This is a genomic window from Mycobacterium sp. ZZG (assembly GCF_054786995.1).
Map to the genome: position 1 here is coordinate 1 of NZ_JBTBFV010000017.1, position 56,299 is coordinate 56,299.

Sequence of the window (56,299 nt, forward strand, 5' to 3'; positions counted from 1 at the left end):
GTGTCCAACGCCCACGGCACGGTGACCGGTGCTGCCGGTGGTGTGCTGCTGCGTCCGTTCGCCCGCCTGATCTCGTCGACCGGTGACAGCGTCACCACCTACGGCGAGCCCTGGAACATGAACTGACACAAGGTTCTACAGAGACGGCCCCCGGCGATGTGCCGGGGGCCGTTTCGTGTCTTGGAGACTTCCTCATTCCTCGGAATGGTCCTGCACACCCTTGCCGGCGTGCTTGCCGACCGCGGCGCCGGCGTCGCCATTGGTGCGCAGCAGGTCGCGGATCTCGGTCAATAGCGTCAGTTCGGTCTCGGCCGACTCCACCTTCTTGTCGCGCTCCCGGATCTTTTTGAACGGCACCACGATCACGAAGTAGATGACGGCGGCGACGATGAGGAAGTTGATCGCTGCCGACAGCACCGCATTGAGGTCGACGAACTGGTCGCCGCCCAACGGGATTCGCAGGATGCCGTACTCGGTCTCGGGGCCCGCGCCGATCCGGTCGATGAGCGGCTGGATGACGTTCTCGGTGAAGGCAGTCACCAGGCCGGTGAACGCGGCGCCGATGACGACGGCGACGGCGAGGTCGATGACATTTCCCCGCGCGATGAACTCCTTGAACCCCTTCAACATGAAGGTCACCCCTTTCGGTCTGTTGTCGAGCGGCTTCCCGGAATTTAGCCTGTCCACCCTGTTTGCGGGCCACCTCGGAGATGCCCAGGACCGGCACTGTTGCGCCCTGCCGCCCGAGCTGATGCGGAAAGCGTTGGTGGGCAACGAGTTCAGGCTGACTTCGTGCTCCCCGGCGGCGATCCGACGCCGGTGCGCGGCGGCCCGACATGAACGTCCAACAAACTCACAGGAAACGGTGGTGGACCTGCGAAGATCCGCCGAAATCGAATCTTCCGCTCGGCGCGCACACGGCGTTTCTGACTGCTACTCTATGGAAGCCTGAAATCGTAACGAGGACACTTGTGTCCGCTTATCAAAGGGGAATGCTGATGGCCAAGCATGCCAAAGCGTCTACCCGCAGTTCCAAGAAGCTGGGTGTTCTGGGCCTGGGCTCGTTCGCCGTGGCCACAGCTTTCGCCGGACTCGGTAGCGGTACGGCCAGCGCGGATGTCGAGGAAGTCGGCCCCGGCCCGACCGTGACGAGCCGGCAGGCCACGGAGTTCTCGGTGATCCGCATCAACGACTTCGGCGTCGCGCGCGGCATCTCCGAGTCGCGGGTCGCGGACGCCGGCATCATCAACGCGTTCGGCGAGGTCCGTGACAGCGTCAAGGCTGTCGTCGGGACCACCGCGTCCGCGTTCGAGGGTGAGTACCCGACCGGTCCCGGTATCGGCGACTGGTGATCTGACCTACGCGAACCGCCCCTGGGGAACCCCGGGGGCGGTTTGCGTTCTGCGGTTCATCAGCTAATGCAAGGTCAGCGTCACCGCCTCGACGAGGGCCGCGCCCGCGACCGATTTCGCCGCGGCGGCCGGTAGGGCCACCAGGACCACCCGGCCCGAACCGCGCGCACCGACCCCGCTTTCTTTCGCCGAGACCAGGACCACCACCGCGTCGGTCGCGATCAGGCGAGCATCGGCGGCCTCGTCGGCGGGGGCGGCCACGATATCGACGACATCTCCGGGTCGGACGAGATCCGTCAGCGCCGCATCGGCCAGCGGAATCGGCACGATCCGCGCGTCAGGCCCGGCAGCGGACTCGGCGAGCCGGGGTCCGAGTAGCCGGATGTCGGTCAGCACTTCGCCGCGGCGGGCGGGCCCGGCGAGCATTGTGCCCACCACCGCGTCGACGGAACTGTGCGCGCCGTCCGGAATGGTGGCGGCCGGCCGTGCCTCGACGTGCAGGTCGGCGGCGGTGAGCTCGGTCCCGGGAGACAGGTCGTGGGTCGTCACGACGACATCGGACATGTCGGCGCCCGGATCACCCCGCCACGCGGCGACCGCCGCCAGGATGACCAGCGCCGCTGCGAGCGTCCGCCGGGCGGCCGCGGTGTGCGTCCAGTCGGGGCGCAGTGCTCGGGACACGCGATCGAGAGTCGACCGGTCCAGCGGATGCCCCATGGGTCCACGCTAGGCAGAGCGGACAGCGCGATTCAGCGGAGATTGCGAAAGCTGTGGATAACTCGCCGCGTCAGCTGGACGCGGCGGCCGCGGGTGCCGAAGAAGTGGTCGACGACGCGGACTTGTCCGATGAACCGGACTTGTCCGAGGACGAGGACGAGGAAGAGGTGGTGGACGACGACTCCGAGCCGTTCGACGAGCTGCCCGAACTCGAGCTCTTCCTGGATTCCCGGCTGTCGGTGCGGTAGAAGCCGCTGCCTTTGAAGACCACGCCGACCTTGCCGAACACCTTGCGCAGCCGTCCGGCGCACTTCGGGCACTCGGTCAGCGAATCGTCGGTGAACGCCTGCACCACGTCGAACTTGTTGCTGCATTCGGTGCACGCATAGGAATAAGTGGGCACTCAAACCTCCGAGGTGGTCAAACTTCTTAGCACTCTACCGGCTCAAGTGCTAGAACCGCCAGCGGAACCGTGCCATTCCCGGCCGCCGGCCAGCGCCACCAGCCCCTGCCGTGGTGTGAGGGCATGCGTCATCCGCACATCGTGCGGCTCGGAAGGCAGGCGGTCGACGAGCTCGTCGTCGCGTACGACCGCCACCAACAGCACGCCGGGTTCCGCGAGGGTCAGGGTGCGGTCGTAGTAGCCGGCGCCGCGCCCCAGCCGTGCCCCGCTGCGGTCGACGGCCAGCGCCGGGACCAGAACCACGGTGGCGCTGCGCATCTCCCCGGCGGGCAGCCACGGCGGCGGCGGTTCCTGAAGACCGAACGGCGCCGCGACGAGAGCCCCCGGCGTGTGCCGTCCCCACCGCAGCGGCAGGGGAGTGCCGTCACCGTCCTCACGGGCCACCGGCAGCAGCACCGTGCAGTCGCGCCGGACCAGATCGTCGACCATGGCCGCCGACCCCGGCTCCGAGCCGACCGGGAGGTACGCGCACACCGTGGTTCCAGCGGGAATCAGGGCGCCCAGATGACGGGCCAGCTGTGCGGCCTCGCGGACTCGCATTTGCTGAGTCAATGACCGACGCGCGCTGAGGATTTCGGTCCGCAATTCTGATTTGGTCGACGACACCGACTAGTCCTCTTAACGACGGGTAAGGAAGGAACAACCGACTCAGAGAGGTTAGTGTGTGAACGATGAACCGGCCTGAAGTTGCTATCCCGCGCACCGCGGTCGTCCCCGCAGCGGGGCTGGGGACGCGTTTTCTTCCCGCGACCAAGACGGTGCCGAAAGAGCTGCTGCCGGTTGTCGACACGCCGGGCATCGAACTGGTCGCCGCCGAGGCGGCCGAAGCCGGCGCCGAACGTCTGATCATCATCACCTCCGAGGGCAAGGACGGCGTCGTCGCGCACTTCGTCGAGGACCTCGTGCTCGAGGGCACGCTGGAGGCGCGGGGCAAGAAGACGATGTTGGAAAAGGTCCGGCGCGCCCCGGCCCTGATCAAGGTTGAATCGGTCGTGCAGGCCGAACCGCTCGGTCTCGGCCACGCCGTCGGCTGTGTGGAGGCCAGCCTGTCGGATGACGAGGACGCGCTCGCGGTGCTGCTGCCCGACGACCTCGTGCTGCCGACCGGTGTGCTGGAGACCATGTCGAAGGTGCGCGCCAAGCGCGGCGGCACCGTGCTGTGCGCGATCGAGGTGGATCGCGAGGACATCAGCGCCTACGGCGTCTTCGACGTCGAGGAGGTGCCGGACGCCACCAACCCGAACGTGCTGCGGGTCAAGGGGATGGTCGAGAAGCCGAAGTCCGAAGACGCACCTTCGCTTTTCGCCGCGGCCGGGCGCTATGTGCTCGACCGCGCCGTCTTCGACGCGCTACGGCGCATTCCGCGTGGCGCCGGTGGCGAGTTGCAGCTCACCGACGCCATCGCGTTGCTGATCGAGGAGGGTCATCCGGTCCACGTGGTCGTCCACCGCGGATCTCGACACGACCTGGGAAATCCCGGGGGCTACCTGAAGGCTGCGGTTGACTTTGCGTTGGAGCGGGACGACTACGGGCCTGAATTGCGCCGGTGGTTGGTCGAGCGGCTGGGCCTCGCTCCGGCGACGTCCGAGCAGTAGCGGCTGTGATCGAGCGCATCCGCCGACCGATCGGTCGGCGCCAGCCCATGCGAGGTGAGAAAGGCGTGCCGTGCGTTCGGTGGAGGAGCAACAAGCCCGGGTAGCAGCTGCCGCGGTGGCGCCGCGGCCGGTGCGGGTGGCGATCGCCGAAGCCCAGGGTCTCATGTGCGCCGAGGAGGTCGTCACCGAGCGTCCGCTGCCCGGGTTCGATCAGGCCGCCATCGACGGCTACGCGGTGCGCAGTGTCGACGTGCTCGGTGTCGGAGGCGCGCCTGCCGAGGAGAGCGCCGACGGTGACGCCGACCGCGATGAGAGCCGCCCGCGGGAGATCAGCCTGCCGGTGATGGGGCTGATCGAGGCGGGCGCCCGCACACCCAGCCGGCTGCAGCCCAGGCAGGCGGCACGCGTGCAGACCGGGGCGCCGATGCCCACGCTCGCCGACGCCGTGCTGCCGCTGCGCTGGACCGACGGCGGTGCGTCCCGGGTGCGGGTGCTGCGCGGCGTGCGCTCGGGGGCCTACGTGCGCCGCACGGGCGACGACGTGCAACCCGGAGATGTGGCGGTGCGCGCGGGCACGATCATCGGCGCCGCGCAGGTGGGTCTGCTCGCCGCAGTCGGTCGCGAGCGGGTGCTGGTGCATCCGCGGCCGCGGCTGTCGGTGCTCTCGGTCGGTGGTGAACTCGTCGACATCTCGCGCGCCCCCGGTAACGGCCAGGTCTACGACGTGAACTCCTATGCGTTGGCAGCCGCCGGTCGCGATGCCGGCGCCGAGGTGAACCGTGTCGGCATCGTCTCCGCCGACCCCAAGAAACTCCGCGAAGTGGTCGAGGGTCAGCTCAGCCGGTCTGAAGTCGTCGTCATCGCCGGCGCGGTCGGCGGCGCCGCCGCCGAGGGGGTGCGGGCGGTGCTCGCAGAACTCGGCGACATGGAGGTCACCCGCATCGCGATGCACCCCGGTTCGGTCCAGGGGTTCGGCCAGCTCGGCGCAGACGGAGTTCCGGTGTTCCTGCTGCCCGCCAACCCCGTCAGTGCGCTCGTCGTGTTCGAGGTCATGGTGCGCCCGCTGATCCGGCTCTCGCTCGGCAAGCGGCAGGCCATGCGACGCATCGTGCAGGCGCGGGCCTTGTCGCCGATCGAGTCGGTCGCCGGTCGCAAGGGCTTCCTGCGTGGACAGCTGATGCGCGACCAGGACACCGGTGAGTACCTGGTGCAGGCGCTGGGCGGGGGGCCCGGGGCGTCGTCGCACCTCCTTGCGACGCTGGCGGAGGCAAACTGTCTGGTCGTCGTTCCCAGCGAGGCCGAGCAGATCCGTACCGGGGAGATCGTCGACGTCGCGTTCCTGGCCCAACGCGGGTGAACGCGAGATGGCGGCGGTGATGAACCTCTTGAGTTCACGGTCGCAGCATCCCGGCTGGCCGCTGGCGGTCGGCCCGCTGCGGGTCCCTGCGGGGGTGGTCCGGTTGCGCCCGGTCCGACTGCGCGACGCCGCGCAGTGGAGCAGGATCCGACTGGCCGACCGCGCACACCTCGAGCCGTGGGAACCTACTGCGGAGCTGAATTGGGAACTGCGCCATGCTGTTTCGTCGTGGCCTTCGGTGTGTTCGGGGCTGCGCTCGGAGGCCCGCAAAGGCCGCATGCTGCCGTACGCGATCGAACTCGACGGCCAGTTCGCCGGGCAGCTGACGATCGGAAACGTCACCCACGGCGCGCTGCGGTCGGCGTGGATCGGCTACTGGGTGGCCAGTGAGTTCACCGGCGGAGGGGTCGCCACCGCGGCGCTGGCGCTGGGGTTGGACCACTGTTTCGGGCCGGTGACGCTGCATCGCGTCGAGGCCACCGTGCGGCCGGAGAACGGCGCGAGCCGGGCCGTTCTGGCAAAGGTCGGTTTCCGCGAGGAAGGCCTCTTGAAGCGATATCTTGACGTCGACGGGGCGTGGCGCGATCACCTGCTGGTGGCGCTCACGATCGAGGAGTTGAACGGCAGCGTGGCCGCGGCGCTGGTGCGGGCCGGTCGCGCCTCGTGGGCCTGACCCCCGTTCCGTGAGTCGGCGCAATTTGGCCGTTTCCATTTGCGTCGTCACGCGAAATTGAGTCCTGCGCACGAACCGGTGCGTGTTACTGATGTGACACATGTGACTATTGGTGCTTGTCTCCAGCGAATTACAGGTGTGTAATTGTGTCGGCGCGCCGCCCACGGATGCGCTGGTCACAGACCTAGCCTGATGGGGAAAGGAGCAGGCGCCATGCCAAGCATCCCCCAATCTCTTCTTTGGATCTCGCTCGTTGTGCTCTGGCTCTTCGTGCTTGTTCCGATGCTGATCAGCAAGCGCGATGCGGTGCGCCGCACCAGCGACGTCGCGCTGGCCACCCGCGTGCTCAACAGCGGTGCCAGTGCGCGGCTGCGTCGGCGCGGGCCCGCGGCCGGCCACCGCAGCGACCCGCATTGGCGGCCGTCCGAGGACGACGCCGACGACGCCGAGGACCGCGCACCCGGCGCCGCGGTGGTGATGGTCGCCGCCGAGGCGGAGGCGGCCGACGCCGAACCCGATTACCTCGATGTGGACGTCGTCGAGGACTCCGGCGCGCTGCTCGCGGCCCCGTCGGCCGAAGACCAGCAGTCCGACCCCGTCGCGGCCGACGAGTACACCGCCGATGCGGACCACACGGCGGAGCCGGAAGGGCAGCCGGTTCATGCGGCGTCGCAGGACCCCGGACGCGACACGTCCGAGGACACCGGGGTGTACTCGGTGATCGACGACGAGTACGAGTACGAGGACGACGAGCCGGTGCAGGCCGAGGCGGCGGCAAAGAGCCGGCCGGCCGGGGAGTCCGAGGCGCCGGAGGACACCGAGCCGCGCATGGCGGACTCGATGAGCGAGGCGCGGCGCCGGCGCCGGGAGTCGACCATGGCCGCGGCGGTGTCGGCTCGCAAGTACCGGTTCCGTGCCCGCACCATCGCGGTGATGGGCGTGCTGCTGTTGACCAGCGCCGTCGCGGCGTTCACGTGGTCGTCGTCGATGTGGTGGGTCTGTGGCGCCGTCGGCGTGGTCACCGCGCTCTATCTGGCCTACCTGCGCCGTCAGACCCGCATCGAGGAGCAGTTGCGCCGGCGCCGCGCCCAGCGGCTGGCCAGGTCGCGGCTCGGCGTCGAGAACACCAGCGACCCGGAGTTCGACGTGACCCCCGCCCGGCTGCGCAGGCCCGGTGCCGCGGTGCTGGAGATCGATGACGAGGACCCGGCGTTCGAACACCTCGATTACGCGCCGTTCTCGCGACACTACGACCTGCCGCGTGCAGCGGGGCAGTAGAGGACCTACCGATTTCTGCCGGTGACCGGTGGCTGATAACCTGTACCGGCACCAGGGGCTATGGCGCAGTTGGTAGCGCGACTCGTTCGCATCGAGTAGGTCAGGGGTTCGATTCCCCTTAGCTCCACACATCGATACGGAAAATCCCCGGCCATCGGCCGGGGATTTCTGGTTTACGCCCCGATTGTCGCACCGCAGACTGATTTTCGCGGCGGCCACCCAGCCCTCATGCTGGGCTCTCAACACCGGTGGTTACCCAGGCGACCGCCTCACAGAGAGCCGGGCGCAACCACACCGCTTGATGACCCCACTGCCGACGCTCCGCGTACCCGGGGTCGCCGACGGAAAACCCCTCAGAACGGACTGCTGTTGGAGTGCGCCTGGGCGTCGTCAGGCCGCGGGCCGAACCGGCGGACGTAGTCCTCGTGCATCTGCGCGTCCTTCTTGCGCTTGATCACGTCGACCAGGTTCGGGTCGAGCCCGTGGGTGGCCAGGCGGTGCCGGCGCCACACCTTGTTCAACGCCAGCCCCATCAGCAGCGCCCAGATGTAGATCGGCACCGTCATCTCGATGCGCATGTAGACCGACGCGGGCAGCAGCCACAGTGGGGCCAGGACAAACAGCGGGGGGATGGCGTAGCGGATCATATGCCTGCGGATCGCGCCCTGGCCGGCCAGATCCTCGGCGACCCAGCGGTCCATCGATTTCGGCAGCCGGCGCCCATAGCAATAGGTGAGGTACTGCCAGATATTGGGTTTATCGGTGCCTTGCGGCTCATCATGGGCCATTGTCGGTCTCCTTCGGGGGACGGGATTCAGGACGACGCCACCGCGTCCGCGGCCTGGGCGGCTGAGTTGATGCGGGTCAGGACGTCGTGCAGATGCTCCAGCTCGGCCAGGTCGACCCCGAGCCGCGCCACGACCGCCGCCGGGATCTCCACCGCACGCTCGCGCAGTGCGGCACCGGCCGGGGTGAGCGCGATGTCGGTGGTCCGTTCATCGGCGGCGTTGCGGGCACGGGTGACCAACCCCATCGCCTCCAACCGCTTGAGCATCGGCGACAGGGTGGCCGAATCCAGCTGCAGCGTCTTGGCGATCTGCTTGACCGACAGTGCGCTCTGCTGTGCCGCGGACTGCTTCTGGTGATCCCACAACGACAGCATCACCAGGTACTGCGGGTGGGTCAGCCCGAGCGGTTCCAGCAGTGGCCGGTACACGGCCAGGACGGCGCGGTTGGTCACCGCCAGCGCGAAACAGACCTGCCGCTCGAGAGCGAGCGGGTCGAGATCCTCGGTGACGGGCGCGGCCATAAGTTACATAGTCCACTAACTGTTAGCGTACTAGCAATATCGCCTGCGTCACGTCGGTCCGATCGTCACACCGGCGATCCGCTCCATCGGTTTGACCACCGATGTGAAATCCGATGCTGCGCCCTCTTCGGCCTGGGTCTGCTCCCACAGCCGCGCCACCGACTCCGCGAGGACCGCCGGTGATTCCAGAGCCCGCGCCTCGTCCAGATAGAGCAGCACGTCCTTGGTCATCAGACCGGTGGCGAAGCCGTAGTCGAACGTGCGGGGGAGCACCGCGCGGGGGAACTTGTCACGGCTGGCGTGGGTGCCGCCCGAGCCGGCGTTGAGCACGTCGATCATCACCTGAGGGTCCAGCCCCGCCTTGACGCCCATCACCACCACCTCGGCGGTCGCGGCCAGCGTGGTCGCCGCCATCAGGTTGTTGATCAGCTTCATGGTCTGTGCCGCGCCGGGCTCTTCGGACACGAAGATGGCCCGGCCGATCACTGCGAAAACCGGTTCCAGCGCCTCGAATTCGGCCCGCGGGCCCGACACCATCACCGCCAGCGTGCCGGCCTGCGCGCCATTTACCCCACCGCTGACCGGGCCGTCCAGCGCCGCGACGCCATGAACGGCGAGCAGTTCCCGGTTACGTTGAGCCGCTTGCTGTCCCACGGTCGACAGATCGACGAACCGGCGCACCGCCGATCCGCGGGCCACCTCGGCGACGACGTCGTTGGACGCCCGTGGGGTGGGCAGACTCGCCAGCACCGTGGCGGCCCGGTCGGCCACCTCACGCACCGACGCGCCGGGCGCACCGCCGAGCTGAACCGCCCGCGCCACCAATTCCGGGCGGGTGTCGAAAACCACCACCTCGTGCCCGGCGGCGACCAGCCGGCTCATGATCGGGAACCCCATGTTCCCCAACCCGATGAATCCCACGTCCACGGCCGGCTACTCGTCTTCGAGTTCGGCGAACGTGGCCTTGGCCACGCGGAAGCTGTCGACGGCGGCGGGGATCCCGGCGTACACACCGACCTGCAGGAAGATCTCGCGGATCTCATCGCGGGTGACCCCGTTGCTCAGCGCGCCCCTGATGTGGGTGGCGAGTTCCTGCGGCCGGTTGAGCACCGCGATCATCGCCAGGTTGAGCATGCTTCGGGTCTTGAGCGCCAAGCCGTCACGCCCCCACACCGCGCCCCAGCAGTATTCGGTGACCAGATCCTGCAGCGGCTGCGAGAACTCGTCTGCGTTGGCTGCGGCGCGGTTCACGTAGTCCGCGCCGAGAACCTCGGTACGGATATGCCGGCCCTTCTCGTAGGTGTCCCGGTCCATGTCGTCTCCGTTCGGTTGTCAAGCGGGCGGCGGGGTTCCGATGAGTACCGCGCTGAGCCGGCAGCCCTGCGGCCCGGCCCGCCATGCATGGTCCACGCCGGCCAGCACCACCAGATCGCCCTGTTCAAGCCGGTGCGCGCCGTCGTCGAGCACCAGCTCGACGGTGCCGGAGAGCACCGTCTCCAAATCGATCGTGTCGGTGTGGTGCATCGGCGTCTCGGAGTCGGGGCCCAGGTCCACGACCATCCAGCGGATCAGGCCGGGCGCGATGCCCTGGTCGATCAGCGGGGCGGTGCCCTCGGGGCGCGCCGGCGGTGGAGTCGCCGTCGTCTCGTAGGGGACACCCATCGCGAAGCCCGGTGCCAGGCGATCCAGCGTCAGCTCGCCGTCGCTGACGACACACGACCTGCCCTCGGCGTCGACTCCGGTGATCAAAGTACGCACATTTCCCTCACTTTCTTGTTCGCTCAGGCCGAACCCGGTGACACCCAGACGCCGTGGTGATGACATTGATTGCCGCCGTTACGTTTTGCGCGTACATCGCCATGTCCGCGGCGGCGATGAGATGGTCGACGACGCCGTCGCGGTCGCGGGGCCGCACACCGTCGAGCGCGGCGACGGCCGTGCCGAGGCTGGCGGTGACGGTGACGGGGATGTGCAGTCCGGCGATGGCGTCACAGATCCGCTGGCATTCCTGGGCGGCCTCGGCCGATGACACCACGTCGGCGATCAGGAACTCCTCCCCACCGCTGCGTGCGATCACCGCCGTCGGTGTCGCGGTCGCCCGCAGCGTGTCAGCTACGGCGACCAGGGCTCGGTCTCCGACGAGATGCCCGTGCGCGTCGTTCAGCCCCTTGAAGTCGTCGAGGTCGAGCAGTGCGACCAACAGATATGCGTCGGCGGACCGGCCGTCGAACATGCCGAGGACGAGCCGGTGGAACGCGCGGCGGTTCAACAGCCCTGTCAGTGGGTCGAGGTCGGCGTTGACCAGGTCCCCGCGCAACGCCCGCAGCAGCGCGTGGATGGCCACGGGCATCGTGATATTGGCCTGCAGCACCAGGACGAAATCAACCGCGGCCAGCGCCAACCGCCCGCCTTCGGCCAACTCGACGGCTCGACTGAACGCCACCGCGATGGCGATGAAGACCATGCCCAGCACCAACCGCGTCGAATGGAAGAACGCGGCGAACGCGCCGATCGTGCTGAACGCGATGCATCCGAGTAGGCCCGCCAGCGGATCCGGATAAGCGAGACACGCCAGCGCGATCGCCAGCGACGTGACCACGACGAACGCGGCCGACTGCGGCCGGGTCGGCCAGCGCCACAGCCACAGTGCCGTACCCGCCACACCGCCGCCGACGGCGAGCAGCATCATCGTGCGTTCGACCGTTCCGTCCGGTCCTCCCGCGCCGCGCAGCAGAACGAGCAACGCTCCCGACATCGACAGTGCGGTGCCGGCCACCAACAAGCGCACCGTGCGCGCCCCCCGCGCGCCTCGAGGTAGCCACTGAACCACTCGTAGTGACCAGCGCGCCGCTGATCCCTTTGCATCAACACCGTTTCGTTGCCGTTGACTTCACAGCCATCCAACAGCGTGTTCGCCGGCGGCGGGACGGAACCGCTCGAACGCGATGCAACTCACAAACGGGCGTTTGCTGACGGTCTTGCCGCTTCCTTGCCGGACATCCCCGCACGCCCGTAGCCTCGAGTCTGTGTCCGGCCTGACCACCGTGCGAGCCGATGACCTGGCCGCGCTGACCGTCTTCGACGGTGTCCCGGTGGAGGCGTTGGTGCCGCTGGCCGCGCAGCTGCGCCCGCTTACCGCGGCGGCGGGTCAGGTGCTGATGCAGCAGGGTGAGCTGGCAGTGTCGTTCCTGCTGATCGGTAGCGGTCGGGCCGAGGTCACCCACGCCGGCGACGACGGCCATGACACCTTCGTCGAGGTCGACCCCGGCCTGATCGTCGGCGAGATCGCATTGCTGCGGGACGCGCCGCGCACGGCGACGGTGGTGGCCACCGAACCGCTGACCGGCTGGGTCGGCGGCCGCGAGGCATTCGCCACCATGCTCGAGATCCCGGGCATGGTCGACCGCTTGGTGCGCACCGCGCGTCAGCGGATCGCCGCGTTCATCACCCCGATCCCGGTCACGATGCGTGACGGCACCGTCCTGCATCTGCGACCCGTGCTGCCGGGTGACGTCGAGCGCACCGCCAACGGGCCGGTCGAGTTCTCGACCGAGACCCTGTACCGGCGCTTCCAGTCGATGCGATCGCCGACGAAGTCGCTGCTGACCTATCTGTTCGCGGTGGACTACCGGGACCACTTCGTGTTCGTGCTGACCGAGGGCTTCGACGGCCCGGTCGTCGCCGACGTCCGGTTCGTCCGCGACGTGCACCGCCCCGACGAGGCGGAGGTCGCCTTCATCGTCGGCGACGCGTATCAGGGCAGAGGGATCGGGACGTTCATGATGAGTGCGATCTCGGTGGCGGCGCGGTATGACGGGGTGCAGCGGTTCACCGCCCGCGTGCTCAGCGACAACTACGCGATGCGCTCGATTCTGGACCGCTACGGCGCGGCGTGGCGCCGCGACGATCTCAACGTCGTGGTCACCGAGATCGCGGTGCCGCCGGTCGAGGAGTTGCCCCTCGGACGGGAACTGGTGACTCAGATCCGCCAGATGGCGCGCCAGGTGATCCGAGCCGCCGGATGACCCGGCCGCCGCTGAGCAAGGACACGACGGTGTGCATCTCGCTGGCGGGACGTCCCAGCAACATCGGCACCCGGTTCCACAACCACCTCTACGACGTGCTCGGCCTCGACTTCCTCTACAAGGCCTTCACCACCACCGACATCGCAGCGGCGATCGGCGGGGTGCGCGCGCTCGGCATCCGCGGCTGCTCGGTGTCCATGCCGTTCAAGGAGGACGTGCTCGCGCTGGTCGACGAGGTCGAGCCGTCGGCACAGGCCATCGAGTCGGTGAACACCATCGTCAACGACACCGCGGTGCCGGGTGGCCGGCTCACCGCGTCCAACACCGATTACCTTGCGGTGCAACAACTCATCGCCGAGCACGGCCTCGACCCCGACGATCCGGTGGTGATCCGCGGCAGCGGCGGCATGGCCAAGGCAGTCGGCGCGGCCTTCGTCGGGGCCGGGTTCGGCACGGGCTTCGTGGTCGCGCGCAACCCCGACAGCGGGCGCGTACTGGCCGACCGGCTCGGCTACACACACGTCACCGACGTCACCGACGTCACCGCGCCGATCCTGGTCAATGTCACCCCGATCGGGATGGCCGGGGCGCCCGAGGAACACGAAATCGCGTTCGGTGAGGCCGCGATCGCCGAAGCCACCACGGTGTTCGACGTGGTGGCCCTGCCGTCGGAGACGCCCTTGATCAGGGCCGCACGGGCGGCCGGCGTGCCGGTGATCACCGGCGCACAGGTGATCGCACTGCAGGCCGCCGAACAGTTCGAGCGCTACACCGGTGTGCGGCCCAGCCCAGAACAGATCGCCGAGGCCTCGGAGCTGTCGCGCGCCTGAGCCGGGTCAGGGGGTGATCGTGGTCTGCTCGTCGATGGCCGCGGTGGCTTCCATCAACGGATACGCCAGATCCTCGGTGCCGTCCGCGGTCAGCTTCAGCACGAACAGCCCGTCCTGGCCGGGAATCACGACGGTCTTCTGCGCCACCATGTGGTTGATGCCGTCCTTGGTGTAGAAGCCGCCGATCTGGGTGGCGTCGAACCCGCCGAGATTGCTCGGCTCACCCTTGTCCGCGCCCTGGAAACCGGGAAGGTTGCGGGTCTCGTTGGGGGCGTACTCGATCACCTTGGCCGGGTCCGCATCGCCGGTGAGCTTGGAGACGAACGCGACGATCGTCGGAGGGGTGGTCGCCGTCGGGTCCGCGGTGTAGATGATCGCGTCGTAGGCGCCCTGGGGCGCCCGGGGTCCTGCCGCCTCCCAGCCGGCGGGCAGCGGGAGGGTGATCGTCGGTGCGCCCGGATCGCCGCGCAGCACCGGCGTTTCAGTCAGGCCGCTCTCCTCGATGTACTGCGCCAGTGTCTTGCCCGGGCCCGCGGCCGGCGTCGGCGATGGAGACGCCTGGTCGGGAGCGGCGCTCTCGGACGTCGTCGCGGACGCTTCGGTGCCGGACTCCTCGCCGGAGTTGTCCGAGCTGCAGGCGGCCAGCCCGATCCCGAGTGCGACGGCCGCGATCGCGGTGACGCCGGCCCGCATTGCGTTGGTCATGTCGTCTCCTGTTCGCCGGCCCCGTGGGTCGACACGGTCGGTGCGCGACGAAGGCCGGATCGCAGCGCAGCATATCGAGCTGGAGAGATGGATTTCGAGGTCAAGCCTGATGAATTTGCTGGCAGCTCCCCGACGGTGTTTGCCGAAATCGTCCGCGGCCGTTCGGGTGGTGGTACATGTTGCCTGTACCGGCGCGATGGTTGAGGGGTCGGGACATGGGGCTTGTCATTCGCCCGATTGCGGCGCTCTTTTTAGTGCTCGCTAGCGTGGCGGCGCTGCCGGTGTCGTGGGCGCTGCCCGGGGTCGCGCTGACCCTGACCGCGAACACCACCGCGCTGATCATGGGTGGCACCTTCCATCCGCTGGCCGCACCCCGGGACGGCCCGCGGTTCGTCACCGACTACCTCGACAACGCGGTGACCCGGCACCTTGATCCGGCGTTCGCGGGGTCGTCGGGCCCGGTGACCAACGCCGTGGCCGTCGTCACCCCGGAGGACTTCTTCCCGATTGGGCGGTTGACGTTCGAGACGTCGGTCGCCGAGGGCCTGGCGAACCTGCACCGCTGCGTACGGGCGGGTGCGGAGTGCGTGTTCAACGCCGACCCGGCGGTGACGCCCGGAGTCGGTACCGGTGCGCCGCAGGCCGGCGACACGCTGAGTGTGTTCGGCTACTCGCAGAGCGCCGTGATCGCCTCGCTGGCCAAACGCGACCTCATCCGGGACTACGAACCGGGCGATCCCGGTATGTCGTTCATGTTGGTGGCGAATCCGATGCGGCCCAACGGCGGCGTGCTGATGCGACTGCATCGCTGGCCGACCATCCCCGTCCTGCGGATCCCGTTCCCCGGCGCGTCACCGACCGACGGGCCCAGGCTGGCCGGCGGCGGCCCGGTGTTCCCGACCGTCGACCTGGTGCGCCAGTACGACGGGCTCGGTGGGGACTTCCCGGTGCGTCCGCTCAACCTGCTCGCGACGGTGAACGCGTTGCTCGGATACGGCCTGCTGCACGGCGAGACCGTGGACGTGCCGCTCAGACAGGCCCGGTTCCAAGGTCATGAGGGCGACACCGACTATTACCTCGTCGAGACCGACCTCGTGCCGTTGCTCCAGCCGTTCGCGCCGTTCGTGCCCCGGCCGATCCTCAAGGCGATCGATGCGCCGCTGCGCGTGCTCATCGAGGATGCCTACGACCGTCACATCGGCCCGGGCGTGCCGAGACTCATGAGCTGGCGGCCGGTCACGAGCGTGATCGGGTTGGCGGGCAGGCTCGTCGCGTCGATCCCGGTGGCCGTCGACAACTTCACCCAAGGACTGGGACTCGGGCGCGTGCTGCGCACCACCGAACCGGGCACCTTCGGTGTCGGCCGTCCGGACCTGCCGGCCGGCGCCTCGCCGGAAATCAGAAGCGATGCGGCGCAACGGGAGTCCGGTCTTGCGTCGGGGAAAAGCGAACGTGGCGGCGGGGAGGAGGAACCCGCAGGCGACGGCACGGAGCCCCCGGCCCGAACCGAGATCGAGCTCGCAGAACCCGACGAAGAGGCCGAGCTCGCTGAACCCGACGAAGAGGTCGAACTCGCGGAACCCGACGAAGAATCGGCGCAGCACGTCGACCCGACGTCGCCAGAAGCCGAAGAGCGGCATCCGGTGACACCCGCCGAGCGCGAGGACACCTCAGACGTACCGTCGGACCGGGACACCTCCGATGTGCCGTCGGACCGGGACACCGCCGACGCGGCCTGAGCGTCGCACCCGTGCCCGCCCGGTCCGGCGTGGTATCAACAGCCCGTGAGGCTGTTCGCCCTCTTCGCGCTGGCGCTGGCCGGTGCCGCCTGCGCGGCGCCGCCGGAACCGGTACCGGCGCCCGCCCCGTCGCCGGCGGTCGATCACACAGTCAACCCGGCGCGCATCGACCGCGCCCGCGACCGCCTGCCCGAGGACTACGAGGTGACCGCCTACACCGGGCCGCCGTCGCCGTTCGCCGTGTGGGGCCTGCGCGACACACCCACCGTCGATCCCGGACACTGCGCGGTGCTGGGTGCGCCTGCGGTCGATCCGGTCACCGCGCGGGGATGGTCGGCCTCCGGCCCTGGCGGGATCGTCTACGCGCTGGTCGCCGGCACCGCCGACGCGGCGCCTGCTACGCCGCCCGACGAGGGCTGCTCGCAGTGGACGGTGGCGTCGGGGCACACGACGGGTGTGGTGACCGGCGTGCCGGGTCCGGACATCCCCGCCGCCAGGACCGTCGGGATGAGCAGTGCCGCCACCACCGTCGTCGAGGGCGGCACCGAGACCCGCACGCATGCCGAGACCTTCGTCGCCTACCTGGGTGACCACATCTGTTTCGTCGCGGTGCTCACAGACCCCGGGTCGCCGCACCCCGTGCTCAGTCGTGATTTCGCATCCGGACTGCTCGCCGAAACGGTGTCGGCGCTGCGCGGTTGAGCCGGGCTGCCCGGGTACATTGGCGGCGATGTCAAACCCTCCGAGCCTCCGGGCGGCCGCCGCGGTGATGTGCGCGGCGCTGGCAACCGCGTGCGGGGCCGCGCAGTCCGAGGATCACTCCAACGCCGACATCGCCCGGGTCTCGGACCTGAAAGCCGACTTCCCGGCGTCGTTCACGGTCCACTCGGTGGGTCCGGCGGCCATCGACCCGCAGTACCTGACCGCGCAGAAGCTGCCGCCCGGGCTGACCTTCGATCCGGCCGACTGCGGGCAGGCCGCCGACGAGCAGGCCATCCCTGACGGCGTCAAAGGCAACATGGCGGCCACCACCGCCGAGGGTGACGGTGTGCGCTACATCGTGATCGCCGTCGAGACCTCCGAGCCCGTTTCCGCCAACACCCCCGCCGACCAGTGCCGCAAGGTGAGCTTCAACGGGCCGGGGATGCGCGGCCTCGTCGAGGTCGTGGAGGCCCCGCAGATCGACGGTGTGCACACCGTCGGCACCCACCGGGTGCTGCAGACGACGACGGCGCAGGGGCCGCGCACCGGCGAGCTGTACAACTACGTCGCCCATTTCGGGACGTTCATCGTGATCGTGACCGCCAACCCGCTGGTGGTCGCCGACAAGCCGGTGGCCCGGGTGGACACCCAGCGCGCCCGCGACCTCGTCGCGCAGACGGTCGGGCTGGTCAGGGGCTGAGCCGTCGTCACCGGACGTCGTGGGGGCGGAACTGGATGCTGATGCGCGGACCGGTGGGCCGCGCGGTCTTCGGCACGGCGTGTTCCCAGGTGCGCTGGCACGAGCCGCCCATCACCAACAGGTCGCCGTGGCAGTGACGGAGCCGCAGCGACGGTCCGCCGCCGCGCGGGCGCAACGCGAAAACCCTTGTCGCGCCCAGACCTACGATGGCGACCATGGTGTCGTCGGTACTGCTGCGGCCGATGTTGTCGCCATGCCAGGCGACGCTGTCGTTGCCGTCGCGGTAAAGGCAGAGGCCGGCGGTGACGAACGGCTCGCCGAGCTCCCCGGCGTACGCGTCGTTGAGGCGGCGGCGCAGCTGCTTCAGGCGCGGATGCGGTACGGGGTCGTCGAGCAGGTTATGGAAGCTCACCAGGCGCGGCACGTCGAGCACCCGGTCGTACATCTGGCGCCGCTCGGCACGCCACGGGATCTGATCACGCAGCTCCCTGAACAGCGTGTCGTCGGCTGAACCATCCTGGAACAGCCACCCGGACCGCACCTCCAGCCACGCGCCGCCGCCGAGGTCGCGGCGGTCGGAGGGGTCGAACAGAGAGCTTTGCACAGCCGGCTCCATACCCTGCACTCTATCGCACACCCGTTCGAAGACGGTGTGAACATCGGGAACCGGAACCCTCAGAGCCGGGCTGCGCCCGGGCCCTCCTCGGCGAGCATGTCGCCGGGATTGGCCAGCGCGCACACCTTGAGGCTCAAGCACCCGCAGCCGATGCAGCCCGCGAGATTGTCGCGCAGCCGTTGCAGATGCAGGATGCGCTGATCGAGATCCTGCCGCCACCCCGCCGAGAGCCTGGCCCAGTCCTTGCTGGTGGGCACCCGGTCCGACGGCAGGGTGGCCAGCGCTTCCCGGATCCGGGCCAGCGGGATGCCGAGTCGCTGCGACATCCGGATGAACGCGACCCGGCGCAGTGTGTCGCGCGAGTAGCGGCGCTGGTTCCCGCCGGTGCGACGGCTGGTGATGAGCCCAGCGCGTTCGTAGAAATGCAACGCCGACACCGACACCCCGCTGCGCACCGACATCTCGCCCGGCGTGAGTTCGTGGGGCCGCTCCATGACCTCAACCCTAGTTGAGGTGGCGATCCGGGTTACGGTGCTAGACGTGACTGAAGCCGCGCTCGGGTGCAACTCGGAAGTCGGCACGCTGCGGGTTGTGATCCTGCACCGGCCAGGGCCCGAACTGCAGCGGCTGACGCCCCGCAACAACGACACGCTGCTCTTCGACGGGCTGCCGTGGGTGGCCAGGGCCCAGCAAGAGCACGACGCGTTCGCCGAGCTGCTGCGCTCGCGCGGCGTGGAGGTGCTGCTGCTCGGTGACCTGCTGACCGAGGCGCTGGCCAAGAGCGGCGCGGCCCGGATGCACGGCATCTCCGCCGCGGTCGATGCGCGCCGCCTCGGAGTGCCGCTGGCCCAGGAACTCTCGGCGTACCTGCGCACCCTGGAGCCCGCCGCGCTGGCCCGGGTGCTGATGGCCGGGATGACGTTCGACGAACTGCCGTTCGGGGAGCACGAGCTGTCTCTGGTGCGGCGCATGCACCACGGCGGGGACTTCGTCATCGACCCGCTGCCGAATCTGCTGTTCACCCGCGACTCGTCGTTCTGGATCGGCCCGCGGGTGGCGATCACATCGCTGTCGATGCACGCCAGGGCGCGCGAGACCTCCCTGACCGATCTGATCTACGCCCACCACCCCCGATTCCTCGGGGTGCGGCGGGCGTATGAGTCACGGTCGGCGCCGATCGAGGGAGGCGACGTGCTGCTGCTGGCGCCCGGTGTGGTGGCCGTTGGAGTGGGGGAGCGGACGACGCCCGCGGGCGCGGAGGCGTTGGCGCGCAGCCTGTTCGACGACGACCTCGCGCATACCGTGCTGGCGGTGCCCATCGCCCAGGAACGCGCGCAGATGCACCTGGACACGGTGTGCACGATGGTCGACACCGATGCCGTGGTGATGTACCCGAACATCCAGGATTCGTTGACGGCGTTCACCATCCGGCGCGAGTCCAGCGGGGTGAAGATCGACCGTGCCGCACCGTTCGTCGACGCGGCGGCCCACGCGATGGGGATCGGCAAGCTGCGGGTGATCGACACCGGGCTGGACCCCGTCACCGCCGAGCGTGAGCAGTGGGACGACGGCAACAACACGTTGGCACTGGCCCCCGGGGTTGTGGTGGCCTACGAGCGCAACACCGAAACCAATGCGCGCCTTATGGATGCGGGCATCGAAGTGCTGCCGATCGCGGCCTCGGAGCTCGGCACCGGCCGCGGCGGGCCGCGCTGCATGTCGTGTCCCGCCGGCCGCGACCCGCTCTAGCACTTCGCGAAACCGCCATCACGGTAGCGGATCGCGACAGCTGACTACCGTGGTGGCGGTTTCGCGAGGCGAACGCGGCTACCGCCAGGACGGCAGCCAGATCTGCATGTTCCACGTCTGCTGGGAGATCGGCAGCCCGGTCAGGATCGGGTACAGCCACGCGAAGTTCGTGATCACCAGCGCCACATAGCTGCACACCACCAGCAGCCCCAGGGTCCGCCGCTCGGCGTTCTGCCCCGGTTTGTACAGGATGTCGCCGAGGATCATCGCGATGATCATCACCAGGAACGGCGCCATGGTCGCGGCGTAGAAGAAGTACATCTGCCGGTCGATGTCGGCGAACCAGGGCAGGAAGCCGGCGCTGTAGCCGACCAGCAGCGCGGCATACCGCCAGTCCCGCTTCACGAACGACCGCCACACCGCCCAGGCCAGCACGGGCACCGCGAGGAACCACAGCGCCGGCGTGCCGACCAGCATCACCGCTTTGACGCACGACTGCGCACCGCACCCCGACACGTTCTCGGTGTCGATCGCGTACAGCACCGGGCGCAGCGACATCGGCCAGGCCCACGGCTTGGACTCCCACGGGTGGTGGTTGCCGTCAGCATTGGTCAGGCCGGAGTGGAAGCGGTAGGCCGCGTAGGTGTAGTGCCACAGCGACCGGAGGGCGTCCGGGACCGGCAGCGCACTGTCCGGTCCGAGGGAGCGTCCCACCTGATAGCGGTCCACGGCGGTCTCTGAGGCAAACCACGGCGTGTAGGACGCCAGGTACACCCCGAACGGGATCAGTACCAGCGCGTACAGTGCCGGACCGACGTCGCGGCGGAAGGCGCCCAGCCACGGCCGCGGCACGTGGTACTGCTTGCGGGCGGCGACGTCGAACGCGACGGTCATGATGCCGAAGAACATCACGAAGTACAGGCCCGACCACTTCGTCGCGCATGCCAGCCCGAGCAGCACACCGGCGCCGAACCGCCACCACCGCACCCCCAGACGCGGCCCCCACGCCGTCTCGGCGATCCGGCCTTCCAGAAACGCCACATGCATCCGTTCCCGCACCTGGTCACGGTCGACGATCAGAGCGCCGAACGCCGCGACCACGAACACCGTCAGGAAGCCGTCCAGCAGCGCGGTCCGGGCGGTGACGAAGCTGACGCCGTCGGCGATCAGCAGCAGGCCGGCGACCCCACCGACGAGGGTGGATCGGCTGATCCGGCGTGCGATGCGCACCACCAGCAGCACCAGGATGACCCCGCACACCGCGCCGGTGAATCGCCAGCCCAGGCCGTTGTAGCCGAAGATCGCCTCGCCGAGCGCGATCAGCTGCTTGCCGACGGGCGGATGCACCACCAGGCCGTAGCCGGGATTGTCCTCGACCCCGCCGTTGTGCAGCATCTGCCAGGCCTGCGGCGCGTAGTGCTTCTCGTCGAAGATCGGGGTGCCCGCGTCGGTGGGGGAACCGAGGTTCAAAAACCTGGTGATCGCGGCGAGCGCGGTGATCACGGCGGTCATCACCCAGCCCCGCATCCGGTCCAGCGGGCCGAAGTCGGCGACCGGGATCACCGGGCCGGGGCTGATGACCGGGACCGAGCGACCGCTTCTGTGGAGTTGGTCGGCGAAGGTGCTCTCGCTCCTCACGTCCGCGGTGGCGCTCACGCCTGCGATCGTAGGCTGTGTGGCATGACGGCCGGACGACTGTTGGTGGCCGCCACGCCGCTGGGGCAGCCCTCGGATGCGTCGGCGCGGCTGGTGCGGGCGCTGCGCAGCGCCGATGTGATCGCCGCCGAGGACACCCGCAGGGTCCGCACGCTGGCGACGGCGCTGGAGGTGAAGCCCGCCGGGCGGATCGTCAGCCTCTACGACCAGAACGAGGCCTCCCGGGTGCCCGCGCTGCTCGACGACATCAAGGGCGGTGCGACCGTGCTGCTGGTCAGTGACGCGGGGATGCCGTTGATCAGCGACCCCGGTTATCGGCTGGTGGCGGCGTGTGTGGACAACGAGCTGCCCGTGCAATGCCTGCCCGGCCCGTCGGCGGTCACCACCGCGCTGGCCGTCGCCGGCCTGCCGTCGGAACGGTTCTGTTTCGAGGGCTTCGCGCCGCGCCGACAGACCGCCCGTCGCACCTGGCTGCAGTCGCTGGCCGCCGAGCCGCGCACCTGCGTGTTCTTCGAGTCACCGCGCCGACTTGCCGAGACCCTCGGCGACGCCGTCGAGGTGCTGGGCCCCCGACGCCGCGCGGCGGTGTGCCGGGAACTGACCAAGACGCACGAGGAGGTCGTCCGTGGCACCCTCGGGGAGCTCGCCGAATGGGCCGCCGACGGGGTACTGGGCGAGATCACCGTGGTGCTGGCCGGTGCGACGCCGTCGGCGGACCCGCAGGAGCTGGTGGTCGAGGTGAACCGTCTGGTCGACGACGGCATGCGCGTGAAGGACGCGTGCGCCCAGGTGGTCGCCGCGAATCCGGGCGCCCCGTCCAAGCGCGAGCTCTACGACGCGGTGCTACGCGCGCGCCAGTGAGCCGGCGCCACGGCCGATGATCGGGGCGGCCTTGTGCAGACACTCCTCCCACTCGCGGGTGGGGTCGGAGTCGGCGGTGATGCCTCCGCCGACGCCGAGCACCGCGCTGCCGTCGGCGGTGAACTCCACCGTGCGGATCGCGACGTTGAGCTCGCAGCCCGCCACTGGTGAAGCCAGACCTATTGTGCCGCAGTAGATCCCGCGTCGTGACGGCTCCCATCCGGTCAGCAGCCGCCGGGCCCGGGTCTTCGGGGTGCCGGTGACCGACGCCGGCGGGAACGTCGCTTCCAGCAGGTCGGCCATCGGCAGGTCGGTGGGCACCCGGGCCGACACCGTCGAGACCAGATGCCACACGCCGGGAGCCGGCCGGACCGCCAGCAGTTCGGGCACCGACACCGAACCCGTGCCGGCGACCCGGCCCAGATCATTGCGGACCAGGTCGACGATCATGATGTTCTCCGCGACGTCCTTGACCGACGCCCGCAGCGCCGCCGGGTCGGCGGTGTCGGGCAGCGTGCCCTTGATCGGGCTCGACGTCACCGCTTCGCCGCGGCGGCGCAGGAACAGCTCCGGCGACAGCGACGCCACCGCACCCCAGTCCCCGGCGACGAACGCGGCGCGGGCCGGCGCCGTGCGCGCGGCGACCTTGGCGAAGAAGTCGGCCGGTGTGCCGTGGAGGGTGCCGGCGAACTGTGTGCACACGCACGCCTGGTACACCTCGCCGGCCGCGATCGCCTCCAGGCAGTCCAGCACCCCGCGCCGGTGCGCGTCCCGATCGGCCTCACTCCAGGTGATCACCGCGTCCCGCTCGGCCGGAGCCGACCGCAGGGCTTCCTCGACCCAGCCGGGAAGCGTTGCGCCGGTAAGGTTCTCATGCCACCACAGCCCGTCGCGGTCGCACCGCAGCACCGCGTCCGACCAACCGCCTGCGGCCTCCGGGATCCGCGGGCCCAGCCCGTCGGCGCCCGGATCGGGGTAGGACAGGTAGCCGAACCAGCCGCCGCCCACCGGGCCGTCCCGCCGGTCGCCGGGGACGACGTCGAAAACGGTTTGCGGCGCGACCGCGCCGGCGTGCAGCGACGGCGCGATCACCGCGCGGGAGCCGAACCAGTCTCCGGTCAGCGCAGCCGGCGGGGGCAGGCCGCGCTGTGCCGCCGCGGCCGCGAGCGCGCGCAGCACCGCGGGGGCACTGCCCAGATCGCCGAGTCGCTCGATGCGCACCGGGTCATTATCGGCTGATCTGGCGGGGCACCATCACGCCCGCCAACTTCTCCGGGTTGCGCATCGCGTAGAAGTTCGTGATCCGGCCGTCGACCACCTCGAACGTCACCACGCCCTCGAGGTTGTCGCCGAGGTAGAGCACCAGCGCGGGCGCGCTGTTGTAGATCGCCGGCTCGACCCGGCCCTCGGTCCCGGCGAGCCGGACGAAGCCCAGGATCAACCGGGCCACCCGGTCAGCGCCGGCCACCGGCCTGCGGGCCGCGCTGACCTTGCCGTCGCTGTCGGCGGTCCACACCACGTCCGGCGCGAGCATCGTCAGGAGGCCGTCGAGGTCGCCGGTGGCGGCGGCGGAGAAGAACTTCGTGGTGATCTCGGCGGACAGTTGCGGGTCGACGGGCTCGAACCGCTTGCGCCTCGACTGCACGTGTTCGCGGGCGCGGTGGGCCATCTGCCGGACCGCGGCGGCCGACTTCCCGAGCGCCGCGGCGATCTCTTCATGTTCGAATCCGAACACCTCGCGCAGCACGAACACCGCGCGCTCGTCCGGACTCAGCGTCTCCAGCACCACCAGCATCGCCATCGACACCGATTCGGCAAGTACCACGTCCGCAGACGGATCCGCTTCTGTGAGAAGAGGTTCCGGCAGCCACGGGCCTACGTACTCCTCCCGCCGCCGGGACTGTGCGCGCAGCGCGTTGAGCGCCTGCCGGGTGACGAGCTGGGCGAGGTAGGCCTTGGTGTCGGCGACCCGGGACAGGTCGACCTCGGCCCAACGCAGATAGCTTTCCTGCAGCACGTCGTCGGATTCCGTAGCGCTGCCCAGGATCTCGTAGGCGATGGTGAACAGCAGCGGACGCAGATGCGTGAACCGTTCGGCGTGTTCGTAACCCGGGGTGGTTGTCATCGGACGGGCACCGCCTCGGCGGCGATCAGCGCGGAGCGGTCCGGGCCCTTCAGCGAGCGGTAGGAGCCGGGCTTACGCGCTTCGGCGCCAAGCCATTTCAGTGTGAACCGGCACACCTGCTCCTTGACGAACGCGCCCGCGCGCCCGCCGATGTACAGGTTCACCGGGGTGTCATCCTTGTACTGCAGCTGCACGGTGCCCGCGCCGCGACCCAGGCTGATGCACTGGCCGCTCATCGGCACGGTGGCGTCGGCGGGCGCGGTTCGCGCGATCCTGGCCAGCACGGTGTCGGCGGCCTGTGCGCCCAGCGGCAGCCCTGCCTGGCAGCTCATCCGGTACGGCAACCCCGACGGCGCCGCGGCGTCGCCGGCCGCCACGATGCGGTCGTCGTCGACGCTGGTCAATGTCTCGTCGGTGATCACGCGGCCTACCCGGTCGGTCGTCAGACCGCTGGCCGCGGCCAAGCCGGGCACACCGAAACCGGCGGTCCACACCGTCACCGCGCTCGGTACCGAGGTGCCGTCGGCCAACGCCACATGGTCGGCGCCGACGGAGACGACGGAGGACGCCACGGTAATCACCCCGAGCCTGCGCAGCCGCTTGCCCACCGAGCGCTGTCCGGCCCGGCTCAGCGACGGGCCCACCACCGGGCTGACCAAGGTCACGCGACGGCCCCCTTCGGCAAATTCCGAGGCCGCTTCTATTCCGGTGAGCCCACCGCCGACCACCACGATCGGCGCAGGGGTCGCCACATCCGCCAGCCGCTCACGCAACCGGGTGGCCTGCTCTAATTCGCCCAGCGGATAAGCGAATTCGGCGGCGCCGGGTACGGCGGCAGGCACGTCGCCGGTGCTGCCGAGGGCATACACCACGTAGTCGTAGTCCAGCGTGCCGCCGGATCCGAGGGACACCTGGCGGGCGGTCGCATCGATGCGGTCAGCGGTGTCGACCACCAGCTGCACGCCGGTGTTGAGGACCGCGCGGAAATCCTCGACGGCGTCGTCGTTTCCGGCGGCGAGCTGGTGCAGCCGGATGCGCTCGACGAACTGCGGCCGGGGGTTGACCAGGGTCACCCGGATGTCGTCACGTGACATCAACCGGTTGGCTGCCATCACGCCGGCGTAGCCGCCTCCCAGCACGATCACGTGGGTCTGCGGTGCGGTCATGGTGTCTCCTCTCGACGGGGCTTGTGCCCTCAAGACACCGCGCGGCGCCGATCTGTGACATGTGGCCGCACTATGTGGCGCAGATCACTAAACCAGACCCAGCGCCAACATCGCGTCGGCCACCCGGATGAACCCGGCGATGTTGGCGCCGACGACATAGTTGCCGGGTTGGCCGTACTCGTCGGCGGTGACCAGGCAACGGTGGTGGATGCGGCGCATGATCTGCTCGAGCCGCTGCTCGGTGTCGGCGAAGGTCCACGAGTCGCGCGATGCGTTCTGCTGCATCTCCAGCGCGCTGGTCGCCACCCCGCCCGCGTTGGCGGCCTTGCCGGGTGCGAAGACCGCCCCGGCGTCGGAGAACTGTTTGATCGCGTGGGGCGAGCACGGCATGTTCGCGCCCTCGGCGACGATGCGGCAGCCGTTTTTGATCAGCGCGGCGGCTTCGTCACCGTTGATCTCGTTCTGGGTGGCGCACGGGATCGCGATGTCGCAGGGCACCTCCCACACGTTGCGGTTCTCCACTGCCCTCGCCCCGCCACCGCGCAGCTCCGCATAGTCCGACATCCGGCCGCGGCGCACCTCTTTGACCTCTTTGAGCAGCTCGAGGTCGATGCCCTTCTCGTCGACGACATAGCCGCTGGAGTCCGAGCACGCCACCACGGTGCCGCCGAGCTCGTGGACCTTCTCGATCGCGTAGATCGCGACGTTGCCCGAACCGGACACCACGACGTTCTTACCCTCGAACGTGTCGCCGGAGGCTTTGAGGATCTCGTTGATGAAGAACACCGTGCCGTAACCGGTGGCCTCGGTGCGTACCTGGGAGCCGCCCCAGGTCATGCCCTTGCCGGTGAACACCCCGGACTCGTAGCGGTTGGTGATGCGCTTGTACTGCCCGAACATGTAGCCGATCTCGCGCGTGCCGACGCCGGTGTCACCGGCCGGCACGTCGGTGTACTCGCCGAGATGCCGGTACAGCTCGGTCATGAACGACTGGCAGAACCGCATCACCTCGCCGTCGCTGCGGCCCTTCGGGTCGAAGTCCGAGCCGCCCTTACCGCCGCCGATCGGCATACCGGTCAGGGAGTTCTTGAAGATCTGCTCGAAGCCGAGGAACTTCACGATGCCCAGGTACACCGACGGATGGAAACGCAAGCCGCCCTTGAACGGTCCGAGCGCGGAGTTGAACTCCACCCGGAAGCCGCGGTTGATCTGCACCACGCCTCTGTCGTCGATCCAGGGCACCCGGAAGATGATCTGGCGCTCCGGTTCGCACAGTCGCCGGATCACCGCCGAATCGACGTAGTCCGAGTGCTTCTCGACCACCGGGCCGAGGCTGCCGAGCACCTCGTAGACGGCCTGGTGGAACTCGGCCTCACCCGGATTGCGTTGGGCCACTTCGTCATAGATGTCTTGCAGTTTTTCGTGAAGGTCAGTCAACTCTCAGTCCACCTGGTAGCGAGGGAAAACACCGGACGGAGCGGGCAGGGCGGTGCCCGGTGCCAGCCGCGTCGCGATGGTGTCGAAGGAGCGCTGGTCCGCGGGCCGGCCCAGCAGGTCGAGCAGTCTGGCCGTCGAGGCGGGCATCACGGGCTGGCTCAGGAGCGCGGCGATGCGCACCACCTCCAAGGTCGTGTAGAGCACGGTCGCGAACCGGTCCGGGTCGGTCTTGCGCAGCACCCACGGCTCCTGCGCGGAGAAGTACCGGTTGGCCGCGCCCAGCACCGACCAGATCGCCTCCAGTGCAAGGTGCATCGCCGTCGCCTCGAAATGACCGCGGACACGTTCGAGCAGCGCGTCGGCCGCGGCGAGCATCTCGGAGTCCTCGGCGGTGAACGCGCCGGGCTGGGGCACCACGCCGTCGAGATTCTTGGCCACCATCGACAGCGAGCGCTGTGCCAGGTTGCCGAACTCGTTGGCCAGGTCGGCGTTGATCCGCGAGATGATGCCTTCCTCGCTGTAGCTGCCGTCCTGCCCGAACGGCACCTCGCGCAGCAGGAAGTACCGCAGCTGGTCCACCCCGAACGTGTCGACCAGATCGGTCGGGTCGACGACGTTGCCGACGGACTTGCTCATCTTCTCGCCGCGGTTGAACAGAAAGCCGTGTGCGAACACCTTTTTCGGTAACTCGATGCCCGCCGACATCAAGAACGCGGGCCAGTACACGGTGTGGAACCGGATGATGTCCTTGCCGATCATGTGCAGATCGGCCGGCCAGTACCGCCGGAAGTCCGCCGACTCGGTGTCGGGGAAACCGACGCCGGTCAGATAGTTGGTCAGCGCGTCCACCCACACGTACATGACGTGGTCGGGGTGGTCGGGCACCGGCACACCCCAGTCGAACGTGGTCCGCGAGATCGACAGGTCGCGCAGCCCGCCGGAGACGAAGCTGACCACCTCGTTGCGCCGCACCTCGGGCTCGATGAACTCCGGGTGCGCCTGATAGTGGGCCAGCAGCCGGTCGGTGTAGGCCGACAGCCGGAAGAAATAGGTCTCCTCTTCGGTCCAGGTCACCGGAGCGCCGGTCTCGGTGGCGACCCGGACGCCGTCCTCACCCACCGTGGTCTCGGCCTCGGTGAAGAAGCGTTCGTCACGCACCGAGTACCAGCCGGAGTACTTGTCGAGGTAGACGTCGCCCGCGTCGACCATGCGGGTCCAGATCGCCTTGGACGCTGCGTAGTGGTCGGCGTCGCTGGTGCGGATGAACCGATCGAAGGAGATGTTCAGTTTCTCTTGAAGCCGCTGGAACACATCGGAGTTGCCGCGTGCCAGTTCGGCGGTGGGGATCCCCAGCTTGGCCGCGGTCTCGGCCATCTTGAGCCCGTGCACATCGGTGCCGGTCAGGAACCGGACGTCGAAGCCGTCGAGCCGCTTGAAGCGGGCGATCGCGTCGGTGGCGACGTATTCGTAGGCGTGTCCGACGTGCGGATCGCCGTTGGGGTACGCGATCGCCGTCGTGATGTAGTAGGGCTGACTCATTTGGGGTTCACCCTAGAGTGTGGGCCGTGAGTGCCAAGCGAGAGCCGCCGCCGATCCCGGAGCCCCTCACCCCGCTGATCGACGCTCACACCCATCTGGACGCCTGCGGCGCCAGAAATGGCGACGACGTGCGCGCCATCCTGGACCGCGCCGCCTCGGCGGGGGTGCAGGCCGTCGTGACCATCGCCGATGACCTGGAAGCGGCGCGGTGGGCCGCCGACGCGACGGACTGGGACCCGCGGGTGTACGCCGCGGTGGCGCTGCATCCGACCCGGGCCAACGCGCTGACCGACGAGGCTCGCACCGTGATCGAGCGTCTTGCCGCGCGTCCGCGCGTGGTCGCGGTGGGGGAGACCGGGATGGACTTGTACTGGCCGGGCCGGTTGGACGGCTGCGCCGAGCCCGCCGAGCAGCGCGAGGCGTTCGCGTGGCACATCGACCTGGCCAAGCGCACCGGCAAGCCGCTGATGATCCACAACCGCGACGCCGACGCCGCCGTGCTCGACGTATTGCGCGCCGAGGGGGCGCCCGAGACTGTGATCTTCCACTGTTTCTCGTCCGGCGCCGCAATGGCCCGCACCTGCGTCGACCAGGGCTGGGTGCTCAGCCTGTCCGGCACGGTCAGCTTCAAGAATGCCCGTGACCTGCGGGAAGCCGCCGCGCTGATTCCGCCCGAGCAGCTGCTGGTCGAGACGGACGCACCGTTTCTGACCCCGCATCCGTTCCGCGGCGCGCCGAACGAGCCCTACTGCCTGCCCTACACTGTGCGAGCGCTGGCCGACGTGGTCGGCCGGTCGGCCGAGGCGATCGCGGAGCAGACTTCCGTTACGGCGAAACGGGTGTACGGCCTGGCGAGTTGCTGGTCCTAGACCTTTTCGTTACCGTCTTGTGACGAAACGCGGGTCGGCCGCTTGAGCCGTCCGTGATGCCAAAGTCGGGGATAGACGACATTTTGAATGCATTGATAAAACTCCACCAGACGCGCTCGCCGTTGATGCGGGCTCTGGTCGCGGTGACTTTGCTGGCCTTGATCTTCGCCGGCGCGACCGCGGTGGTCACGCACAAGACGGTCACGCTGACCGTCGACGGGGTGTCGATGTCGGTGCCGACGATGAAGTCGCGGGTCATCGACGTGGTGACCGAGAACGGATTCGACGTCGGCGAGCGGGACGACCTGTACCCGGCGGCCGAGACGCCCGTCCACCAGGCCGACACCATCGTGCTGCGTCGCAGCCGGCCGCTGGAGATCTCCACCGACGGTGGAGGCACCGAGCAGGTGTGGACGACGGCGTCGACCGTCGACGAGGCGCTGACCCAGCTGGAGATGACCGACAAGGCGCCGGTGGCGGCCTCGCGCGGCAGCCGGCTTCCGCTGGACGGCATGGCACTTCCGGTCGTGAGCCCCAAAAACGTGCAAATCGACGACGGCGGAGCGCTTCGCTCGGTGCGCCTGGCGGCGCCCACCGTGGCCGCCCTGCTGGACGCCGCCGGAGTGCCGCTTCAGCAAAGCGATACCGTGTTCCCGGCGGCGTCGGCGCCGCTGGAGGACGGGATGGTTGTCAAAGTCACCCGGGTGCGCATTGCCAAGATGACCGAGCGGCTGCCGCTGGTTCCGAACAACCAGCGCGTCGAAGACGTGACGCTGAACATGAGCCGGCAGATCGTCGAGGATCCGGGTGCTCCTGGCGTCCAGGACGTGACGTTCGCGGTCGCGACGGTCAACGGGGTGGAAACCGGCAGATTGCCAGTAGCCAATGTCGTGATCGCTCCGGCTCGCGATGGTGTGCTGAGAGTCGGCGCGAAACCGGGCACCGAGGTGCCGCCGGTGAGCAACGGACACACCTGGGACGCCCTGGCGCGCTGCGAAGCCGGAGGTAATTGGTCCATCAATACCGGCAATGGCTATTTCGGTGGAGTCCAATTTGATCAAAACACATGGGAGCGCAACGGTGGTCTGAGGTATGCTCAGCGGGCAGATCTGGCAACAAGAGAAGAGCAGATCGCGATTGCTGAGGTAACCCGGGCGCGCCAAGGTTGGGGGGCGTGGCCCACGTGTAGTGGGAGGATCGGTGCGTCGTGACAATACGACTGCTCGGACGAACTGAAATACGGCATCTGGCTAAGTCGATCGACTTCCGGCCACGCAAGTCCTTCGGACAGAACTTCGTGCACGACGCCAACACCGTGCGCCGTATCGTGTCAGCGTCCAGTGTCAACCGGTCGGACCACGTGCTCGAGGTCGGCCCCGGACTCGGCTCGCTGACTTTGGCGTTGCTGGATCGCGGCGCGAAGGTCACCGCCGTCGAGATCGATCCGGTGCTGGCCACTCAGCTTCCGACCACGATCGCCGCCCACTCGCACAGCGAGGCAAACCGGCTGACCGTGCTGAACCGGGACATTTTGACGTTCAAGCAGTCGGACATGACCGAGATGCCGACCGCGCTGGTTGCCAACCTTCCGTACAACGTGGCGGTGCCGGCGCTGCTGCACCTGCTCGCCGAGTTCCCGTCGATCCGCACTGTCATGGTGATGGTGCAGGCCGAGGTCGCCGAGCGGCTCGCGGCCGAGCCCGGCGGCAAGGACTACGGGGTGCCCAGCGCGAAGGTCCGGTTCTTCGGCAACGTCCGCCGCTACGGCATGGTGTCGCCGACGGTGTTCTGGCCGATCCCGCGCGTGTACTCGGGCCTGGTGCGTATCGACCGCTACGAGACCTCGCCGTGGCCGACCGACGCCGAGTTCCGCGAGCAGGTCTTCGAGCTCATCGATGTGGCGTTCGCCCAACGCCGCAAGACGTCCCGCAACGCGTTCGCCGAGTGGGCCGGATCCGGCAACGAGTCGGCCAGCCGCCTGCTCGCCGCCAGCATCGATCCGTCCCGCCGGGGGGAGACGCTGAGCATCAACGACTTCGTCCGGTTGCTGCAGCGCTCCGCGGACTGGCACGTGGTGCCCAAGTCGGCGATGGCCTCGGCCGAGGACATGGCCGAGGACGTCGACACGGCCGAGAAGGACGCCGAAGTCCCGACGGCCTGACCCCCGCTGAATCACGTTCCACGCGGTCAAATCCATGTGAGCGCCGCACCGGGCGCGGTTTCGGCGCGCGCAGGACACCCAGAACGACCCCTGCCGTGCGCCGGGGTCGTTCTTTTTCGTTAGTGTTCGTGCAGTGTCCGCGCGTGACGGTAATACGGCATTCGACCGGGTCCCTACGGGTTCCGTCACGGTCCGGGTGCCGGGCAAGGTCAACCTGTACCTCGATGTCGGGGATCGCCGAGACGACGGCTACCACGAGCTGACCACGGTTTTCCATGCGGTCTCGCTGCTCGACGAGGTCACCGTGCGTGCCGCCGACGTGCTGTCGCTGGAGATCTCCGGCGAGGGGGCCGACGCGCTGCCGACCGATCACCGAAATCTCGCCTGGCGGGCCGCCGAACTGATGGCCGAGCACGTGGGTCGCGCCCCGGACGTCGCGATATCGATCGAGAAGACGATCCCCGTCGCCGGCGGCATGGCGGGCGGCAGTGCGGACGCGGCCGCGGTGCTGGTGGCGATGAACGCGCTGTGGGAGCTCGGCGTTCCCCGGCGCGACCTGCACGCGCTGGCCGCCCGTCTGGGCAGCGACGTCCCGTTCGCGTTGCACGGCGGCACGGCGCTGGGCACCGGGCGGGGCGAAGAGCTGGCGACCGTGCTGGCGCGCAACACGTTCCATTGGGTCCTGGCGTTCTCGCCGGGCGGCCTGTCCACCGCGAGGGTGTTCGCCGAGACCGACCGGCTCCGCGCCGAGCAGGGCCGCGCGTTGCCGCCCCGGCTGGAGTCACCCGAGCCGGTGCTCGCCGCGCTCGCCTCCGGCGATCCCACCGAGCTGGCCCCGCTGTTGGGCAACGACCTACAGCCGGCCGCGCTGAGCCTGGATCCGGGGTTGCGCCGCACACTGCGGGCCGGTGCCGAGGCCGGCGCCCTGGCGGGCGTGGTGTCGGGATCCGGACCGACGTGCGCGTTCCTGTGCGCGACGGCCGGCGCGGCCGTCGACGTGGGCACCGAACTCGCCGGGGCGGGGGTCTGCCGCACCGTGCGGGTGGCCACGGGGCCGGTGCACGGCGCCCGGGTGGTGCCGAGTCCGTCCGCCGCTGGTTGAGATCGCAATCAGGTGTGACACATCCCTCAATACGCGCGCTCGTTTGGCAGTTACTTAAGGGTTGCTTAAGATGAGCGACGGTGAGTGACAGCGGTCGAGCAAGGGACGCATCGGTTTACCCCTCCGGTCTGACCGGCGGGCCGCGGACCGGTGTCGGTGCGGCATCCGACCGCGCTTGCGCAACATCACCGATTCGAGACACAACCGCTCCCCAAATGTTTGCGCGCCTCCGCGAAAAGGCCGCTCAACAGGCGGAGCATGGCAAACGGGCATGTGCACCGGGGCAGATGTCGGCGAGGAGGTCGTCGTGAGCAGATTCACCGAGAAGATGTACCGCAGCGCCCACACCACCGGGCGGGGCATGGTCACCGGCGAGCCGCACGAGCCGGTCCGGCACACCTGGGGTGAGGTCCACGAACGCGCCAAGCGCATCGCCGGCGGCCTGGCGGCGGCCGGCGTGGGACGCGGCGACGCCGTCGGGGTGCTCGCGGGCTTCCCGGTCGAGATCGCTCCCACTGCGCAGGGGCTGTGGATGCGCGGCGCCAGCCTGACGATGCTGCACCAGCCGACTCCCCGCACCGACCTGGTGGTCTGGGCCGAGGACACCATGAACGTCATCGGCATGATCGAGGCCAAGGCCGTCATCGTGTCCGAGCCGTTCCTGGTCGCGATCCCGGTGCTCGAGGAGAAGGGCATCAAGGTCCTCACGGTCACCGACCTGCTCGAATCCGAGCCGATCGAGCCGATCGAGGTCGGCGAGGACGATCTCGCGCTGATGCAGCTGACGTCCGGCTCGACGGGATCTCCCAAAGCAGTGCAGATCACCCACCGCAACATCTACTCCAACGCCGAGGCCATGTTCATCGGCGCGCAGTACGACGTCGACAAGGACGTCATGGTCAGCTGGCTGCCCTGCTTCCACGACATGGGCATGGTCGGCTTCCTGACCATCCCGATGTACTTCGGCGCCGAGCTGGTCAAGGTCACGCCGATGGACTTCCTGCGCGACACCCTGCTCTGGGCCAAGCTCATCGACAAGTACAAGGGCACCATGACCGCGGCGCCGAACTTCGCGTACGCGCTGTTTGCCAAGCGGTTGCGCCGCCAGGCCAAGCCGGGCGAGTTCGATCTGTCCACGCTGCGTTTCGCGCTGTCCGGCGCCGAGCCCGTCGAGCCTGCCGATGTCGAGGACCTGCTCGATGCCGGTAAGCCGTTCGGCCTGAACCCGGGTGCGATCCTGCCTGCCTACGGGATGGCCGAGACGACACTGGCGGTGTCGTTCTCGCCGTGCGGCAAGGGCCTTGTCGTCGACGAGGTCGACGCCGACCTGCTCGCCGCGCTGCGCCGCGCGGTCCCGGCGACCAAGGGCCACACCAAGCGACTCGCCGAGCTCGGCCCGCTGCTGACCGACCTCGAGGCGCGTGTCATCGACGACCACGGCAACGTGATGCCGCCCCGCGGGGTCGGCGTGATCGAGCTGCGCGGCGAGTGCGTCACCCCGGGCTACATGACCATGGGTGGCTTCATCCCGGCTCAGGACGAGCACGGCTGGTACGACACCGGCGACCTCGGCTACCTGACCGAGGACGGCAACGTGGTGGTGTGCGGCCGCGTCAAGGACGTCATCATCATGGCCGGCCGCAACATCTACCCGACCGACATCGAGCGCGCCGCCGGCCGCGTCGAGGGTGTGCGCCCGGGCTGTGCGGTCGCGGTGCGGCTGGATGCCGGGCACTCCCGCGAGACCTTCGCGGTGGCGGTGGAGTCCAACAACTGGCAGGACCCCGCCGAGGTGCGCCGCATCGAGCACCAGGTGGCCCACGAGGTCGTCGCCGAGGTCGACGTCCGGCCGCGCAACGTCGTGGTGCTCGGGCCGGGCAGCATCCCCAAGACCTCGTCGGGCAAGCTGCGCCGCTCCACCTCGGTCTCGCTGGTCACCTAACCGCGAGCGTGCGTGTCTGCGGCCGACACGCCGTCAGTTTCGCCGACTTCACGCACGCTCACCGCGCGGCGACCGGCGGCAGGTACTCAGCGACCAGAGTTCGGTGCCACCACCGCCGTTCCTCACGCAGCTCCTGCCACGTCGTGAACCGGTATTCGAACAGCCGCGCCCGGATGTACCGCGGCGGCGCGTCGGGAAACGGATTGTGTCCGAGCAGGCGAAGCGTCGCGGCATCGTTGCGCAGCAGCCGCACGACCAGCGGCCGGAACCAGTCCTGCGCGTAGGCCGGTGACAGCGCCGCGAACCACATCAGCCAGTCCAGGCGAAGGTGGTAGGGCGCCCACTGCCGGGGGATCCGGCGCGGATCGCCGGGTTTTCCCTTGAAGCCGTACTCCTTCCACACCGTCTGCTCCGCGGGCGCCGGCTCGTCGGTCCCTTCGATGATCACCTCGTACCGGACCCGCGCGATGCTGCCGAACGCGCCGTAGGTGTTCACCAGGTGAAAGGGGTTGAACGACGCGTTCATCCGCTGCCGGCGTCCGAGCATGTTGCGCACCGGCCAGTAGCTCAGCACCGCGGTCAGCACGGTGGCCGCGATCACCAAGGCGACGAACCACGCCGGCGGCCCGGGTGCTGTCGCGGGAGCGGGCAGCGGCACCACCCGGCCGAGCACGGTCTGGTCCACGGCGCTGAACGCCAGGATGATCGTCAACCAGTTCAGCCAGGCGAAGTTCCCGGACAGCACCAGCCACAACTGCGTGACGATCACGATCCCGGCAGCCACCGTCGCCACCGGTTGCGGAGCGAACAACGCGAAGGGCACGATCAGCTGGGCGACGTGGTTGCCCGCCACCTCGACACGGTGCAGCGGCTTGGGCAGGTGGTGGAAGAACCAGCTCAGCGGACCCGGCATCGGCTGCGTCTCGTGGTGGTAGTCCAGGCAGCTCAGGTCGCGCCAGCACGGATCGCTGCGCATCTTGATCAGGCCGGCGCCGAACTCCACGCGGAACAACAGCCAGCGCGCCAGCCACAGCGTCAGCAGTGGCGGTGCCGTGTCGTCATTGCCCAACAGCATGGCCAGGAAACCCGCCTCCAACAACAAGGACTCCCAACCGAATCCGTACCAGCGCTGCCCGACGTTGACGATCGACAGGTACAGCACCCACAGCGCCAGCCACGTCAGCGTGGCCGCCCACAGCGGCACCAGGTCATCGGCGCCCGCGACCAGGGCCGCCGCCACCGCGGCCCCGCTCCAGCAGACCGCGGCGAAGAAGCGGTCGGAGTAGTGGAGATGGAACAGGCTTGGGGAGACCCGGAACGACACCTGCGCGACGAACCGCGGCACCGGGAGCATCCCGTGCGCACCGATCAGGGCGCGGAACTGGCGGGCGGCGCCCACGAACGCGATCAGATAGATCAGTGCCACACCCCGCTGCAGCACCTCCCGGGCCAACCAGTACCCGGGCGCATCGAACCACTCCGCGGACACGTCTCCAGTAGACGCCGCCGCGGCGCCCGGCGGGGAGCAAAAGCGTTCGCTCGATGTCGGTGCGCGCCTATACCGTCGAGGGCATGGAATCGGCGATCGAGGCCATCGACCTGGTCAAGCGGTTCGGCACCGAGACGGCCGTGGCCGGTGTCAGCTTCGCGGTGCCCCCGGGCACCGTGTTGGGCCTGCTCGGTCCCAACGGCGCGGGCAAGACCACGACTGTGCGGATGATGACGACGCTGACCGAACCGACCAGCGGCACCGCCCGGGTGGCCGGATACGACGTGCGCACCCAGCCCGACGAGGTGCGGCGCCACATGGGACTGACCGGTCAGGTCGCCACCGTCGACGAACTGCTCACCGGGCGTGAGAACATCCGGATGATCGGCGGCCTCTACGGGATCCGGCGCAAGGACCTCGACCGGCTGGGGGGCCAACTGCTTGACCAGTTCTCGCTCAGCGACGCCGCCGACCGGGTGGTGAAGTCCTACTCCGGCGGGATGCGCCGGCGGCTCGACCTGGCGGTCACCCTGCTCGCGTCGCCTCCGGTGCTGTTTCTCGATGAGCCCACCACGGGCCTGGACCCGCGCAGTCGTAGCGAACTCTGGGACGTCCTGCGCGGCCTCGTCGCGCAGGGCACCACGTTGTTGCTGACGACCCAGTACCTGGAAGAGGCCGACCAACTCGCCGACAACATCGTGGTGATCGACCGCGGCCGCATCATCGCCGAGGGCTCGCCGTTGGAGCTCAAGCAGCAGGCAGGCCAGGCCAGCCTGGTGGTCACCGTCGCCGACAGCGGCGATCTTGAGCACGCCCGGACGCTGCTGGGACAGGGTGGTGCCGAGGTGTACGTCGACGCCGGCGCGCGCCGGCTGACCGCCGCGGCCGACGGGCTCGACGACATGATCCGGGTCGCGGGTCTGCTGCGCGACCGCGGCGTCGCCGTCGACGACATCGGATTGTCCCGGCCCAGCCTCGACGACGTGTTCCTGACGTTGACCGGGCACCGCACCGAAGACAGTGAGGAGATCGGCGCATGACCGCCCTCGACAGCAAGCCGCAGACGCCGGTGCGTCCGCAACCGGTGCCCATCCGGCCCACCAATCTGGCGCAGCAGTCCTGGATCATGGTGAAGCGCAACATGATCCACACCAAGCGGATGCCCGAGATGCTCAGCGACGTGACCGCCCAGCCGATCATGTTCGTGTTGCTGTTCGCGTTCGTGTTCGGTGCGTCGATCACCAACACCGGCGGCGCGTCGTACCGGGAGTTCCTGCTGCCGGGCATCCAGGCGCAGACCATCGTGTTCTCGGCGTTCGTCGTCGCCTCCGGGATCACCGCCGACGTCGAGAAGGGGATCATCGACCGCTTCCGCTCGCTGCCCATCTCCCGCTCCTCGGTGCTGATAGGCCGCAGCATCGCCAGCGTCATCCACTCGTCACTGGGCGTGGTCGTGATGGCGCTGACCGGGCTGGCGATCGGCTGGCGGATCCGCAACGGCGCCGGCGAAGCCGTGCTGGCGTTCGCGCTGCTGCTGCTGTTCGGTTTCGGGATGATCTGGTTCGGCATCCTGATCGGCTCGTTGATGCGCACCGTGGAGGCGGTCAACGGCGTGATGTTCACGGCGTTGTTCCCGGTGACGTTCCTGGCCAACACGTTCGTGCCGACCGAGCCGATGCCGCACTGGCTTCGCGTGATCGCCGAATGGAACCCGGTCTCGTCGCTGGCGCAGGCGATGCGGGAGCTGTGGGGCAACGGTGGGCCGGCGCCGGCGAGTGCGCAACTGCCGCTGCACCATCCGGTGCTGGCGACGATCCTGTGGTCGCTGGCGTTGACCGCGATCTTCGCGCCGTTCGCGCTGTATGCCTACAAACGCCGGACCGGCGGTTAACCCGAGGCGTCAATCGCCTCGTCGGCCAGCCGCTGATAGACACGCCACCACACCGACTCGTGGGCGGCCGGCGTGATCAGGCCCTGTTGTAACTGCCGGTCGGCGTCCATCAGCTCGTCGGCCAGCGCGAGTAGCCGATCGCGGGCCTGCCGCGCCTCGGGGCAGGGGTAGCCGGCCCGCACCGCGACGGTCACCGCGCGGACCCGCGTGCGCTGCGTTCCGACGCGCATCATCGCGACAACCGCGGCGGACACCGTCAGCGCCGTCGAGACCGCCAGTGCCTGCCCCGGTCCGAGAGCGTGGGTCAAAGTGATCTGGCAGGTGAGCCACAGCGCCGGGGCCCATACCTGCCAGCCGAGGGCGATGCGCAGTGCGGCGCGCTCGCTATCGGTGATCCCCGGCGGATACACGGCCATCCGGTAGCGGATCATGCCGGTGCGGTCCGGCCGGACCGTCAGCGAGCCCCAGCGGCAGTCCCCGAGAAGCAGACGATCGCGGACTCGGCGCAGTCGCCCGGAGCCGGTGCGGTTCACATCTGCGGTCTACCCGCTCAGCTCGGCGGGAACCGTCCGGACCGCCCCGTTTCCCGGGGCATGTAAATATGGTCTGCTATACCCAGCAGGGGCCGACAAGTTACCCAAGCGAAATCCTCGCCGAAATCGCATTCCACGCGGCATTTTTCGAGCCCTGGCCGCGCGGAATGCGATTTCGGCGGAACTGAGGCTCAGCTCCAGGCGTGGACGGTGTTCTGCGCCGGCTCCAGGCCTTGGGCGATCAGCAGCTCGGTGGCGTCGGCGGCCTGCTCGACGATCGTCGGAACCTCTTTGCGTTCGACGCTGTTGAAATTCTCCAGCACGAAGCCGGCGCCGGACTTGTGGCCGGGAGGGCGGCCGATACCGACCCGGACCCGGTGAAAATCGTTGCTGCCCAACGCCGAGGACACCGATCTCAGTCCGTTGTGGCCGGCCACTCCACCGCCGCCCTTGAGCCGGATCCGGCCGAAGTCGATGTCGAGTTCGTCGTGGATCACGACAACGTCGGTGGGGGCCACCGAGTAGAACTTCGCCAACGGCCCGACCTGCCGACCGGATTCGTTCATGTACACGCGCGGCTTGGCCAGCACCACCGAGCGGCCCGCAAGCCGCCCGGTGGCCACTTCGGCGCCGGACTTCTTGTGCACCTTGAACTTCTCGCCCATCCGGTCGGCGAGGACGTCGACGACCATGAAGCCGAGGTTGTGCCGGGTCGTCGCGTAGTTCGGCCCCGGATTGCCCAGGCCGACCACGAGTACGGGTTCGGCCATGACGGGGTCTGCCTACTCGGACTCGGGGGCGGCTTCGCCCTCGGCGGCCTCGCCCTCGCCGGCTTCAGCGGCTTCGGCGGCCTGCTCCTCGACCGACGCGCCGCCGCCCTCGGACTCCAGCTCCTCGGCGGTCGGCGCCGCGACCACGTTGACGACCAGCGTCTCGGGGTCGGCGACCAGGGTGACACCTGAGGGCAGCTCGATCTGGGAGGCCAGGATCTGGGTGCCTTCCTCGGCGCCCTCGACCGACACGGTGAACTGCTCGGGGATGGACTGGACGTCGGCCTCGATCTCGATGGTGGCGGCTTCCTGGGTGACCAGCGTGCCGGGGGTGGCGTCACCCTCGACGACGACGGTGACCTCGACGTTCACCTTCTCACCGCGGCGGACCACCAGCAGGTCGGCGTGCTGAATGTTGCGGCGGATGGGGTGGATCTCGATGGCCTTGGTCAGCGCCAGCTGTTCCGTGCCCTCGATGTCGAGCGTCAGCACCGCGTTGGTGCCGGAGTTGCGCAGCACGGCGGCGAAATCCCGCGCGTTCAGCTCCAGATGCTGAGGATCGATGCCGTGGCCGTAGAGAACAACCGGGACGCGGCCTTCGCGGCGCGCGCGACGCGAGGCGCCCTTACCGGTGGCGCGGCGGACCTGCGCGGTCAGATTGTTGGGCGGGTTCTTCGCCATGATGTGTGCTCCTGTGCCGGTGATCGCTGTGTCTGGGCACGGCCAGGGTCGCACTTCGATGAAGTCGCGGGTTCCCGTCGATAACGGCGGCGCTGCGCAACGCAGGCCACCCTCGCCGTGACGCGTCCCCGAGGGTAGCGCAAGCCCCGGTCAGAGCGAAAATCCGACGCCGGTGAGCTGCTCGGACAGCGTCCACAGGCGGGCCGCCCTGGCCCGGTCGCGGGCCAGCGGGCTGCGGCCGCGCGGACCCGTCGCCCCGACCATCGTGAACTTCGGCCCGATGAAACTGTCGCCGGGGACGTCGCGTGCCACCGCGTACAGGGTCTGGCGGGCCCCGAAGTCCGCGTCGGTGGCCATCAGCCGATTGCCCATCGCCGCGACACGGCTGCCGAACGCGTTACCCGACTGGCCCTGCAGGTTGGTCGCCGAGTAACCGGGGTGCGCGGCCAGCGCCCGGACCGGGGAGCCCGCGGCGGTCAGCCTGCGCTGCAGTTCACTGGTGAACAGCAGGTTCGCCAGTTTGGACTGGCCGTAGGCGGGCCAGGCCCGATACGGCCGGGACTTCCAGTTCAAGTCCTTGAGATTGACGGTTCCGAACAGGTGCATCAGCGACGACACCGTCACCACCCGGTCGGTGATTCTGGGCAGCAGCAGGTTGGTCAGCGCGAAATGGCCCAGGTGGTTGGTGCCGATCTGGCTCTCGAAGCCGTCGACGGTCAGCGCGAAGGGCACCGCCATGATCCCTGCGTTGTTGACCAGCACGTCGACGCGTTCACCTGGCCCGGAGAAGCCGCCCGCGAACTCGCGTACCGAGGACAGGTCCTGCAGGTCGAGTCGACGCACCTGCACGTCGCCGGTCATCGTCGCCGCGGCGGCGTGGCCTTTCTCCAGGTTGCGTACCGCCAGGATCGTCCTGGCGCCGACCCGGGCGAGCTCGCGGGCGGTCACCAGACCGAGCCCGCTGTTGGCGCCGGTCACGATCACGGTGCGGCCGGCGAAGGACGGCAGATCCGCGGCGGTCCAGTCGCTCATGGCCCCCACCCTAATTTCAGCGGCTCGGCTTGGGCGCCGCGACGGTGAACCCACCGATGATCTGCTCGACGTCCGGCCCGTCGGCGGCGGCCTCGTCGGCGAACCCGGTCACGGTGAGCTGCACCAGGTATCGCTGCCGCTGCGGCGGTGCGCCGGTGGCGATGACGATGCGGTTGTAGCTGTGCATCCGGGCGCCGTTGAGGTCGTAGCTGCCCTCGATCATCGACGACGGAAACGAGTTGAAGTCCTCGCGGGACGCGTTGAGTTCGCGGAAGTTCTCCGACTTCTGCGCGTCGACGTTGGCGTGGCCCAGCGCTTCGTTGACGTCGAAATCTCCGTTGAGTTCGAACACCATCAGCATCGCGGTCGGATACGTGTCGCCCTTGGCGATCACCCGGGTGCCCGGCGCCAGGTTCGAGTTCCGATAAGGCTGCCAGCCCTGCGGTGTCGGTATCGACACCGTGAGATCGGTGAGCTGGTCGGGCGCCACCGGCTCTCCGATGACCCCGGCCTGCTCCAGGAACGTCGCGATCGACATGGCGTCCTCGGCGACGGCGGTCGGCGCCGAGGACGTACTGCTCGGCGTCGACCAGACCGACTGGTAGTCGGGGGTTTCGGTGGCGCACCCCGTCACCGCCAGCGTGGCCGCGACCGCCAGCGTCGCCGGCAGGCGTGCTGTCACAGAATCTCTCGGACGTTGTCGATCGGACGTGCCAGCCGGGCGCCCTTCCCGGTAACCACGAAGGGGCGCTCGATCAGGATCGGGTTCTCGGCCATCGCGTCGAGCAGTTCGTCGTCCGACGCGGACGCCAGATCAAGCTCGGTATACAGCGATTCGCGCTTACGCACAGCGGTGCGCACGTCGATTCCGGCGTCGGCGATCATCTCGGCCAGCTCCGCACGCGTGGGAGGGTTCTTCAGGTACTGCACGATCTCGGGCTCGATCCCGTTCTCGCGCAACAGGTCCAGCGTCTTGCGCGACGTGGAGCACTTCGGGTTGTGGTAGATGACGGCGGCGGGCCGCCCATCGGATACGGCGGGCCGCCCATCGGATTGCGCCATCTAGGCGGACCCGTCGAAAAGGCTTGTCACCGAACCGTTGTCGAACACCGCGCGGATCGTGTTGGCCAGCAGCGGCGCGATCGACAGCACGGTCAGCTGCGGGAAGCGCTTCTCCTCGCTGATCGGCAGCGTGTTGGTGACGATCACCTCGCAGGCCCCCGATTCAGCCAGCCGTTCACGTGCCGGATCCGACAGCACTCCGTGCGTGGCGGCGATGATCACCTCACCGGCGCCGTCCTGTTTGAGCAGCCTGACCGCGCCGGCGATGGTGCCGCCGGTGTCGATCATGTCGTCGGTCAGGACGCAGGTCTTGCCCCTGACGTCGCCGACGACGCGGTTGGACTTCACCTGGTTGGGCACCAGCGGGTCGCGCGTTTTGTGGATGAAGGCCAGCGGGACCCCGCCGAGGGCGTCGGCCCACTTCTCGGCCACGCGCACGCGGCCGGAGTCGGGGGAGACGACGACCATGTCGTGGTCGGCGTAGTTGTCGGCGATGTAGCCGGTGAGCAGCTTCTGGGCCCGCATGTGGTCGACAGGTCCGTCGAAGAAGCCCTGGATCTGGTCGGTGTGCAGGTCGACGGTGACGATGCGGTCGGCGCCGGCGGTCTTGAGCAGGTCGGCCACCAGGCGGGCCGAGATCGGCTCACGGCCACGGTGCTTCTTGTCCTGCCGGGCATAGGGGTAGAACGGCAGGATCGCGGTGATGCGCTTGGCGCTACCCCGCTTGAGCGCGTCGATCATGATCAGCTGTTCCATCAGCCACTGGTTCAGCGGCGCCGGATGGGACTGGAGCACGAACGCGTCGCAGCCGCGGACCGATTCGTCGAAGCGGACGAAGATCTCGCCGTTGGCAAAGTCGCGGGCGCTCTGGGCGGTCACGGGAACGTCGAGTTCCTTGGCCACCTGCTCGGCCAGTTCGGGGTGAGCCCGGCCCGAGAAGAGCATCAGGTTCTTGCGGTTGTCGGTCCAGTCGTGGCTCACGGGGCTGCCCTCGGCGTCGGCGATCGATACGGGGCCATCGTACGTAGCGGTCAGGCACGGACGGTGGCGGGTTACCAGAATGCCAATAAACGGCGACGAAAAGCTACTCGCGGGTAGCCCCGCCGCCGGAAGCGCCGGCTTCCTCGGTCGTCCGATTCGCCGCTGCCGCAGCTTCTGTCTGATTTGCCGCTGCCGCAGCTTCTGTCTGATTTGCCGCTGCCGCAGCGGTCGCGGCCTTGCTGCCCGGCCGCTTGCGCGCCACCCAGCCTTCGATGTTGCGCTGCGGACCTGCCGACACGGCCAGCGCGCCCGGCGGGACGTCCTCGCGCACCACCGTGCCGGCCCCGGTGTAGGCCCCGTCCCCCACAGTCACCGGCGCGACGAACATGGTGTCCGACCCGGTGCGCACGTGGGAGCCGATCGTGGTGCGGCTCTTGGACTCTCCGTCGTAGTTGACGAACACACTCGACGCGCCGATGTTGCTGTGCTCGCCGATGTCGGCGTCGCCGACGTAGGTCAGGTGCGGCACCTTGGTGCCGGTGCCGATCGTCGCGTTCTTGGTCTCGACGAACGCCCCGAGCTTGCCGGCCGCGCCGAGTTCGGTGCCGGGCCGCAGATAGGTGAACGGGCCGACGACGGCGTCGGCGCCGATGACCGAATCGGAGCCGTGGGTGCGGACCACCTGCGCTCCGTCGCCGACGGTGACGTCGGTCAGCGTGGTGTCAGGGCCGATCTCGCAGTGCTCGCCGACGACCGTCGACCCCAGCAGTTGGGTGCCGGGCCGCACCACGGTGTCGCGGCCGATCGTCACGTCGACGTCGATCCAGGTCGACGCCGGGTCGATGATCGTGACACCCGCGCGCTGATGCCGTTCGACGATGCGGCGGTTCAGCACCGCGGCCACCGCCGCCAGCTGCACGCGGTCGTTGACCCCGGTAACCAGCGCGGTGTCGTCGATGTGCCGGGCGCGCACCGCGCCGCCGTCCGAGCGCACGATCCCGATCACGTCGGTCAGATACAGCTCACCCTGGGCGTTGTCCGCCTTGAGCCGGCCCAGCGCCGAACGCAGCGCGGTCACGTCGAAGGCGTAGACGCCGGCATTGACCTCGGTGATCGCCTGCTGCGACGGGGTGGCATCGGCCTGCTCGACGATGCCCATCACCTCCCCGCCTTCGGCTTCGGAGGTGCGCAGGATGCGCCCGTAGCCGGTCGGGTCGGCCAGTGTGGTGGTCAGTACCGTGACGACCGCGGCCTGCGCGGTGTGGGCGGCGATCAGCCCGTCGAGCGTGTGCGCGTCCAGGAGCGGAACATCGGCCGCGGTCACCACCACCACGCCGGCGAAGTCCCCGGGCAGCACGGCCAGGCCGCATTCGACGGCATGTCCTGTGCCGCGCTGCTGATCCTGGACCGCGATCTCGATGTCGCGGCCCAGCGCCTGTCCGAGCTCCGACGCTGCCGGGGTGACGCGTTCGCGGTCCTTGCCGACCACCACCACCAGATGACGCGGTTCGACCGCGGCCACCGAGTGCACAGCGTGCGCCAGCATGCTGCGACCGGCCAGGGTGTGCAGAACCTTGGGAATGTCGGACTTCATCCGGGTGCCCGCACCCGCCGCCAGAATCAGCACCGCGGCGTCACGCATAGATGTCCTTCCGGATCGCGGAGCGCAGCCGGATCCGCTCGGGCAAGCCGCACTGCTCCGTCGCCAGGACTCGAACCTGAACTATCTGAACCAAAATCAGAGGTGCTGCCGATTACACCACGACGGACCGGTCAACGAGGTACGCGTGCGACTCTAACCCACCGCCGGTGGCGGTTTCACCGCGTCGCCGGCTCCCCGGCCTGGTGCGCGCCGTACGGCTTGGCGGCCAGGATCGTCACCGATTGGGTGCTGCCGTTCGGTAACTGGTAACTGCGCTGGTGTCCCGGGGTGGCACCGAGCAGCGCGCTGCCCAGCGGCGAGTTGACGCTGTAGACGTCCAGTTCGGAGTCGGCGGTCCCGCGGGTGCCGAGCAGGAAGGTCTCGGTGTCGCCCGTGTCGTCGAACCGCACGGTGAGCACCATGCCCGGTTCGGCGACACCGTAATCGGCGGGGCTGACCGCAAGGTCGGCCCGGCTCAGCAGTTCGTGGATTTGGCGGATGCGTTCCTTGCGGGCCAGCCACGCGTCGACCACCTGGTCGGTGCGGTCGGATTCGTCGGAGCCCGCCGGGTTGGGCACCGCCATCAGTTCGGCCAGTTCCCGTTCCAGGCTCTCGCGGGCCCGCGGGGTCATCCAGATGTGTTCGGTGGGTTGCACGTTCGGTTCCTTTTCCGCTGGGAGTGATCGTCGTCAGGGGCGGGATGATGACACCGCCCCTGACGACCAGGTGACCCTCGTCAGAGGGGAAGAGTGAGCAGATCGTCGTCGGCGGCGGATCCGCGCCCGCGCAGCGGGTCGAACGGCCGCATCGCCTCCGGTTGTTTGCCGGTCACGATCTGTTCGGCCAGCAATCGGCCGGTGGCCGGGCCGTGGGCGAGACCCCACATTCCGTGCCCGCCGGCGACGTACACGCCGGCGCCGAGCCTGCCGATCAACGGTTTGCCGTCATCGGTGACCGGGCGCGGGCCGACCCACAGGTCGGTGCGCTCGTCCCATTTCACGCCGTCCAGCAGCGGGGCCGCCGACGCGATGATCGCGTGGATTCGGCGGTGCGCCATCGGTTCGGACGGCCGGCGGAACTCCATGGTGCCCGCCACCCGCAGCCCGCCGCGGTAGGGCGTGCACGCCACCCGCGCCTCGGGCAGGTAGATCGGTCCCGGCAGCGGGCGGTCGACCGGCACCGTGAACGAGTAACCGCGCCCGGCCTGCAGCCCGACACGCACCCGGCGTCCGGTCAGCTCGGGTAACCAGGCGCCGGCGGCCAGCACGACGGCGTCGGCACCCACCGATTCACCCGAGCGCAGGTCGACGCGGGCGCCGCCGGCGGTGCCGGACACGCCACGCACCTCACCGGTGCGCATCGTGGCGCCCCGCTCGGCGACGGCGTGCGCGAGCGCGTGGCTGAAGCGGCCGGGGTCGACGAACCGCTGACCGGACACGTTCACCACGGTCGCGACCTCCGGTGAGGCGAGCGGGACCTGCTCCTGCAGCGCCGCGCCGGTCAGCACCTCCACACAGAGGTCCTGATCGCAGGTCCGCATGTGGCTCAGTTCGGTCAGGAACCGGGCGGCGTTGCCGGCGTCCCGGAAGGCGACGGCCAGCGAGGTGTCTGTCACCGGCGCCTCGACGCCGTTGGAGACGAGGACGTCGAACGTCTCGATGGCCTCGTTGTTGAGCGCCGCGTTGGCCTCGACGGCGTGCCGCCAGGAGCTGGGCCGGCAGTTCGCGGCGAACCGCGTCAGAAACCGCGCCAGCGCGGTGTCGGCGCGCAGCGGTATGTGCAGCGGCGCGGCGGGGTCGAGAAGTGCGCGCAGCCCTTCACGCAGCACCGACGGCGAGTTCAGCGGGGCGGTGAGCGCGGGAGACACCCAGCCGGCGTTACCCCAGGACGCGCCCGCCGCGACGCCGGCCCGGTCCACGACCGTGACCTCGACGCCCCTGTCTTGCAGGAACCATGCCGTGGACAGGCCGACGATGCCGGCGCCCACGACGATCACAGATCGGGGACCGCCATCCATCCCTGACCCGCCTGACATCGCACGACCTCCCTCACCGCTACGGACGACTCCATCGTGCGGTGGCCGATGACCGCGGGTGTTGTGCGTCGCCGACAAACCAGTCCTAGTGAAATGTCGCGTCAGGACAAACGTCAGGGCAGCACGGCGAGTTCGATCATCATCGCGAAACGCTTGTCGGCGTCGTCGAGACGAAGGTCGGTCAGTTCGGCCATCCGTCGCATCCGGTAGCGCACGGTGTTCTCGTGCACGCCGAGCGCGGCGGCGGTGCGCCCGGGATCGCCGTGCTCCTGCAGCCAGGTCCGCAACGTCGCGACGTAGGCGGTGCCGTGGGTCCGGTCGTGGTCGCGCAGTTCGGCGACCGCGCCCCGGTGCGGCGTCCGGCCGCTGCGGGCCGCGGTGCGCAGCCGCCGCAACACCAGGTCGTCCCACGACTCGTCGTAGGCCGGCGGCACGGCGGTCGCGGTGCCCTCCTGCAGCGCGAGGCACTCGTCGGCCTCGGCGCGCGCGACGGCGAGTTCCCCGGCGGCGGCGGGAGCGCTGATCCCGGCCTGCACGGTCAGCTGCTCGGGCAGCGTCGCGATCAACGCATGCACCCAGTCCCGCGCGACCGCGACCTGTTCGGCGGCCAGCACCGTGTAGACCGTGGAGTCGGCCAGCGCGCTGCGCGAGGGCCGGGACCAACCGAAGCCCGCGGTGGCACGCTCGAAGATCTGCAGCAAAGCCGCGTGCCTGCTGCCCTCGTCGCCGGCGCGCAGCGCGATGACCCGCAGCGACGCCGGAGGCAGCCCGAGCCGGCTGGCCAGCGTCGCGGCGTCGGCCGGGGACTCCAGCAGCCGGATCACAAGTTCCGACTCGACCTGACGTTCCAGGTCGGCGCTGGCCCGGGAGCGCAGCAGATGCAGTGCGACGGTGTGTGCGCCGTCGGCCAGCGCGCGGCGCTGCTCCCCGGTGAGCGGGCTCGCGCACGCCACCCACACCGAACCGAGCAGTTCGCGCCCGGCGCGGGCGGCCACCACCATGCGGCCGGTCAGCCCGATGGCCGCGTCGCCCGGCACGAACACCGGATCGTCGGACGCCGCCAGGTGCGCGAACACGCCGTAGGACTCGAACACCTCCCGCAGTGCCGGCGGCGCCTGTCGCCCCAGGATCGTCGCAGCGCGCCCCGGGTCCGCGTCCTGCTGGCCGCGGGAGAACGCCAGCACCTGCGAGGCGCGGTCCTCGATCACGACGGCGCCGCCGACCGCCCCCGCCAGGCTGTCGGCGAGGGCGAACAGATCGGTGGGTCCGCGACCCGACTCGGTCTCGCGGCCCTCCATGACCAGCCCGTACACGATCGCGGCGAACTCGCTCCACGGCATCGCCGGATCAACGACCACCACCGCGACACCGTCGGGGTCGGCGCCGGTGGGTGACCCGTCGTCCTCACAGCGGGTGAGCACGACGACGGCGCGGGCGGCCCGCGCCCACCGAAGCGCGTCGGCCTGCGAGGTGGCCCCGACGGCGAGTAGCACATCGCCCGAGACGGTGCGGCCGTCGACCTCCTCGGGAAGCACGACGCTGCGCAGTTCGGTCTGCCGGTCCGCGGCGCCGCCGTGCCAGCGCGCACCGTACCCGCCGAGGACGTTGATCAGCCGGTCCAGCGTGATCATGAGGGTCGACGCTACCCGGGGCAGCAGCCTGCACCGTCTACCCTGTGACGCGTGGCTGTGTCCGACAAACCGGGCGGTTCCGACGTACACGTGCGCGCCCCGCGCGCACGGATGACCGGCACCGAGCGGCGCCAGCAGTTGATCGAGATCGCGAAGTCGCTGTTCGCCGAGCGCGGCTTCGACGGCACCTCGATCGAGGAGATCGCGCTGCGGGCCAACGTGTCCAAGCCGGTGGTCTACGAGCATTTCGGCGGTAAGGAAGGTCTGTACGCGGTCGTCGTCGACCGTGAGATGTCGGCGCTGCTCGACGGCATCACCCGCTCGCTGACCAACAACAGGTCCCGGGTGCGGGTGGAACGGGTGGCGCTGGCGCTGCTGACCTATGTCGAGGAACACACCGACGGCTTCCGCATCCTGATCCGCGACTCACCGGCCAGCATCACCTCGGGCACGTACTCGACGCTGCTCAACGACGCGGTGAGCCAGGTCGCCTCGATCCTGGCCGGGGATTTCTCCCGCCGCGGGCTGGACCCCGACCTGGCGCCGCTGTACGCGCAGGCGCTGGTCGGCTCGGTGTCGATGGCCGCGCAGTGGTGGCTCGACGTGCGCGAGCCGAAGAAAGAGGTCGTCGCCGCCCACCTGGTCAACCTGTGCTGGAACGGGTTGACCCACCTCGAGTCGGACCCGGTGCTGCACGAGGAGTGACCGCCCGGGGGCTGCGGTGCCCGGGGCCCGGGCAGGCGAGTGCCTACGATGGACGCATCATGACCGTATCGGGGACCCCCCATGTCCACACCCCGATCGCGGGCCTCGTCGAACTGGCACTGCGCGATCCCTGTCTGCAGGAGATCTCCCGCCGCGCCGCCGACCGGCCTGCCGATCTCCATCTCGTCGGGCCCGCCAGCGCGCGGGTGTTCGTCGCGTCCGCGCTGGCCACGCCGGTCGCGCCGGCATCGGCCGAAGCCGCACCGCTGCTGGTGGTCACCGCCACCGGCCGGGAGGCCGACGACCTGACCGCCGAACTGCAGGGCGTCTTCGGCGACACCGTCGCGCTGTTCCCGTCGTGGGAGACGTTGCCGCACGAGCGGCTCTCGCCCGGTGTGGACACCGTCGGCGCGCGCATGATGCTGCTGCGCCGGCTGGCCCACCCCGGCGACGCCCGGCTCGGGCCGCCGTTGCGGGTCGTGGTGACGACCGCGCGGTCGCTGCTGCAGCCGATGGCCCCCGATCTGGCCGAGGTCAACCCGGTCACGCTGACCGTCGGTGACGAGACGGACTTCGACGCGACGGTCGCACGTCTGGTCGACCTGGCCTACACCCGGGTGGACATGGTCGGCAAGCGCGGTGAATTCGCGGTCCGCGGCGGCATTCTCGACGTCTTCCCGCCGACGGCCGAACACCCGGTGCGCATCGAGTTCTGGGGCGACGAGATCTCCGAGATGCGGATGTTCTCGGTCGCCGATCAGCGGTCGATCCCCGAGATCGAGATCGACACGATGATCGCGGTGCCGTGTCGCGAGCTGCTGCTGACCGCCGACGTTCGCGAGCGCGCCGCGGCGCTGTCGGCCGAGCATCCGGTGCTGGAGAACAGTGTGCCGGGCAGCGTGCCGGACATGCTGGCCCGGCTGGCCGAGGGCATCCCGGTGGACGGCATGGAGGCACTTCTTCCGCTGTTGCGGCCCAGCGACTTCGCGACGCTGCCCGACCATCTGCCCGACGGCACGCCGATACTGGTGTGCGATCCGGAGAAGGTGCGCACCCGCGCGGCCGACCTGATCAAGACGGGCCGGGAGTTCCTGGAGGCGTCGTGGTCGACCGCGGCCGTCGGCGGGGACGTGCCCATCGACATCGAGACGCTCGGCGCGTCGGGCTACGTCGGGTTCGACGACGCCCGGGACGCGGCCCGGGCCGGTGGGCATCCGTGGTGGACGCTGAGCCAGCTCGACAGCGGTTCGGGGGACTCGATCACCGTCGACATCCGGCCCGCGCCGACAGCGCGGGGCCAACAGCACACCCTCGATGAGATCTTCGCGATGCTGCGCGCCCACGTGGTCACCGGCGGCTACGGCGCGGTCGTCACCCCGGGCAGCGGAACCTGCAAGCGGGTGGTCGAGCAGCTCTCCGAAACCGACACGCCCGCAACCGTTCTGGAGCCGGGTGAGCAGCCCAGGGCGGGCGTGGTCGGGGTGATCAAGGGGCCGCTGCACGACGGTGCGGTGTTCCCCGGCGCCAATCTTGTGGTGGTCACCGAGACCGATCTGACCGGCAACCGAGCGTCGGCCACCGAGGGCAAGAAGCTCGCCGCCAAACGCCGCAACGTCGTCGACCCGCTCGCGCTGACCGCGGGCGATCTGGTGGTGCACGATCAGCACGGCATCGGGCGCTTCGTCGAGATGACCGAGCGGGTGGTCGGCGGCGCGCGCCGCGAGTACTTGGTATTAGAGTACGCGTCTTCCAAGCGGGGTGGGGGCACCGACAAGCTGTATGTGCCGATGGACTCGCTGGACCAGCTGTCCCGCTACGTCGGCGGTGAGGCGCCCACGCTGAGCCGGCTCGGCGGCAGCGACTGGGCCAACACCAAGACCAAGGCGCGCCGCGCGGTGCGCGAGATCGCCGCCGAGCTTGTCGCGTTGTACGCCAAGCGGCAGGCCTCGGCCGGGCACGCGTTCAACCCGGACACGCCGTGGCAGACCGAGATGGAGGACGCGTTCGGGTTCACCGAGACCGTCGACCAGCTCACCGCGATCACCGAGGTCAAGTCCGACATGGAGAAGCCGGTCCCGATGGACCGGGTGATCTGCGGCGACGTCGGCTACGGCAAGACCGAGATCGCGGTGCGGGCGGCGTTCAAGGCGGTCCAGGACGGCAAGCAGGTCGCGGTGCTGGTGCCGACGACGCTGCTGGCCGATCAGCATCTGCAGACGTTCACCGCGCGGATGACGGGCTTCCCGGTCACCGTGAAGGGGTTGTCGCGGTTCACCGACCCGGCCGAGTCCCGCGCCACCATCGAGGGCATGAAGGACGGGTCGGTCGACATCGTGATCGGCACCCACCGGCTGCTGCAGACCGGCGTGACGTGGAAGGACCTCGGTCTGGTCATCGTCGACGAGGAGCAGCGGTTCGGCGTCGAGCACAAGGAGCACATCAAGTCGATGCGCACCCACGTCGACGTGCTGACCATGAGCGCGACCCCGATCCCGCGCACCCTGGAGATGAGCCTGGCCGGCATCCGCGAGATGTCGACGATCCTGACCCCGCCCGAGGAGCGCTACCCGGTGCTGACCTACGTCGGCCCGCACGACGACAAGCAGGTCGCCGCGGCGCTGCGCCGCGAGATGCTGCGCGACGGGCAGGCGTTCTACATCCATAACCGGGTGCGCACCATCGACTCCGCCGCGGCCAAGGTGCGCCAGTTGGTGCCCGAGGCGCGGGTGGCGGTCGCGCACGGGCAGATGCCCGAGGAGCAGCTCGAGAAGACCGTCGAGGGGTTCTGGAACCGGGAGTACGACATCCTGGTGTGCACCACGATCGTCGAGACCGGGCTGGACATCTCGAACGCCAACACGCTGATCGTCGAGCGCGCGGACACTTTCGGGTTGTCGCAGCTGCACCAGCTGCGCGGCCGGGTGGGCCGGTCCCGGGAACGCGGCTACGCGTACTTCCTGTATCCGCCCGAGGTTCCGCTGACCGAGACCGCCTATGACCGGCTGGCCACCATCGCGCAGAACAATGACCTGGGCGCGGGCATGGCGGTGGCGATGAAGGACCTCGAAATCCGCGGCGCCGGAAACGTATTGGGCGCCGAGCAGTCCGGGCACGTCGCCGGCGTCGGCTTCGACCTGTACGTGCGGCTGGTCGGTGAGGCCGTGGAGGCATATCGGGCCGCCGCGGACGGGAAAACCGTTGCCACAGCTGAAGAACCGAAGGATGTCCGGATCGATCTGCCGGTCGATGCGCATCTGCCACCGGACTACATCGGCAGCGACCGGCTGCGGTTGGAGGCCTATCGCCGGCTGGCCGCGGCGCCGGATGACGACGCGGTGGACCGGGTTGTTGAAGAGCTCATCGACCGCTACGGGCCACTGCCCGAGCCGGCGCTGCGGCTGGTCGCGGTGGCACGTCTGCGGCTGCTGGCGCGTGCGCACGACGTCACCGAGATCGGCGCCCCGTCGGCGTCGACGTTGCGGATCGCGCCGTTGACGCTGCCGGACTCGGCGCAGCTGCGGCTCAAGCGGCTCTATTCGGGGGCGAACTACCGCGCCACCACCTCGACGGTGCAGGTGCCGATCCCGCGGGCGGGCAGCGGGGTGGGCTCGCCGCGCATCCGCGACGTCGAACTGGTGGCGTTCGTGGCGGGATTGTTGCTGGCCATCGATGGGAAACCGGACGGGGAAGTTGATATAACCAAGTTCGGAGGTGGCTCATGACGGTCGTCCTGGTGGACCCGCGGCGTCCGTCGCTGATTCCCATCGAGGCGATCGATCTGCTGGCCGGTGACGTGCAGTACACCGAGGAGATGCCGATCAAGGTGCCGTGGTCGCTGCCGTCGGCGCGGCCCTGCCTGGCCGGTTCCGGCGACGAACCCGCGGCGGTGCTGCTGTCCTCGGACCGCGAGCACCCGGCCGTCGCAGCACGGATCGCGGCGGGGGAGAGGGTGATCTCCGCACCCGCCGCGCAGCCCGGTGAACGTCTGGTGGACGCGGTCGCGCTGATGGACAAGCTGCGCACAGCCGGGCCGTGGGAGAGCCGGCAGACCCACGATTCGCTGCGGCGGTACCTGCTGGAGGAGACCTACGAGCTGTTCGACGCGGTGCACGGCGGGGACCTGAGCGAGCTGCGCGACGAGCTCGGCGACGTGCTGCTGCAGGTGCTGTTCCACGCCCGCATCGCCGAGGATGCCCCCGAGAACGCGTTCGACATCGACGACGTGGCCGACGCGCTGGTCCGCAAGCTCGGCAACCGGGTGCCGGCAGTCCTTGCCGGAGAATCGATCTCGCTGGAAGACCAGCTGGCGCAGTGGGAGCAGCGCAAGGCCCTGGAGCGCTCCACGCGGGAGTCCATCATGGACGACATTCCCACCGCGCAGCCCGCGCTGGCGCTGGCGCAGAAGGTGCTGGCCCGCGCCGAGACCGGCGGGGTGCCTGCGGATCTGGTGCCGGCGGCGATCACGACGGTGACGGTGTCGGCCGACATCGACGCCGAGAACGCGTTGCGCTCGGCGGTTCTGGAGTTCATGGCCGATGTGCGTGCCGCCGAGCGGGCGGCGACGGTGGCGCGGCGCAGCGCCGACGTGGCCGAGGAACTCGATGACGCCCCGCACGGAGTCATCTCCGCCGGCCAATGGCGCGCTCACTGGCCGGGCGAACCCGGGGCGCTCCAGGAAGCCGGGGCGCTTCAGGAACCCGGGGCGCTTCAGGAAGCCGGGGCGCTTCAGGAACCCGAGGCGCTCCTGGAGGCCGGGGACATCGAGGGCGTCGAGTCCGAGGAAGCCCTGGGCGTCGAGTCCCAGAAGTAACAGGTATCCACGCTTTTCAGCGCTGCTCTCGTACTTTCGCTGCCAAACGTGGATAGGTGTGACGTGTGAGGCGAAAGCGACGTCAACCGGCGCGCCGGGACCAGGCCCGAAGCTCAGTCGAACAGCGTGGAGCCCCAGAACGTCGACGTGTCACCGTCGGGAATACCTGGGGGACAGGCGAATACGGCCGAGCTGGTAGGGGTGACGTACTCGTTCATCGCATCGTTGCGCGAGATCGCGTTCTGCATCGGCACGAACTGCGTCACGGGGTTGCGCACGAACGCGATGAAGAACAACCCCGCGTCGAGATGGCCGAAGCCGTCCGAACCGTCGGTGAAGTTGTAGCCGCGACGCAGGATCTCGATGCCGCCCAGGTTCTGCGGCGACGCCAGACGGACATGGGCCACCGGATCGATCAACGGCTTGTCCTTGTCGTCGGTCAGGTCGAGGTCGAGTTCCTCGAACTCGTCGGTCAGCCCCATCGGGGCGCCGCTGCCCTTCTGCCTGCCGATCACCCGCTCCTGCTCGAGCAGCGTGGTGCGGTCCCACTGTTCGATGCGCATCCGGATCCGCCGTGCCACCAGGTAGGTGCCGCCGGTCAGCCACGCCGGCCCGTCGCCGTCGCCGACCCACACGAACCTGTCCAGCTTGTCGGTCTCATCCGAGCGCAGATTGGCCGTTCCGTCCTTGAATCCGAACAGGTTTCGCGGTGTGGTCTGCTCCCGCGTGGTCGACGAGGTGCGGCCGAACCCCAGCTGCGAGTAGCGCACCGCGACGGTGCCGAAGCCGATCCTGGCCAGGTTGCGGATCGCGTGCACGGCCACCTGCGGATCGTTGGCACAGGCCTGCACGACGATGTCGCCGCCGCTGCGGGCCGGATCGATCTTCTCGTTCGGGAACTTCGGCAGGTCGACGAGTTCGGCGGGCCGCTTGTCGGCGATGCCGAACCGGTCCACGCCGTCCTTGACGAAGAACGACGGCCCGAACCCGATGGTCAGCGTCAACTGCGACGGGGGCAAGCCCAGCGCCTCGCCGGTGTCGGTCGGCGGGGAGTACGGGTTCTGGCCGGTGGAGCCGTTCGGGAACGCCTCCTTGCCCTGCGTCATCCGTTCGGCCATCTCGGTCCAGTCGGCCAGCATCTTGACGACGTCGTCGCGGCTCCTGGTGGTCACGTCGAACGTCGCGAAGTGCATCCGGTCCTGGGCTTCGGTGATGATGCCCGCCTGATGCTCGCCGCGGAAAGGTACGGCGGAGTCGAGGTGGTTGGGCGTCGAGGCGGCCGACGCGCGGCCGGCCAGTGCTCCCGCACCGGCCGCGCCGACGACCGCCGCGGTGACACCCGCGGCGCCGAAGAGCTTGCGCCGGCTGAGCCCGGACCGCTGTGGTTCGGGCTCGACCGGCGACTCCGGGTCATTGGGGTGCGATGACACCTTGCACCTGGCTTACCTCCTTGCTCAGCGCATCGATCGCGCGCGAGAGCTCCTGTCGTTCAGGCTCAGTCACCTTGTCGTACAGCACGAAACCATCGCCTTCGCGGTACTTCTCCAAGAGGGCTTCGACTTCCTCGAAGCGCTGGTCGACCCGAGTGCCCAGGTCCGGGTTGCGCTCGTCAAGGATCGGGCGCACCGACGCCACCGCGGTCTGCGACCCCTGCAGGTTGGCGTTGAAGTCCCACAGGTCGGTGTGGCTGAAGATGTCCTCTTCACCGGTGATCTTGCTGGTGGCGATCTCGTCGAGCAGACCCTGCGCACCGCCGGCGATCTGGGTGGAGTCCACCGTGAAGTCCGGTGCACTGACCCCGGCCTGCAGCTCCTTGACGTCGGCGACCAGCTGATCGGCGATCTCATTGGTGTCGGGCTGCGGGCCGGTCACCCACAGGTCCTTCTCCAGCCGGTGGAAGCCGGTCCACTTTTGGCCGGGCTCCAGGTCGGCCTCGCGCAGATCGATGCGTGGATCGAGGTCGTCGGGGAACGACTCGGCGACGGGCTCGATGCGCTCGTAGTACACGCGCGAGGTCGGGTACTGCGCCTTGGCGCCCTCGATGTCGCCGGATTTGATGGCCGCCACGAACGCCTCGACGGCCGGGACCAGCGCCTCGACCTGGCTGTTGACGTAGCGCTTGTAGTTGTCGGCGGCCTCTTTGAACTTGCCCTCGGTGTCGATCTGCACCTCGTCGCCGGTGACGGTGAAGTCGCCGCGGATGCCGTCGCCGATCATGCCCGGCTTGCAGGCGGTCTGGTAGGTGCCTGGCTGGCTGAGCTGCACGATCAGCTTGCGCTGCAGGCCGGGGGAGATGTTCTCGACCTCGCCCATCACCCGTTCGCCCTCGCCGTAGACGTAGAACTCGGTGACCTTGCTGCCGTTGTTGG

The 56,299-nt window shown here is 69.2% G+C and carries 56 protein-coding genes and 2 tRNA genes (1 of these 58 cut by a window edge); 24 read left to right on the forward strand and 34 right to left on the reverse strand.

Annotated elements, in window-relative coordinates:
• Positions 1–126: MspA family porin (locus ACXMYJ_RS12110; RefSeq protein WP_197420251.1), on the forward strand; the 126-nt coding region annotated here is incomplete at its 5' end.
• Positions 127–192: 66 nt separating this feature from the next.
• Here ACXMYJ_RS12110 and mscL read toward each other — a convergent pair.
• Positions 193–630, reverse strand: coding sequence for a large-conductance mechanosensitive channel protein MscL (mscL, locus tag ACXMYJ_RS12115; RefSeq protein ID WP_260755126.1), 438 nt, complete (start codon positions 628–630; stop codon positions 193–195).
• Between the two features lie 368 nt (positions 631–998).
• Between mscL and ACXMYJ_RS12120 the strand changes: the two genes are divergently transcribed.
• A complete protein-coding gene (locus tag ACXMYJ_RS12120) occupies positions 999–1,352 on the forward strand; it encodes a hypothetical protein (protein WP_260755125.1) in 354 nt (117 codons plus the stop codon).
• 63 nt (positions 1,353–1,415) lie between these two features.
• Here ACXMYJ_RS12120 and ACXMYJ_RS12125 read toward each other — a convergent pair whose 3' ends face one another.
• The 3 genes from ACXMYJ_RS12125 to ACXMYJ_RS12135 form a co-directional block, all read right to left on the reverse strand.
• Complete coding sequence (locus ACXMYJ_RS12125) at positions 1,416–2,069, reverse strand: SAF domain-containing protein (protein ID WP_260755124.1); 654 nt, start codon at positions 2,067–2,069, stop codon at positions 1,416–1,418.
• Between the two features lie 70 nt (positions 2,070–2,139).
• Positions 2,140–2,472, reverse strand: coding sequence for an FmdB family zinc ribbon protein (locus ACXMYJ_RS12130; protein WP_460356396.1), 333 nt, complete (start codon positions 2,470–2,472; stop codon positions 2,140–2,142).
• A gap of 42 nt (positions 2,473–2,514) precedes the next feature.
• Positions 2,515–3,138: a 5-formyltetrahydrofolate cyclo-ligase gene (locus ACXMYJ_RS12135; RefSeq protein WP_460356398.1), complete on the reverse strand. Its 624-nt coding sequence runs from the start codon at positions 3,136–3,138 to the stop codon at positions 2,515–2,517.
• A gap of 65 nt (positions 3,139–3,203) precedes the next feature.
• Between ACXMYJ_RS12135 and ACXMYJ_RS12140 the strand changes: the two genes are divergently transcribed.
• From ACXMYJ_RS12140 to ACXMYJ_RS12160, 5 genes are all read left to right on the forward strand, one after another.
• Complete coding sequence (locus tag ACXMYJ_RS12140) at positions 3,204–4,127, forward strand: UTP--glucose-1-phosphate uridylyltransferase (RefSeq protein WP_260755121.1); 924 nt, start codon at positions 3,204–3,206, stop codon at positions 4,125–4,127.
• Between the two features lie 70 nt (positions 4,128–4,197).
• Entirely contained in the window at positions 4,198–5,484 is a 1,287-nt protein-coding gene (glp, locus tag ACXMYJ_RS12145) for a molybdotransferase-like divisome protein Glp (RefSeq protein ID WP_260755120.1), read from the forward strand.
• A 19-nt stretch (positions 5,485–5,503) separates the two neighbouring features.
• Entirely contained in the window at positions 5,504–6,157 is a 654-nt protein-coding gene (locus ACXMYJ_RS12150) for a GNAT family N-acetyltransferase (RefSeq protein ID WP_260755119.1), read from the forward strand.
• Positions 6,158–6,370: 213 nt separating this feature from the next.
• Positions 6,371–7,435 (forward strand): divisome protein SepX/GlpR, encoded by a 1,065-nt coding sequence (sepX, locus tag ACXMYJ_RS12155; protein WP_460356403.1) that lies wholly within the window; start codon positions 6,371–6,373, stop codon positions 7,433–7,435.
• Positions 7,436–7,489: 54 nt separating this feature from the next.
• A tRNA-Ala gene (locus tag ACXMYJ_RS12160) sits at positions 7,490–7,562 on the forward strand.
• A gap of 226 nt (positions 7,563–7,788) precedes the next feature.
• Here ACXMYJ_RS12160 and ACXMYJ_RS12165 read toward each other — a convergent pair.
• From ACXMYJ_RS12165 to ACXMYJ_RS12190, 6 genes are read right to left on the reverse strand one after another with little or no spacing between them, the layout of a single operon-like run.
• Positions 7,789–8,223, reverse strand: coding sequence for a DUF5313 domain-containing protein (locus tag ACXMYJ_RS12165; RefSeq protein WP_260755117.1), 435 nt, complete (start codon positions 8,221–8,223; stop codon positions 7,789–7,791).
• A gap of 26 nt (positions 8,224–8,249) precedes the next feature.
• The gene (locus tag ACXMYJ_RS12170) at positions 8,250–8,744 is read right to left on the reverse strand and encodes a MarR family winged helix-turn-helix transcriptional regulator (RefSeq protein WP_260755116.1); all 495 of its coding nucleotides are present in this window, start codon (positions 8,742–8,744) and stop codon (positions 8,250–8,252) included.
• Positions 8,745–8,792: 48 nt separating this feature from the next.
• Positions 8,793–9,671 (reverse strand): NAD(P)-dependent oxidoreductase, encoded by an 879-nt coding sequence (locus ACXMYJ_RS12175; RefSeq protein ID WP_460356406.1) that lies wholly within the window; start codon positions 9,669–9,671, stop codon positions 8,793–8,795.
• Between the two features lie 6 nt (positions 9,672–9,677).
• On the reverse strand, positions 9,678–10,058 hold the full coding sequence (locus tag ACXMYJ_RS12180) for a carboxymuconolactone decarboxylase family protein (RefSeq protein ID WP_260755114.1): 381 nt from the start codon (positions 10,056–10,058) through the stop codon (positions 9,678–9,680).
• A gap of 18 nt (positions 10,059–10,076) precedes the next feature.
• Positions 10,077–10,502, reverse strand: coding sequence for a cupin domain-containing protein (locus tag ACXMYJ_RS12185; protein ID WP_260755113.1), 426 nt, complete (start codon positions 10,500–10,502; stop codon positions 10,077–10,079).
• 7 nt (positions 10,503–10,509) lie between these two features.
• Positions 10,510–11,532, reverse strand: coding sequence for a GGDEF domain-containing protein (locus ACXMYJ_RS12190; RefSeq protein ID WP_460356410.1), 1,023 nt, complete (start codon positions 11,530–11,532; stop codon positions 10,510–10,512).
• 238 nt (positions 11,533–11,770) lie between these two features.
• Here ACXMYJ_RS12190 and ACXMYJ_RS12195 point away from each other — a divergent pair, with 238 nt between their 5' ends.
• Both ACXMYJ_RS12195 and ACXMYJ_RS12200 read left to right on the forward strand, forming a co-directional pair.
• Positions 11,771–12,769 carry a GNAT family N-acetyltransferase gene (locus ACXMYJ_RS12195; RefSeq protein ID WP_460356412.1) on the forward strand — a complete coding sequence of 333 codons (999 nt, stop codon included), beginning with the start codon at positions 11,771–11,773 and terminating at the stop codon, positions 12,767–12,769.
• Positions 12,766–13,599 (forward strand): shikimate 5-dehydrogenase, encoded by an 834-nt coding sequence (locus ACXMYJ_RS12200; RefSeq protein ID WP_460356415.1) that lies wholly within the window; start codon positions 12,766–12,768, stop codon positions 13,597–13,599. Before ACXMYJ_RS12195 ends, ACXMYJ_RS12200 begins: the two co-directional genes overlap by 4 nt.
• Positions 13,600–13,605: 6 nt before the next feature.
• Here the strand turns inward: ACXMYJ_RS12200 and lpqN are convergent, their stop codons facing one another.
• Entirely contained in the window at positions 13,606–14,304 is a 699-nt protein-coding gene (lpqN, locus tag ACXMYJ_RS12205) for an envelope biogenesis lipoprotein LpqN (protein ID WP_460356417.1), read from the reverse strand.
• 266 nt (positions 14,305–14,570) lie between these two features.
• Here lpqN and ACXMYJ_RS12210 point away from each other — a divergent pair, with 266 nt between their 5' ends.
• From ACXMYJ_RS12210 to ACXMYJ_RS12220, 3 genes are read left to right on the forward strand one after another with little or no spacing between them, the layout of a single operon-like run.
• Positions 14,571–16,043: a PE-PPE domain-containing protein gene (locus ACXMYJ_RS12210; protein WP_460356420.1), complete on the forward strand. Its 1,473-nt coding sequence runs from the start codon at positions 14,571–14,573 to the stop codon at positions 16,041–16,043.
• 45 nt (positions 16,044–16,088) lie between these two features.
• The gene (locus ACXMYJ_RS12215; RefSeq protein WP_460356422.1) at positions 16,089–16,745 is read left to right on the forward strand and encodes a DUF5642 family protein; all 657 of its coding nucleotides are present in this window, start codon (positions 16,089–16,091) and stop codon (positions 16,743–16,745) included.
• A gap of 28 nt (positions 16,746–16,773) precedes the next feature.
• Complete coding sequence (locus ACXMYJ_RS12220) at positions 16,774–17,445, forward strand: DUF5642 family protein (RefSeq protein ID WP_260755106.1); 672 nt, start codon at positions 16,774–16,776, stop codon at positions 17,443–17,445.
• Positions 17,446–17,452: 7 nt separating this feature from the next.
• Here ACXMYJ_RS12220 and ACXMYJ_RS12225 read toward each other — a convergent pair whose 3' ends face one another.
• On the reverse strand, positions 17,453–18,061 hold the full coding sequence (locus tag ACXMYJ_RS12225) for an alpha-ketoglutarate-dependent dioxygenase AlkB (protein WP_443186915.1): 609 nt from the start codon (positions 18,059–18,061) through the stop codon (positions 17,453–17,455).
• 59 nt (positions 18,062–18,120) lie between these two features.
• Positions 18,121–18,555, reverse strand: a complete 435-nt coding sequence (soxR, locus tag ACXMYJ_RS12230; protein ID WP_260755104.1) for a redox-sensitive transcriptional activator SoxR — start codon at positions 18,553–18,555, stop codon at positions 18,121–18,123.
• Positions 18,556–18,601: 46 nt separating this feature from the next.
• On the opposite strand from soxR, the gene arcA reads away from it, so the two are divergent.
• Positions 18,602–19,810, forward strand: coding sequence for an arginine deiminase (arcA, locus tag ACXMYJ_RS12235; RefSeq protein WP_260755103.1), 1,209 nt, complete (start codon positions 18,602–18,604; stop codon positions 19,808–19,810).
• Positions 19,811–19,888: 78 nt separating this feature from the next.
• On the opposite strand, the gene ACXMYJ_RS12240 is transcribed toward arcA, so the two are convergent.
• Positions 19,889–21,337, reverse strand: a complete 1,449-nt coding sequence (locus ACXMYJ_RS12240) for a dolichyl-phosphate-mannose--protein mannosyltransferase (RefSeq protein ID WP_260758264.1) — start codon at positions 21,335–21,337, stop codon at positions 19,889–19,891.
• Between the two features lie 153 nt (positions 21,338–21,490).
• Here ACXMYJ_RS12240 and rsmI point away from each other — a divergent pair, with 153 nt between their 5' ends.
• The gene (gene rsmI, locus ACXMYJ_RS12245; protein WP_460356426.1) at positions 21,491–22,327 is read left to right on the forward strand and encodes a 16S rRNA (cytidine(1402)-2'-O)-methyltransferase; all 837 of its coding nucleotides are present in this window, start codon (positions 21,491–21,493) and stop codon (positions 22,325–22,327) included.
• On the opposite strand, the gene ACXMYJ_RS12250 is transcribed toward rsmI, so the two are convergent.
• The 5 genes from ACXMYJ_RS12250 to metG form a co-directional block, all read right to left on the reverse strand.
• The gene (locus ACXMYJ_RS12250) at positions 22,310–23,548 is read right to left on the reverse strand and encodes an aminodeoxychorismate synthase component I (RefSeq protein ID WP_460356429.1); all 1,239 of its coding nucleotides are present in this window, start codon (positions 23,546–23,548) and stop codon (positions 22,310–22,312) included. The two genes, rsmI and ACXMYJ_RS12250, sit on opposite strands and share 18 nt — an antisense overlap.
• A gap of 7 nt (positions 23,549–23,555) precedes the next feature.
• Entirely contained in the window at positions 23,556–24,452 is an 897-nt protein-coding gene (locus tag ACXMYJ_RS12255) for an RNA polymerase sigma-70 factor (protein WP_460356432.1), read from the reverse strand.
• Positions 24,449–25,618: an NAD(P)/FAD-dependent oxidoreductase gene (locus ACXMYJ_RS12260; protein ID WP_460356435.1), complete on the reverse strand. Its 1,170-nt coding sequence runs from the start codon at positions 25,616–25,618 to the stop codon at positions 24,449–24,451. The genes ACXMYJ_RS12255 and ACXMYJ_RS12260 overlap by 4 nt, the downstream gene beginning before the upstream one ends.
• 87 nt (positions 25,619–25,705) lie before the next feature.
• Positions 25,706–27,055, reverse strand: a complete 1,350-nt coding sequence (gene gdhA, locus ACXMYJ_RS12265) for an NADP-specific glutamate dehydrogenase (protein WP_260755098.1) — start codon at positions 27,053–27,055, stop codon at positions 25,706–25,708.
• Between the two features lie 3 nt (positions 27,056–27,058).
• Complete coding sequence (gene metG, locus ACXMYJ_RS12270) at positions 27,059–28,594, reverse strand: methionine--tRNA ligase (RefSeq protein WP_460356437.1); 1,536 nt, start codon at positions 28,592–28,594, stop codon at positions 27,059–27,061.
• Positions 28,595–28,611: 17 nt separating this feature from the next.
• On the opposite strand from metG, the gene ACXMYJ_RS12275 reads away from it, so the two are divergent.
• The 5 genes from ACXMYJ_RS12275 to ACXMYJ_RS12295 all read left to right on the forward strand — a co-directional run bounded on the left by ACXMYJ_RS12275 (position 28,612) and on the right by ACXMYJ_RS12295 (position 34,668).
• The gene (locus tag ACXMYJ_RS12275) at positions 28,612–29,463 is read left to right on the forward strand and encodes a TatD family hydrolase (RefSeq protein WP_460356439.1); all 852 of its coding nucleotides are present in this window, start codon (positions 28,612–28,614) and stop codon (positions 29,461–29,463) included.
• Between the two features lie 83 nt (positions 29,464–29,546).
• Entirely contained in the window at positions 29,547–30,674 is a 1,128-nt protein-coding gene (locus ACXMYJ_RS12280; RefSeq protein ID WP_460356441.1) for a transglycosylase family protein, read from the forward strand.
• A complete protein-coding gene (gene rsmA, locus ACXMYJ_RS12285; RefSeq protein ID WP_460356443.1) occupies positions 30,671–31,624 on the forward strand; it encodes a 16S rRNA (adenine(1518)-N(6)/adenine(1519)-N(6))-dimethyltransferase RsmA in 954 nt (317 codons plus the stop codon). The genes ACXMYJ_RS12280 and rsmA overlap by 4 nt, the downstream gene beginning before the upstream one ends.
• Before the next feature lie 133 nt (positions 31,625–31,757).
• Positions 31,758–32,726, forward strand: coding sequence for a 4-(cytidine 5'-diphospho)-2-C-methyl-D-erythritol kinase (locus ACXMYJ_RS12290; protein ID WP_460356446.1), 969 nt, complete (start codon positions 31,758–31,760; stop codon positions 32,724–32,726).
• A 307-nt stretch (positions 32,727–33,033) separates the two neighbouring features.
• Positions 33,034–34,668 (forward strand): fatty acyl-AMP ligase, encoded by a 1,635-nt coding sequence (locus ACXMYJ_RS12295; RefSeq protein ID WP_443186919.1) that lies wholly within the window; start codon positions 33,034–33,036, stop codon positions 34,666–34,668.
• A gap of 58 nt (positions 34,669–34,726) precedes the next feature.
• Here ACXMYJ_RS12295 and ACXMYJ_RS12300 read toward each other — a convergent pair whose 3' ends face one another.
• Complete coding sequence (locus tag ACXMYJ_RS12300; RefSeq protein ID WP_460356449.1) at positions 34,727–36,157, reverse strand: lipase maturation factor family protein; 1,431 nt, start codon at positions 36,155–36,157, stop codon at positions 34,727–34,729.
• 53 nt (positions 36,158–36,210) lie between these two features.
• Here ACXMYJ_RS12300 and ACXMYJ_RS12305 point away from each other — a divergent pair, with 53 nt between their 5' ends.
• Positions 36,211–37,197 carry an ATP-binding cassette domain-containing protein gene (locus tag ACXMYJ_RS12305; RefSeq protein ID WP_460356452.1) on the forward strand — a complete coding sequence of 329 codons (987 nt, stop codon included), beginning with the start codon at positions 36,211–36,213 and terminating at the stop codon, positions 37,195–37,197.
• On the forward strand, positions 37,194–38,048 hold the full coding sequence (locus ACXMYJ_RS12310) for an ABC transporter permease (protein WP_260755089.1): 855 nt from the start codon (positions 37,194–37,196) through the stop codon (positions 38,046–38,048). The genes ACXMYJ_RS12305 and ACXMYJ_RS12310 overlap by 4 nt, the downstream gene beginning before the upstream one ends.
• Here ACXMYJ_RS12310 and ACXMYJ_RS12315 read toward each other — a convergent pair.
• From ACXMYJ_RS12315 to ACXMYJ_RS12370, 12 genes are all read right to left on the reverse strand, one after another.
• Positions 38,045–38,581: a DUF6611 family protein gene (locus tag ACXMYJ_RS12315; protein ID WP_460356455.1), complete on the reverse strand. Its 537-nt coding sequence runs from the start codon at positions 38,579–38,581 to the stop codon at positions 38,045–38,047. The genes ACXMYJ_RS12310 and ACXMYJ_RS12315 overlap by 4 nt on opposite strands.
• Before the next feature lie 191 nt (positions 38,582–38,772).
• The gene (pth, locus tag ACXMYJ_RS12320) at positions 38,773–39,351 is read right to left on the reverse strand and encodes an aminoacyl-tRNA hydrolase (protein ID WP_260755087.1); all 579 of its coding nucleotides are present in this window, start codon (positions 39,349–39,351) and stop codon (positions 38,773–38,775) included.
• Positions 39,352–39,363: 12 nt separating this feature from the next.
• Entirely contained in the window at positions 39,364–40,032 is a 669-nt protein-coding gene (locus tag ACXMYJ_RS12325) for a 50S ribosomal protein L25/general stress protein Ctc (RefSeq protein ID WP_260755086.1), read from the reverse strand.
• Between the two features lie 150 nt (positions 40,033–40,182).
• Positions 40,183–41,064, reverse strand: coding sequence for an oxidoreductase (locus tag ACXMYJ_RS12330; RefSeq protein ID WP_260755085.1), 882 nt, complete (start codon positions 41,062–41,064; stop codon positions 40,183–40,185).
• A 16-nt stretch (positions 41,065–41,080) separates the two neighbouring features.
• Complete coding sequence (locus tag ACXMYJ_RS12335; RefSeq protein ID WP_460356458.1) at positions 41,081–41,746, reverse strand: LpqN/LpqT family lipoprotein; 666 nt, start codon at positions 41,744–41,746, stop codon at positions 41,081–41,083.
• Positions 41,743–42,126 carry an arsenate reductase (glutaredoxin) gene (arsC, locus tag ACXMYJ_RS12340; RefSeq protein WP_460356460.1) on the reverse strand — a complete coding sequence of 128 codons (384 nt, stop codon included), beginning with the start codon at positions 42,124–42,126 and terminating at the stop codon, positions 41,743–41,745. The genes ACXMYJ_RS12335 and arsC overlap by 4 nt, the downstream gene beginning before the upstream one ends.
• Positions 42,127–43,107: a ribose-phosphate diphosphokinase gene (locus tag ACXMYJ_RS12345; RefSeq protein WP_460356463.1), complete on the reverse strand. Its 981-nt coding sequence runs from the start codon at positions 43,105–43,107 to the stop codon at positions 42,127–42,129.
• A gap of 103 nt (positions 43,108–43,210) precedes the next feature.
• A complete protein-coding gene (gene glmU, locus ACXMYJ_RS12350; RefSeq protein WP_460356465.1) occupies positions 43,211–44,749 on the reverse strand; it encodes a bifunctional UDP-N-acetylglucosamine diphosphorylase/glucosamine-1-phosphate N-acetyltransferase GlmU in 1,539 nt (512 codons plus the stop codon).
• A gap of 55 nt (positions 44,750–44,804) precedes the next feature.
• A tRNA-Gln gene (locus ACXMYJ_RS12355) sits at positions 44,805–44,876 on the reverse strand.
• A 49-nt stretch (positions 44,877–44,925) separates the two neighbouring features.
• Complete coding sequence (locus ACXMYJ_RS12360) at positions 44,926–45,405, reverse strand: GreA/GreB family elongation factor (protein ID WP_460356467.1); 480 nt, start codon at positions 45,403–45,405, stop codon at positions 44,926–44,928.
• An 80-nt stretch (positions 45,406–45,485) separates the two neighbouring features.
• Positions 45,486–46,784: an NAD(P)/FAD-dependent oxidoreductase gene (locus ACXMYJ_RS12365; RefSeq protein WP_460356469.1), complete on the reverse strand. Its 1,299-nt coding sequence runs from the start codon at positions 46,782–46,784 to the stop codon at positions 45,486–45,488.
• A 113-nt stretch (positions 46,785–46,897) separates the two neighbouring features.
• The gene (locus ACXMYJ_RS12370; RefSeq protein WP_260755079.1) at positions 46,898–48,415 is read right to left on the reverse strand and encodes a PucR family transcriptional regulator; all 1,518 of its coding nucleotides are present in this window, start codon (positions 48,413–48,415) and stop codon (positions 46,898–46,900) included.
• A 111-nt stretch (positions 48,416–48,526) separates the two neighbouring features.
• Here ACXMYJ_RS12370 and ACXMYJ_RS12375 point away from each other — a divergent pair, with 111 nt between their 5' ends.
• The 3 genes from ACXMYJ_RS12375 to ACXMYJ_RS12385 are packed head-to-tail and all read left to right on the forward strand — an operon-like array spanning position 48,527 to position 53,930.
• A complete protein-coding gene (locus ACXMYJ_RS12375; protein ID WP_260758263.1) occupies positions 48,527–49,120 on the forward strand; it encodes a TetR/AcrR family transcriptional regulator in 594 nt (197 codons plus the stop codon).
• Positions 49,121–49,179: 59 nt separating this feature from the next.
• Positions 49,180–52,842, forward strand: a complete 3,663-nt coding sequence (gene mfd, locus ACXMYJ_RS12380; protein WP_460356472.1) for a transcription-repair coupling factor — start codon at positions 49,180–49,182, stop codon at positions 52,840–52,842.
• Positions 52,839–53,930 (forward strand): nucleoside triphosphate pyrophosphohydrolase, encoded by a 1,092-nt coding sequence (locus tag ACXMYJ_RS12385; protein WP_260755077.1) that lies wholly within the window; start codon positions 52,839–52,841, stop codon positions 53,928–53,930. Before mfd ends, ACXMYJ_RS12385 begins: the two co-directional genes overlap by 4 nt.
• A 113-nt stretch (positions 53,931–54,043) precedes the next feature.
• On the opposite strand, the gene efeB is transcribed toward ACXMYJ_RS12385, so the two are convergent.
• On the reverse strand, positions 54,044–55,360 hold the full coding sequence (efeB, locus tag ACXMYJ_RS12390) for an iron uptake transporter deferrochelatase/peroxidase subunit (protein WP_460356475.1): 1,317 nt from the start codon (positions 55,358–55,360) through the stop codon (positions 54,044–54,046).
• Positions 55,341–56,299 carry the 3' portion of an iron uptake system protein EfeO gene (efeO, locus tag ACXMYJ_RS12395; RefSeq protein WP_460356478.1) on the reverse strand. Its footprint extends 205 nt past the window's final position, so the window shows 959 of its 1,164 coding nt (coding positions 206–1,164); its start codon lies beyond the right edge, outside the window; its stop codon occupies positions 55,341–55,343. Before efeO ends, efeB begins: the two co-directional genes overlap by 20 nt.

Bases quoted from the DNA above. Each gene is read 5' to 3' on its own strand.
- mscL (WP_260755126.1), bottom strand. From the start codon at position 630: ATGTTGAAGGGGTTCAAGGAGTTCATCGCGCGGGGAAATGTCATCGAC.
- ACXMYJ_RS12120 (WP_260755125.1), top strand. From the start codon at position 999: ATGGCCAAGCATGCCAAAGCGTCTACCCGCAGTTCCAAGAAGCTGGGT.
- ACXMYJ_RS12125 (WP_260755124.1), bottom strand. From the start codon at position 2,069: ATGGGGCATCCGCTGGACCGGTCGACTCTCGATCGCGTGTCCCGAGCA.
- ACXMYJ_RS12140 (WP_260755121.1), top strand. From the start codon at position 3,204: ATGAACCGGCCTGAAGTTGCTATCCCGCGCACCGCGGTCGTCCCCGCA.
- ACXMYJ_RS12150 (WP_260755119.1), top strand. From the start codon at position 5,504: ATGAACCTCTTGAGTTCACGGTCGCAGCATCCCGGCTGGCCGCTGGCG.
- sepX (WP_460356403.1), top strand. From the start codon at position 6,371: ATGCCAAGCATCCCCCAATCTCTTCTTTGGATCTCGCTCGTTGTGCTC.
- ACXMYJ_RS12165 (WP_260755117.1), bottom strand. From the start codon at position 8,223: ATGGCCCATGATGAGCCGCAAGGCACCGATAAACCCAATATCTGGCAG.
- ACXMYJ_RS12170 (WP_260755116.1), bottom strand. From the start codon at position 8,744: ATGGCCGCGCCCGTCACCGAGGATCTCGACCCGCTCGCTCTCGAGCGG.
- ACXMYJ_RS12180 (WP_260755114.1), bottom strand. From the start codon at position 10,058: ATGGACCGGGACACCTACGAGAAGGGCCGGCATATCCGTACCGAGGTT.
- ACXMYJ_RS12200 (WP_460356415.1), top strand. From the start codon at position 12,766: ATGACCCGGCCGCCGCTGAGCAAGGACACGACGGTGTGCATCTCGCTG.
- lpqN (WP_460356417.1), bottom strand. From the start codon at position 14,304: ATGACCAACGCAATGCGGGCCGGCGTCACCGCGATCGCGGCCGTCGCA.
- ACXMYJ_RS12220 (WP_260755106.1), top strand. From the start codon at position 16,774: ATGTCAAACCCTCCGAGCCTCCGGGCGGCCGCCGCGGTGATGTGCGCG.
- ACXMYJ_RS12225 (WP_443186915.1), bottom strand. From the start codon at position 18,061: ATGGAGCCGGCTGTGCAAAGCTCTCTGTTCGACCCCTCCGACCGCCGC.
- soxR (WP_260755104.1), bottom strand. From the start codon at position 18,555: ATGGAGCGGCCCCACGAACTCACGCCGGGCGAGATGTCGGTGCGCAGC.
- ACXMYJ_RS12240 (WP_260758264.1), bottom strand. From the start codon at position 21,337: ATGCGGGGCTGGGTGATGACCGCCGTGATCACCGCGCTCGCCGCGATC.
- rsmI (WP_460356426.1), top strand. From the start codon at position 21,491: ATGACGGCCGGACGACTGTTGGTGGCCGCCACGCCGCTGGGGCAGCCC.
- ACXMYJ_RS12255 (WP_460356432.1), bottom strand. From the start codon at position 24,452: ATGACAACCACCCCGGGTTACGAACACGCCGAACGGTTCACGCATCTG.
- ACXMYJ_RS12260 (WP_460356435.1), bottom strand. From the start codon at position 25,618: ATGACCGCACCGCAGACCCACGTGATCGTGCTGGGAGGCGGCTACGCC.
- metG (WP_460356437.1), bottom strand. From the start codon at position 28,594: ATGAGTCAGCCCTACTACATCACGACGGCGATCGCGTACCCCAACGGC.
- ACXMYJ_RS12305 (WP_460356452.1), top strand. From the start codon at position 36,211: ATGTCGGTGCGCGCCTATACCGTCGAGGGCATGGAATCGGCGATCGAG.
- ACXMYJ_RS12310 (WP_260755089.1), top strand. From the start codon at position 37,194: ATGACCGCCCTCGACAGCAAGCCGCAGACGCCGGTGCGTCCGCAACCG.
- pth (WP_260755087.1), bottom strand. From the start codon at position 39,351: ATGGCCGAACCCGTACTCGTGGTCGGCCTGGGCAATCCGGGGCCGAAC.
- ACXMYJ_RS12325 (WP_260755086.1), bottom strand. From the start codon at position 40,032: ATGGCGAAGAACCCGCCCAACAATCTGACCGCGCAGGTCCGCCGCGCC.
- ACXMYJ_RS12330 (WP_260755085.1), bottom strand. From the start codon at position 41,064: ATGAGCGACTGGACCGCCGCGGATCTGCCGTCCTTCGCCGGCCGCACC.
- arsC (WP_460356460.1), bottom strand. From the start codon at position 42,126: ATGGCGCAATCCGATGGGCGGCCCGCCGTATCCGATGGGCGGCCCGCC.
- glmU (WP_460356465.1), bottom strand. From the start codon at position 44,749: ATGCGTGACGCCGCGGTGCTGATTCTGGCGGCGGGTGCGGGCACCCGG.
- ACXMYJ_RS12365 (WP_460356469.1), bottom strand. From the start codon at position 46,784: ATGTCAGGCGGGTCAGGGATGGATGGCGGTCCCCGATCTGTGATCGTC.
- ACXMYJ_RS12370 (WP_260755079.1), bottom strand. From the start codon at position 48,415: ATGATCACGCTGGACCGGCTGATCAACGTCCTCGGCGGGTACGGTGCG.
- ACXMYJ_RS12375 (WP_260758263.1), top strand. From the start codon at position 48,527: ATGACCGGCACCGAGCGGCGCCAGCAGTTGATCGAGATCGCGAAGTCG.
- mfd (WP_460356472.1), top strand. From the start codon at position 49,180: ATGACCGTATCGGGGACCCCCCATGTCCACACCCCGATCGCGGGCCTC.
- ACXMYJ_RS12385 (WP_260755077.1), top strand. From the start codon at position 52,839: ATGACGGTCGTCCTGGTGGACCCGCGGCGTCCGTCGCTGATTCCCATC.